The 52,501-nt window shown below is 66.5% G+C and carries 49 protein-coding genes and 2 pseudogenes; 8 read left to right on the forward strand and 43 right to left on the reverse strand.

Annotation, left to right across the window (positions count from 1 at the left end; translation table 11 throughout):
- Positions 1 to 1,058 (forward strand): CHAT domain-containing protein (locus HOP12_00645; protein NOT32660.1); only part of this gene is annotated, 1,058 nt, incomplete at its 5' end.
- 7 nt (positions 1,059 to 1,065) lie between these two features.
- Here the strand turns inward: HOP12_00645 and HOP12_00650 are convergent.
- The 32 genes and pseudogenes from HOP12_00650 to HOP12_00805 all read right to left on the reverse strand — a co-directional run bounded on the left by HOP12_00650 (position 1,066) and on the right by HOP12_00805 (position 33,384).
- Positions 1,066 to 2,103 carry a deoxyhypusine synthase gene (locus HOP12_00650; protein NOT32661.1) on the reverse strand — a complete coding sequence of 346 codons (1,038 nt, stop codon included), beginning with the start codon at positions 2,101 to 2,103 and terminating at the stop codon, positions 1,066 to 1,068.
- A gap of 31 nt (positions 2,104 to 2,134) precedes the next feature.
- On the reverse strand, positions 2,135 to 3,109 hold the full coding sequence (rfaD, locus tag HOP12_00655; GenBank protein ID NOT32662.1) for an ADP-glyceromanno-heptose 6-epimerase: 975 nt from the start codon (positions 3,107 to 3,109) through the stop codon (positions 2,135 to 2,137).
- 147 nt (positions 3,110 to 3,256) lie between these two features.
- Positions 3,257 to 4,336 (reverse strand): hypothetical protein, encoded by a 1,080-nt coding sequence (locus tag HOP12_00660; GenBank protein NOT32663.1) that lies wholly within the window; start codon positions 4,334 to 4,336, stop codon positions 3,257 to 3,259.
- Between the two features lie 32 nt (positions 4,337 to 4,368).
- A pseudogene (locus tag HOP12_00665) lies at positions 4,369 to 5,379 on the reverse strand (inorganic phosphate transporter).
- Complete coding sequence (locus HOP12_00670; GenBank protein ID NOT32664.1) at positions 5,379 to 5,882, reverse strand: DUF47 domain-containing protein; 504 nt, start codon at positions 5,880 to 5,882, stop codon at positions 5,379 to 5,381. Before HOP12_00670 ends, HOP12_00665 begins: the two are co-directional and overlap by 1 nt.
- A gap of 31 nt (positions 5,883 to 5,913) precedes the next feature.
- Complete coding sequence (locus tag HOP12_00675; GenBank protein NOT32665.1) at positions 5,914 to 6,525, reverse strand: DUF4956 domain-containing protein; 612 nt, start codon at positions 6,523 to 6,525, stop codon at positions 5,914 to 5,916.
- Positions 6,522 to 7,217 carry a VTC domain-containing protein gene (locus HOP12_00680; protein ID NOT32666.1) on the reverse strand — a complete coding sequence of 232 codons (696 nt, stop codon included), beginning with the start codon at positions 7,215 to 7,217 and terminating at the stop codon, positions 6,522 to 6,524. The genes HOP12_00675 and HOP12_00680 overlap by 4 nt, the downstream gene beginning before the upstream one ends.
- 65 nt (positions 7,218 to 7,282) lie before the next feature.
- Complete coding sequence (locus HOP12_00685; protein NOT32667.1) at positions 7,283 to 8,365, reverse strand: hypothetical protein; 1,083 nt, start codon at positions 8,363 to 8,365, stop codon at positions 7,283 to 7,285.
- A gap of 133 nt (positions 8,366 to 8,498) precedes the next feature.
- A complete protein-coding gene (locus tag HOP12_00690; GenBank protein ID NOT32668.1) occupies positions 8,499 to 8,831 on the reverse strand; it encodes a transposase in 333 nt (110 codons plus the stop codon).
- A gap of 73 nt (positions 8,832 to 8,904) precedes the next feature.
- The gene (locus HOP12_00695; protein ID NOT32669.1) at positions 8,905 to 9,279 is read right to left on the reverse strand and encodes a transposase; all 375 of its coding nucleotides are present in this window, start codon (positions 9,277 to 9,279) and stop codon (positions 8,905 to 8,907) included.
- Between the two features lie 143 nt (positions 9,280 to 9,422).
- On the reverse strand, positions 9,423 to 10,178 hold the full coding sequence (locus HOP12_00700; protein NOT32670.1) for a VTC domain-containing protein: 756 nt from the start codon (positions 10,176 to 10,178) through the stop codon (positions 9,423 to 9,425).
- Between the two features lie 5 nt (positions 10,179 to 10,183).
- A complete protein-coding gene (locus HOP12_00705; GenBank protein NOT32671.1) occupies positions 10,184 to 11,266 on the reverse strand; it encodes a hypothetical protein in 1,083 nt (360 codons plus the stop codon).
- Positions 11,267 to 11,402: 136 nt separating this feature from the next.
- Positions 11,403 to 12,152 carry a hypothetical protein gene (locus HOP12_00710; protein ID NOT32672.1) on the reverse strand — a complete coding sequence of 250 codons (750 nt, stop codon included), beginning with the start codon at positions 12,150 to 12,152 and terminating at the stop codon, positions 11,403 to 11,405.
- Positions 12,142 to 12,744: a sigma-70 family RNA polymerase sigma factor gene (locus tag HOP12_00715; GenBank protein NOT32673.1), complete on the reverse strand. Its 603-nt coding sequence runs from the start codon at positions 12,742 to 12,744 to the stop codon at positions 12,142 to 12,144. The genes HOP12_00710 and HOP12_00715 overlap by 11 nt, the downstream gene beginning before the upstream one ends.
- 64 nt (positions 12,745 to 12,808) lie before the next feature.
- Positions 12,809 to 15,061, reverse strand: coding sequence for a TonB-dependent receptor (locus tag HOP12_00720; protein ID NOT32674.1), 2,253 nt, complete (start codon positions 15,059 to 15,061; stop codon positions 12,809 to 12,811).
- A gap of 230 nt (positions 15,062 to 15,291) precedes the next feature.
- Positions 15,292 to 15,477: pseudogene (locus HOP12_00725) on the reverse strand (hypothetical protein).
- Between the two features lie 272 nt (positions 15,478 to 15,749).
- Positions 15,750 to 15,995: a hypothetical protein gene (locus tag HOP12_00730; protein ID NOT32675.1), complete on the reverse strand. Its 246-nt coding sequence runs from the start codon at positions 15,993 to 15,995 to the stop codon at positions 15,750 to 15,752.
- Entirely contained in the window at positions 15,992 to 16,330 is a 339-nt protein-coding gene (locus HOP12_00735) for a winged helix-turn-helix transcriptional regulator (GenBank protein NOT32676.1), read from the reverse strand. Before HOP12_00735 ends, HOP12_00730 begins: the two co-directional genes overlap by 4 nt.
- A 48-nt stretch (positions 16,331 to 16,378) precedes the next feature.
- Positions 16,379 to 17,500 carry an aromatic ring-hydroxylating dioxygenase subunit alpha gene (locus HOP12_00740; protein ID NOT32677.1) on the reverse strand — a complete coding sequence of 374 codons (1,122 nt, stop codon included), beginning with the start codon at positions 17,498 to 17,500 and terminating at the stop codon, positions 16,379 to 16,381.
- 10 nt (positions 17,501 to 17,510) lie between these two features.
- Complete coding sequence (locus tag HOP12_00745) at positions 17,511 to 19,097, reverse strand: NAD(P)/FAD-dependent oxidoreductase (GenBank protein ID NOT32678.1); 1,587 nt, start codon at positions 19,095 to 19,097, stop codon at positions 17,511 to 17,513.
- On the reverse strand, positions 19,094 to 20,677 hold the full coding sequence (locus HOP12_00750; protein ID NOT32679.1) for an NAD(P)/FAD-dependent oxidoreductase: 1,584 nt from the start codon (positions 20,675 to 20,677) through the stop codon (positions 19,094 to 19,096). Before HOP12_00750 ends, HOP12_00745 begins: the two co-directional genes overlap by 4 nt.
- Positions 20,674 to 21,861 carry an aminomethyl transferase family protein gene (locus HOP12_00755; protein ID NOT32680.1) on the reverse strand — a complete coding sequence of 396 codons (1,188 nt, stop codon included), beginning with the start codon at positions 21,859 to 21,861 and terminating at the stop codon, positions 20,674 to 20,676. The genes HOP12_00750 and HOP12_00755 overlap by 4 nt, the downstream gene beginning before the upstream one ends.
- Before the next feature lie 97 nt (positions 21,862 to 21,958).
- Positions 21,959 to 24,376 (reverse strand): TonB-dependent receptor, encoded by a 2,418-nt coding sequence (locus HOP12_00760; GenBank protein ID NOT32681.1) that lies wholly within the window; start codon positions 24,374 to 24,376, stop codon positions 21,959 to 21,961.
- Complete coding sequence (locus tag HOP12_00765; protein NOT32682.1) at positions 24,373 to 25,839, reverse strand: SDR family oxidoreductase; 1,467 nt, start codon at positions 25,837 to 25,839, stop codon at positions 24,373 to 24,375. The genes HOP12_00760 and HOP12_00765 overlap by 4 nt, the downstream gene beginning before the upstream one ends.
- Positions 25,840 to 25,895: 56 nt before the next feature.
- The gene (locus tag HOP12_00770; protein ID NOT32683.1) at positions 25,896 to 26,969 is read right to left on the reverse strand and encodes a class I SAM-dependent methyltransferase; all 1,074 of its coding nucleotides are present in this window, start codon (positions 26,967 to 26,969) and stop codon (positions 25,896 to 25,898) included.
- Between the two features lie 17 nt (positions 26,970 to 26,986).
- Positions 26,987 to 27,721 carry a DUF1295 domain-containing protein gene (locus tag HOP12_00775; protein ID NOT32684.1) on the reverse strand — a complete coding sequence of 245 codons (735 nt, stop codon included), beginning with the start codon at positions 27,719 to 27,721 and terminating at the stop codon, positions 26,987 to 26,989.
- 44 nt (positions 27,722 to 27,765) lie between these two features.
- The gene (locus HOP12_00780) at positions 27,766 to 29,073 is read right to left on the reverse strand and encodes a class I SAM-dependent methyltransferase (protein NOT32685.1); all 1,308 of its coding nucleotides are present in this window, start codon (positions 29,071 to 29,073) and stop codon (positions 27,766 to 27,768) included.
- The gene (locus tag HOP12_00785; protein NOT32686.1) at positions 29,070 to 29,840 is read right to left on the reverse strand and encodes a DUF1365 domain-containing protein; all 771 of its coding nucleotides are present in this window, start codon (positions 29,838 to 29,840) and stop codon (positions 29,070 to 29,072) included. Before HOP12_00785 ends, HOP12_00780 begins: the two co-directional genes overlap by 4 nt.
- Entirely contained in the window at positions 29,837 to 31,099 is a 1,263-nt protein-coding gene (locus HOP12_00790) for an NAD(P)-binding protein (GenBank protein ID NOT32687.1), read from the reverse strand. The genes HOP12_00785 and HOP12_00790 overlap by 4 nt, the downstream gene beginning before the upstream one ends.
- Positions 31,096 to 31,983, reverse strand: a complete 888-nt coding sequence (locus HOP12_00795) for an acyl-CoA desaturase (GenBank protein NOT32688.1) — start codon at positions 31,981 to 31,983, stop codon at positions 31,096 to 31,098. Before HOP12_00795 ends, HOP12_00790 begins: the two co-directional genes overlap by 4 nt.
- Before the next feature lie 32 nt (positions 31,984 to 32,015).
- The gene (locus HOP12_00800; GenBank protein ID NOT32689.1) at positions 32,016 to 32,504 is read right to left on the reverse strand and encodes a glutathione peroxidase; all 489 of its coding nucleotides are present in this window, start codon (positions 32,502 to 32,504) and stop codon (positions 32,016 to 32,018) included.
- A 181-nt stretch (positions 32,505 to 32,685) separates the two neighbouring features.
- Positions 32,686 to 33,384: a DUF4397 domain-containing protein gene (locus HOP12_00805; GenBank protein NOT32690.1), complete on the reverse strand. Its 699-nt coding sequence runs from the start codon at positions 33,382 to 33,384 to the stop codon at positions 32,686 to 32,688.
- Between the two features lie 288 nt (positions 33,385 to 33,672).
- Here HOP12_00805 and HOP12_00810 point away from each other — a divergent pair, with 288 nt between their 5' ends.
- The gene (locus HOP12_00810) at positions 33,673 to 34,602 is read left to right on the forward strand and encodes a MerR family transcriptional regulator (GenBank protein NOT32691.1); all 930 of its coding nucleotides are present in this window, start codon (positions 33,673 to 33,675) and stop codon (positions 34,600 to 34,602) included.
- Between the two features lie 511 nt (positions 34,603 to 35,113).
- Here HOP12_00810 and HOP12_00815 read toward each other — a convergent pair.
- The 8 genes from HOP12_00815 to HOP12_00850 form a co-directional block, all read right to left on the reverse strand.
- A complete protein-coding gene (locus HOP12_00815) occupies positions 35,114 to 35,764 on the reverse strand; it encodes a T9SS type A sorting domain-containing protein (protein NOT32692.1) in 651 nt (216 codons plus the stop codon).
- A gap of 196 nt (positions 35,765 to 35,960) precedes the next feature.
- A complete protein-coding gene (locus tag HOP12_00820; GenBank protein ID NOT32693.1) occupies positions 35,961 to 38,378 on the reverse strand; it encodes an FtsX-like permease family protein in 2,418 nt (805 codons plus the stop codon).
- Complete coding sequence (locus tag HOP12_00825) at positions 38,375 to 39,091, reverse strand: ABC transporter ATP-binding protein (GenBank protein NOT32694.1); 717 nt, start codon at positions 39,089 to 39,091, stop codon at positions 38,375 to 38,377. Before HOP12_00825 ends, HOP12_00820 begins: the two co-directional genes overlap by 4 nt.
- A gap of 133 nt (positions 39,092 to 39,224) precedes the next feature.
- Entirely contained in the window at positions 39,225 to 39,893 is a 669-nt protein-coding gene (locus tag HOP12_00830; protein ID NOT32695.1) for an NTP transferase domain-containing protein, read from the reverse strand.
- Positions 39,890 to 40,720 carry a xanthine dehydrogenase accessory protein XdhC gene (gene xdhC / locus HOP12_00835; protein ID NOT32696.1) on the reverse strand — a complete coding sequence of 277 codons (831 nt, stop codon included), beginning with the start codon at positions 40,718 to 40,720 and terminating at the stop codon, positions 39,890 to 39,892. The genes HOP12_00830 and xdhC overlap by 4 nt, the downstream gene beginning before the upstream one ends.
- On the reverse strand, positions 40,717 to 41,706 hold the full coding sequence (locus HOP12_00840; GenBank protein NOT32697.1) for a 4-hydroxybenzoyl-CoA reductase subunit beta: 990 nt from the start codon (positions 41,704 to 41,706) through the stop codon (positions 40,717 to 40,719). Before HOP12_00840 ends, xdhC begins: the two co-directional genes overlap by 4 nt.
- 10 nt (positions 41,707 to 41,716) lie before the next feature.
- Positions 41,717 to 44,224, reverse strand: a complete 2,508-nt coding sequence (locus HOP12_00845) for a molybdopterin-dependent oxidoreductase (GenBank protein ID NOT32698.1) — start codon at positions 44,222 to 44,224, stop codon at positions 41,717 to 41,719.
- Positions 44,221 to 44,709 (reverse strand): (2Fe-2S)-binding protein, encoded by a 489-nt coding sequence (locus tag HOP12_00850; protein NOT32699.1) that lies wholly within the window; start codon positions 44,707 to 44,709, stop codon positions 44,221 to 44,223. Before HOP12_00850 ends, HOP12_00845 begins: the two co-directional genes overlap by 4 nt.
- 171 nt (positions 44,710 to 44,880) lie before the next feature.
- On the opposite strand from HOP12_00850, the gene HOP12_00855 reads away from it, so the two are divergent.
- From HOP12_00855 to fbp, 3 genes are all read left to right on the forward strand, one after another.
- Positions 44,881 to 46,134: an FAD-binding oxidoreductase gene (locus tag HOP12_00855; protein NOT32700.1), complete on the forward strand. Its 1,254-nt coding sequence runs from the start codon at positions 44,881 to 44,883 to the stop codon at positions 46,132 to 46,134.
- Between the two features lie 152 nt (positions 46,135 to 46,286).
- Positions 46,287 to 47,684, forward strand: a complete 1,398-nt coding sequence (locus HOP12_00860; GenBank protein NOT32701.1) for an aldolase — start codon at positions 46,287 to 46,289, stop codon at positions 47,682 to 47,684.
- A gap of 8 nt (positions 47,685 to 47,692) precedes the next feature.
- A complete protein-coding gene (gene fbp, locus HOP12_00865) occupies positions 47,693 to 48,748 on the forward strand; it encodes a class 1 fructose-bisphosphatase (GenBank protein ID NOT32702.1) in 1,056 nt (351 codons plus the stop codon).
- 18 nt (positions 48,749 to 48,766) lie between these two features.
- On the opposite strand, the gene HOP12_00870 is transcribed toward fbp, so the two are convergent.
- The 3 genes from HOP12_00870 to HOP12_00880 are packed head-to-tail and all read right to left on the reverse strand — an operon-like array spanning position 48,767 to position 50,628.
- A complete protein-coding gene (locus HOP12_00870) occupies positions 48,767 to 49,465 on the reverse strand; it encodes a DUF4386 family protein (protein NOT32703.1) in 699 nt (232 codons plus the stop codon).
- Positions 49,466 to 49,469: 4 nt separating this feature from the next.
- Positions 49,470 to 49,889: an arsenate reductase ArsC gene (locus HOP12_00875; GenBank protein NOT32704.1), complete on the reverse strand. Its 420-nt coding sequence runs from the start codon at positions 49,887 to 49,889 to the stop codon at positions 49,470 to 49,472.
- Between the two features lie 55 nt (positions 49,890 to 49,944).
- On the reverse strand, positions 49,945 to 50,628 hold the full coding sequence (locus HOP12_00880; GenBank protein ID NOT32705.1) for an aquaporin: 684 nt from the start codon (positions 50,626 to 50,628) through the stop codon (positions 49,945 to 49,947).
- Positions 50,629 to 50,789: 161 nt separating this feature from the next.
- Here HOP12_00880 and HOP12_00885 point away from each other — a divergent pair, with 161 nt between their 5' ends.
- The 3 genes from HOP12_00885 to HOP12_00895 all read left to right on the forward strand — a co-directional run.
- Positions 50,790 to 51,350, forward strand: a complete 561-nt coding sequence (locus tag HOP12_00885; GenBank protein ID NOT32706.1) for a sigma-70 family RNA polymerase sigma factor — start codon at positions 50,790 to 50,792, stop codon at positions 51,348 to 51,350.
- Positions 51,343 to 51,903, forward strand: coding sequence for a hypothetical protein (locus HOP12_00890; GenBank protein ID NOT32707.1), 561 nt, complete (start codon positions 51,343 to 51,345; stop codon positions 51,901 to 51,903). The genes HOP12_00885 and HOP12_00890 overlap by 8 nt, the downstream gene beginning before the upstream one ends.
- On the forward strand, positions 51,894 to 52,501 hold a 608-nt coding region (locus HOP12_00895; GenBank protein NOT32708.1), incomplete at its 3' end, for a PDZ domain-containing protein. The genes HOP12_00890 and HOP12_00895, both read left to right, overlap by 10 nt.

Below are 52,501 nucleotides of genomic sequence, written 5' to 3' on the forward strand. Positions count from 1 at the left end.
AGCGCGTCCTCAAGCCCGGCGAACTCCTGCTCGACCTCTACACCTCCCCCGACACCACCATCGTGCTCGCGCTGACCACGAGTGAGGCGCGGGCGTACGGCGTTCCGACCGGCACCTCGCTCGCGCGCCGGCTTCGTTCGTTGAGGGATCTGCTCGCAAGCCGCACCGAGACCACGCCGCCTCGAGCCGCGCAGCTGGCGCTCGGGAGCGAAATCTTCGGACCGGCTGCCGACCTCATCACGCGCTCGAACCGGGTGGTGCTCTCGGCCGGTGCCCTCGCGTTGTTCGCGCTCGATCAGTTGATCGTTCCCGGCGAATCGCAGCCGCTGTCGAACGCACGCGAGGTCACCTGGACGCCGTCGGCGAGCGCGCTGGCGAGTGCTCGCAGCGCCGCGCCCGGGCGATTCAAGCGAACCCTGTTCGCAGTCTCCCAGTCGCAACCGCTCGAGGGCGCCGCGCTCCCGGCCGCGCGGCGCGAGGTCGCCTGGCTGTCGCAGCAATTTGCCGGCACTGATGTGGTGAGCGATGCGGCGGTGCAATCCGCCGAGCAGGTCGCGAGGCGTGCATCGGGCTACCAGATCGTTCACTTCGCCGCGCACACCCGCTCCGGGGGGCGACGGCCGTGGCAGGACGCGCTCCACGTCGCCGCCGGTTCGCGCGACGACGCGTGGCTGACCGCCGCGCAGATCGCCCAGCTTCGGGTGCCTGCGCAACTGTGCGTGCTGGCGGGGTGCGCCACGCTCGGCAACGACTCGCAGTGGGGCGAGACGCTCGACGGTTTGGCGACCGCGTGGCTCATCGCCGGCGCACGGACCGTGATCGCCACTCGTTGGGACGTCGACGACGACGCGACCTCGGAGCTGGTGCGGCGCTTCTACGATCGGCTGGCGGCGGGTGACCACACGGCCGCCGCGCTGCGCCGGGCGCAGCTCGAGATGCGCGTGCAACCCCGCTACGAGCGCCCGTTCTACTGGGCGGGCGTGTTCCTGCTCGGCGAACCCGAGACGCGAGTGGTGCTGACGCGCCGTTCGACCGGCGTCGGGGCGCCCCGACGCTGACGCGCCGCTACTGTCCGAGCACCCACGCGAACAGCAACGGAGCCACGATCGTGGCGTCGGACTCGATCACGAACTTGGGCGTCTTCTCGCCGAGCTTGCCCCACGTGATCTTCTCGTTCGGCACCGCGCCTGAGTAGCTGCCGTAGCTGGTGGTCGAATCGCTGATCTGGCAGAAGTAGCCCCACAGCGGCACGCTCGTGCGCTGCAGATCCTGATGCAGCATCGGCACCACGCAGATCGGGAAGTCGCCGGCGATGCCGCCGCCGATCTGAAAGAACCCGATCGAGCCCACCCCGTCACGCGAGCGCGGGCGCAACGGCTTCGCGTTGACCGTGTACCACTCGGCGAGCGTCATCATGTACTCGATCCCGGTGCGCACCGTGTGCACGTTCTTGACGTCGCCGCTGATGCAGTGCCCCGAGTACATGTTTCCGAGCGTCGCGTCCTCCCAGCCGGGCACCCACATCGGCAGATTCTTCTCGCATGCCGCCAGCATCCACGAGTGTTTGGGGTCGATCTGGTAGCTCTTCTTGAGCTTTCCACCGCGCAGGATCCGGTACATGAACTCGTGCGGGAAGTAGCGCTCGCCCGCGCGGTCGGCCTTCACCCACTCCTCGAGCACCACCTTCTCGATACGGCGCATCGCTTCCATCTCGGGAATGCAGGTGTCGGTCACGCGATTCATGTGGCGCTTCAGTAGCGCCACCTCGTCGGCGGGCGTGAGATCGCGGTAGTGCGGCACACGCTCGTAGTAGTCATGCGCGACCAGGTTGAAGATGTCCTCTTCGAGGTTCGCGCCGGTGCAGACGATCGCATGCACCTTGTCGCGGCGAATCATCTCGGCGAGAGAGATCCCCAGCTCGGCCGTTGACATCGCACCCGCCAGCGTCACCAGCATGCGGCCGCCCGCGGCGAGATGCGTCTCGTAGCCGCGCGCCGCGTCGACCAACGAGGCGGCGTTGAAGTGCCGGTAGTGGTGTTCGATGAAGCGCGAGACCGGCCCCCGCTTCACGTTCGCGGTCGACTTCTGCGGCGACGACTTCATGGCTGCTCCGTCCTGGAATCGAAGGGGTGGATCACGCGCCCAAGTGGCGCCCGTTCACGAGATGCTGGCGCACATAGTCGGCGACCGCGTCCTCGAGCGGGGTGAGCGGCTGGCGGTAGCCCGCCGCGTGAAGCTTGGTCATCTCGGCCTGAGTGAAATACTGATAGCTGCCGATCAGCTCGGCGGGCATGTCGATGTACTCGATCCGCGGCTCGCGCCCGAGTGCCGTGAACACCGCGGTGAGGAGTCGATTCCAATCCGCCGCCTGCCCGGTGCCCACATTGAAGACACCATTCGCGTGCGGGTGATCGCGGAACCACAGCGTCATATCGACCGCGTCCTTCACGTAGATGAAGTCGCGCTTCTGGCCGCCGTCCGGGTACTCCGCGCGATCGCTCTTGAAGAGGCGCACCTGACCGGTGTCGCGAATCTGCTCGAAGCCCTTGCACACCATCGAACGCATCGACCCCTTGTGCCACTCGTTCGGTCCGTACACGTTGAAGTACTTGAGCGCCACGATGCGATCCAGCAGGCCCCGGTCGAGGGCCCACAGGTCGAACAGCTGCTTCGAGCGGCCATAAAGGTTGAGCGCCATCAGCTCGTGCAGGCGCGCATGATCGTCGCTGTAGCCGTGGTCGCCATTGCCGTAGGTAGCGGCGCTGCTCGCGTGGATGAAGCGCGCACCGGCGGCGAGCGCCGCCTCGCACAGCGACTGGGAATACTCGATGTTGTTGCGCTGAAGGTAGTCCCAGTCGGTCTCGGTGGTGCTGCTACAGGCGCCGAGGTGGAACACGCACTGCAGTTCGCCTCTCCACTCGCCGGCCGTCAGACGCTGCAGGAAGGCCTCGTGTGGGATGTACTCGCGGTAGGTCAGCGGCGCGAGGTTTGCGGAATCTTGTGCACTCGCGCGCGTGTCCACGCACACGATGTTGCGCTCACCAAGCTGATTGAACCGCCACACCAGCACGCTGCCGATGAAGCCCGCGGCTCCGGTCACGGCGATCACGGCTGGGTGCCGATCGAATCGATTCGGAGTGCCGAGCAGGTCATGGGGGCGAGAGGATAGCGCGGGACCGCCCGGGGCGAGAAATCCCGCGGGCGCGATCCGAACCCGCAATCGCGTATTCGTTCGGCATGTGCCGGCGTCACTCGACTAGAACCGAACTTGAGCCCACAGGTAGAGTCGATCGTCACCACGCACACCGCCGTTGCCAGTCCGCAACTCGTAGTTGACCATCGCTCTCAGGGTCTCGGCGGGGAGCCCGAGGAACGTGCCCACGGTCCAGCGCCTGAGTTTCGCGTCGAATTCCTCGTATCGGACGGTCGGCCCGATCCGCCACGGGGACTTGCCGACCAGGCTCACGTAGTAGCCTCGCGACTTGCGGAGTGCGGCCGTGGCGTGATTCGTTTCCTTTCCGCTCAGGTATTCGGCACTGAGGAAAAAACGTGGATGGTCGAGCTCAAGGTCCGCGCCGACGCGAGCAAAGTCGCGTCGTTCGTCATCGGCGGCGTCGAGCGGATCGTTCCCGGCGTCGACCCAGTCACCCGTGCCGCCGGAAACTCCGAGGCGAGCGCCGAGCTTGTGAGACCCGCTGCGGTAGCGCAGCCCCCATCGCCCCCAGGCACTCTTTCGCGGTGTGTCGTCCGACGGAGCGTTCGGGCCGTTGCCATTGACGACGGTCGTCGCGTCTTCAAGGGTCACCCCGTTCGCGAGGCTTAGATCGCCGATCAGTCCGACTCCGACGTCGAGCACGCTCGGGCCGCGCGCGAGCGCATCCGAGACTTCGGCGCGATTGACGGTAAAGAGGTTGCCCGACGACTCGCGATTCTCGTACCCAAACTGCGTCTTCTGCTGGCCGAGACGCAGTTCGTGGCGCGGGAACAGCTTGAATGTCACGAATGCATCTCGAAGCAAGCCCGCGATCGATGTCGCACGAGGATCGAATTCGATTTCGTATGACACTCGAGCCGCGATGTCGCCGTCAATGGAGACACGGAGCCTTGCAACGCTCAACTCGTCGCCGTCGAAGCGCGAGCTCGCGCTGGTCGCAGGCGCATTGCGGTAGCGCAGCTGCACGTAGCCAGAGACTTTCGGCGCACGCAGGACCACGCGTGATTCGGAAGCCTGGACTGCCACGCGGGCGGAGTCCGGCGTGCTGGCAGAACCATCGCTGTGCGCCTCGGCTGTGGCAGACCCAAGCAGGATCAGAATCACTTCCAGTCTGATCCGCACGCCTCATGCCCTCGCAATTCGAGGCCGCGTGCTCAGCATGCGCCGGCAGCCCGGAGAGCGAGCCAGATCAGCGCGGCGATGACTCCGGCAGCCGGCATCGTCAATAGCCAGGCCCAGACGATGCGCACGGCCACACCCCAGCGAATCGCCGACAGGCGGCGGCCCGCGCTGACTCCCGCGCCGACGATTGCGCCGGTGATCGTGTGCGTCGTCGAGACCGGAATCCCGGCCGCGCTCGCGCCGAACAAGGCGATCGCTCCGGCGGTCTCCGCACAGAACCCGCCGACCGGCTGGAGCTTGGCAATGCCCATTCCCATGGTCTTCACGATTCGCCATCCGCCCAACAGCGTGCCGAGACCGATCGCTCAGTAACTCGCGATGACGACCCAGGTCGGCACCTGGAACTCGCCATGAAGAGCACCCGTGGAGTACAGCAAGGCGGTGATGATACCCGCCGTCTTCTGGGCATCATTCGATCCGTGGCCAAGGCTGAACGCGGCTGCGGAGACCAGCTGCAATCGGCGGAATAGCCCGTCGACCTTGCGCGGCGTCGAACGTCGAAACATCCACATCACGGCCAGCATGAGCAGGAAACCAAGCAGCAGGCCCGCGACCGGTGACACCAGGACGAATATCGCCGTTCTCGCGAGTCCGGACCCGACGATCGCGGCCGGGCCCTTTGCGACGAGCGCTCCGCCAACGAATCCTCCGATCAAGGCGTGTGAGGACGAGGTCGGCAGCCCAAGCCACCAGGTGAAGATGTTCCACGCCAGTGCTCCCAAGAGCGCGGCGAACACCAATGCCGGCGTGACGATTGCCGGGTCCACGATGCCCTTCGCGATCGTGCGTGCGACGTGAAACCCGAATACCGCAAACGCGATGAAGTTGAAGAATGAGGCCCACACGACCGCGCTCCGCGGGGATAGGACCCGCGTGCTTACGACCGTCGCAATCGAGTTTGCGGCGTCATGGAAGCCATTGCTGAAGTCGAAAATCAGAGCAACCGCGATGATTCCGATGACGGGCCACGACAATTCGAACATCACCGACTCTTGAGCACGATCGCTTCGACCGTGTTCGCCACGTCCTCGCACCGATCCGCCGCGTTCTCGAGTCGGCCATAGATCTCCTTCCAACGCAGGATGTCGAGTAGGTCGTGCCGTCCGGAGAACAGTTCGGCGACCGCCTGTCGCGACACGTGGTCGGCTTCGCGCTCGAGCCGGTTGATCTCGATCGTGAACGCCCTCAGGTTCTTGAAGCTTTCCAGATGCTCGACTGCGCGCTCGATTTGGACGCCGCACTCCTCGACGATCGCCGTGAGTTGGACCGCCTCCGGAGTCGGAGCCAGGATCTTGAACAGGACGACTCGGCTCGCGATCGCTTCGGCCGCGTCGAGCACGTCGTCGAGCCCGCTTGCAAGGTTGTGAATGTCCTCACGCTCAAGCGGAGTCACGAAAGTGCGGTGGCAGCCTTCGCTCACCAGCGCAGCCTGTCTCCGAAATAGCAGGAAGAAGTCCTCCTCGCGCGGAAACAGCGAAAACCTCATGCGCGCGTCCTCTCGAATACGGGAATGTGGGCTATTGAGTCGGCTGGTGGTAAACCGTGATCTCGACCGCATCGCGGAGCAGATCGACCTGGTTGACATCGACCCGGAGCACCTTCATACCGGTCCTCGCGGCGAGATCTGCTGCCAACTCGGCTGCCCTTCCCGGATGCAGCAACTCGAGCCGATCGTAGAGCATCGGCGTTGCTCGCTCCCGACTCCGGCGTCCACTCAGTTCGAGCGCGGCCGTCACAGCGAGTATCGTGCCATTGACTGCGAGCAACTCAACGACGCTCACGCCCCGATCCGCGACTCCGTTGAGCACGCCAATCCCTATGACGATGAAGAGATAGGTGAGATCTCGGATCGGAATCTGTTCGGTCCGGTAACGCAAGATTCCGAACACCCCGAACAGCGCGAGTCCAACACCAAAATGGATCGACGATGCGCTCAGCAAGTAGCACAGAAAAAACGTCGTGGTGTTGAACAGGAAGTAGGTGAGGATGAACTCGCGATTTCGGTAGAGCCGCCCGTAGATCGCGCGGATCACGATCGTGCTCACGAACAGGTCCAACGCGAAGCGCAACATCAATCTGCTGAGTCCCTGCCAGTCCGCGATCGCATCCACACCAAGCCAGTTCATCATGCCGTACTCCGTTCAAGGTCGCGCAGGATGGGAAGCATCCGATTGAGATTCAGTTCGTGTCTGCACAGCGCAATCGCCGTACAGTACTTGCTCAGGGTGCGCCGTCTCCAGCCACCGGCGCGCATCGCGGACAACACCGCCGTGCGTGGCCAGAACGGCCACCGCTTCACCTCGACGATCGCCGTCGAGTCGAGCGAACGCCTGATGCCGTTGACCTCGAACGCCAGATCGAGGTCGATGGTGACACGCTCCTGAGTGCTGAGCCCGAGGAGGGTGATGCGTCGGAAGTTCGTCCAGGCCTGCGGGCGCAGATCTTGACTGAATCCGGTGTGCAACGACACGAACGCCCCGTCATCCGCGGAGCGCTCGCTCACGTCAATCGGATGCGCGATCCGGCACTTGACGGTCCCGATCTCGCTCCTTCGGATCCTGACCTCCAACGTCGATAGTCGGCGGTCCGGATAGTGGCGGATGCGAGCCTTGTGTCGCACTCGGCGACCATGAAGGTGGGCATCGAAGAAGTCGAGGTTCGCGGTATCGAAGTACAGAGTCCGATAGGACGCGATGCGAGCTCGACCGGCCAGAAGCACCGCAAAGTCATCCACGAGAGCGCGAAGCAACTCGCCCACCTGCGCGCTCGCGATCACGAACTTCGTGTCGGTCCGGCGCGTCAGCTCGCGGGGCGCAAGCATCTCCGGCCTCGCCGGCTCGAAGCGGTCGAGCCACCCACTCCAATCGATGGCATCGGGCATGGGCACTAGAACCGAACCTGAGTCCACAGGTAGAGCTTGTCATCTCCACGGACGCTGGCGAACACCTTTCGGTACTCGTAGTTCACGAGAAAGCGCAGTCGCTGCTGCGGCAGGCCCCAGTAGGCTCCGATCACGTAGCGCTTGAGCTCGTCGCCGATGTCCTCGTAGCGCAGGATCGGACCGATCGGCGACCCGGTCTTCCCGACCAGGTTGACGTACCAGCCGAGCGGCTCGTCGGTCTCGCCGGTCGCCTTGTTCTCATCGCGGCCGCTCACCGCCTCGGCGCTCAGGTGCAGTCGAGGAAGGTCGAGCTCGAGATCTGCGCCAGTGCGGGTGAAGACCACCCGGAAGTCATCTGCAGGATCCAGCGGATCGTCTCCGGTGTCGAGCAGATCACCGGAGCCACCAGAGACGCCGATTCGCGCCATCCAGTCGCCCGGGTCGTTACGGTAGCGAAGTCCGAGTCGCCCCCACACGTTCTTCCGGCTCGTGTTGTCCGCCTGTACGTTCATGCCCTCACCGTTGACCACGGAGAGCCCGTCCTCGAGTCGCAGCCCTTTTCCGAGTTTCAGACTCCCGAGCAAGCCGACACCGATGTCGCGCAGGTTGATGCCGGCCGAGAGGTTGTCGGCGACGTCGGTGGGATTGACGGTGAACTGCTCGCTCGACGACACCGTGTTCTCGTAGCCGAAAAGGGTCTTCTGCTGACCGATCCGAATCTGGTGGCGCGGGATCACTCGAAATCGGATGAACGCGTCGCGCAGCACTGTGGTGATTTCCGGTGCGCGCGGATCGAACTCGACGTTGTACGACACGCGAGACGAGAGGTCGCCGTCCACTCGGATGCGGACTCGCTGCACCCGGAACAGATCGTTGTCGACCAGCGAGTCCTCGCCGGTCGCGAAGGCGTACTTGTAAAACACCTGGACGTAACCGGAGACCCGTGGGGGCCCCGGTTTCCAGCCGGGTGCGGCGCGCAGCGAGTCTTCCGTGTTGGACGAGTGGCTCGTCTGCGCGTGTGCGGCCGCGCACCCGAGTAGCAGCAGGAACGTGGCGAGCCCGCGCGAAGCGGGGTGAAGCGCATTCATGTCGGCCTCTGCGGGTGGATGAACGATCGACATTCCTTGGTGCTGTGAAGGGAACAGGCTATGGCGGAGGTTTGTGACAAGCCGCGGCGGGGATCTCGTCGCGCACTCCGACTCCCGGAGGCGCGGAATCCCGCTAGGCTCCGTTTGAGAACTGCACACGGAAGTAGCGCTCAATGAGAATCAGATGAGTCGTCGCGAGAGAGTTGACCGCGAGCTGCTCGAAGCGGGTCACCACGCGGCGCCACGATTCGATCCAGCAAATCCACGGTTCGACGCTGTTGCGGCGCCGGTAGGCCTTGCGGTCGAAGCGCACGCGGCGGTCGTCGGGGTGCTGATGGGTGCGCCTGGAAATCACTGCTCGGATCGCGTGGAGTTTCAGCCGCTGGCGAATGCGCGGCGTGCTGCAGGCCTTGTCCCCTGCCATCGCCTCGGGACGTTGGCGGCGCCCGATCTTCACCCGGTTCACGACCGCTTCGAACTCCGTGCACTCGTTGATCTGGCCGGCGGTGACGTGGACGGCGAGGGGTATTCCGTGACCTTCAGCAACCAGGTGGAGCTTGCTCCCGAATCCGCCGCGCGAGCGGCCCAGAGGCGTGGTCTCCGGGTTCTCTGGAGCCGCCTTTCCCCGGCCCCTGCGGCCGCCTTGGTGGCTCGCACCGAGCTGCCATCGACGGACGACAATTCCCAGTCGATATGCCCTCCGCATCGAGCCGGATCTGCGGCGCCTGCAGCACCCGTTCGAACACCCCCTTGCGGCGCCACGTGTTGAAGTGAGAGTACGCCGACTCCCATAGGCCATGGCACTCCGGAATATCGCGCCACGGGGCGCCGCTGCGCAGCGCCCAGAAGATTGCGTTCCACATCTCGCGCGGTGCGCGGCGTGGCCGGGCGATAGGTGCCGGCGGTGGAGTCATAGGTTCGCGTATCGTCCACTCCTCGTCCGTGAGTTCGTAGCGTCGCGTCGCTCCTCCCCTCCTCATCCCGCCTTCCGTAGCGAGGTGCGGGCAGGATACCGCTTGCGATCGCTCTAAGTAGGTGAAGACGAACTCGCGATTCCTCACGCCGCGCCGCGCCGTGCCACGCGCAAGTCGGGCAGGCGCACGTCGAGCCGCACCTCGGGATGCGCGATCGCGATCGCGATGCAGTACTTGCTCAGACGGCGCGGCCGCGAACCGCCGGCTCTCAGCGCCGACATGGCCGGGGTGCTGCGGCAGAACGGCCATTGCTTCACTTCGACGACCACCACGTCCTCCAGTTCTCGCCGACCGTGCCGGCCCTCAATGGCAAGGTCGAAATCGAGCGTGACGCGCTCGTGCGATCTCAGCCCCAGCAGCGTGATCCGTCGGAATTCCGTCCACACCTCGGGGGCCACCGGTTGCTCACTTCCGGTGTGCAGGCGAACGAATGCCCGGTCTTCCTCACTCAGCTCGCTCTCGCCATACGCGCGACCACGCCACTGCTTGAACGTCTCCAGCTCGGTCCGGCGCGACTTGACCTCGAGTGCAGAGACGAGCCGGTCCGGATAGTGGCGGACTCGCACCTTGTGCCGTACCCGCCGGCCGCGACGATGAGCGTGAAAGAACTCGAGCCGCGGCGTATCGAAGTAGAGCGTGCGATAGCTGGCGACCCTCGCGCTCCCGGCGGACAGCAGCGCGTAGTCGCCCGAGAGTTCGAACAGCAGCTCGGCCGCGCGCGCCGGAGCCATCGCGAACTTGGAGTCGGTGCGACGCTTGAGCACCCGGCTCGCCAATAGCTCGGGCGTCGCGGCCAGGAAACTCTCGAGCCACCCGTTCCACCGTTCGAGCGTCGGCACGTGGCTCAGAACCGCACCTGGGTCCACAGGTAGAGCTTGTCGTCCCCGCGCACGGCGTCTACGAGCTTTCGATACTCGTAGTTCACCAGGAAGCGCAGTCGCTCGTGCGGGAGCCCCCAGTAGGCGCCGAGCACGTAGCGCTTGAACTCGTCGTCGAAGTCTTCGTAGCGGAGGATCGGGCCGATCGGCGACCCGGTCTTCCCCACCAGGTTGATGTACCAGCCCAGCGGCTCGTCGGTCTCGCCGGTGGACTTGTCCTCCTGATGACCGCTCACGGCCTCGGCACTCAGAAACAGGCGCGGATGATCGAGCTCGAAGTCCGCGCCGTAGCGATTGAAGACCACCAGGAAGTCGTCCGCGGGATCCACCGGGTCGTCGCCGGTTTCGAACAGATCGCCCGCGCCGCCCGAAATCCCGAACCGCGTCATCCAGTCGCCCGGGTCGTTGCGATAGCGCAGCCCCAGCCGCCCCCACACGTTCTTCCGGCTCGTGTTGTCGTCCTGAACGTTCATGCCCGCGCCATTGACGATCGTGAGCGCGTCTTCGAGGCGCAGACCCTTGCCGAGTTTCAGGTTTCCGATCAGACCCACGCCGATGTCACGCAGGTTGATGCCGCGCGCGAGATTGTCCGAGACATCCGTGCGATTGACTGCGAACAGGTTGCTCGACGACTCGCGGTTCTCGTAGCCGAACTGCGTCTTCTGCTGCCCCAAGCGGATCTGATGCCGAGGAATCACACGAAATCGAATGAACGCGTCGCGGAGAACGGTCGAGATCTCGGGCGCGCGCGGATCGAACTCCACGTTGTAGGACACCCGGCGCGAAACATCGCCCTCGACGCGGATACGAACCCGCTGCACCCGGACTAGGTCGTTGTCCACGAGCGAATCCTCGCCGGTGGCGAACGCATATTTGTAGAAGACCTGTACGTAGCCGGAGACGCTCGGCGGTCCAGGCTTCCAGCCCGGTGCCGCACGTACGGAATCCTCCGCGTTCGATGACTCACCGGGCTGCGCGTGGCCGCTGCCGCACCACAGGAGAACACACAGCACTGCCAGTCCCCGAATCGCGGGGATGCGTTCCTTCATGACAACCTCTACGGGTTGGGGGGTCGGAGTGTCGCGGGTCGTGGAGAAGGAGCAGACGAGCGCGGAGGTTTGTGACAAGCCTCGGTGACCCGCGCGGGAGCGCCGCCGACCTTAGCAGCCGGTGACCCCGGAGGCCCTAGAACGTCGTGAGCCTCAGACGGTACGGCGGGCTCGAGTCCGCGGAAGCTGCGGTCGTAATGCGCGGGCCGTCCTTCAAGAACAACTGCCGGCCCGCGACCCGGATCTCGACCCACGGGGCATGGCGTGGAATCTCGACTTCGAAAGAAGCGGAGGAGCCTCGATTGTCCACGACCAATTGCCGGACACCCGAAGTGAAGTTCGCGGCGCCGATCGGCGCGTGCACAGAGACCTCGGCGCCATCGGTGAGCGTCACTCGCGCTTCCCCGGCACTCTGGATCGAGCTGAATTCGATCACCAGTTCACGCTCGATCGGCACCGTGATTCCGCCGGCCTGAAACTCCTCGTGCGAACGCGTCGGCTCGACCTGGGCCGGCGCTTCGGTGCGCTCGCCGACCCATCCGGCCACCGCCGCCACCCATGCGGGCAGCGGCGAGCCCGGTGCCGCGTAGGCTGCACCCGCGAGCACGACGACCAGCGCGAAGCCGGCCGCCTGTCGGGCCAGTTCCGCCGGACGCGTGCGCGCTCGCGCCGCGGACCGGACCACGATTGTTTCGGCATCCACGCGCGGCGCCGCACGATCCACCGACTCGAGTAGCGCGTCCACATTGCGTTCCTCGCGCTCGGCTTCATCCACCGTGCTCCGACACTCGATGCACGCCGCGAGATGTTCCAACGCCGCGAGTTCTTCGGACGCCGCCAGCTCGCCGTGCCTCAGGCGCTGGATCTGCTCCTCGTCAAGATGCATCCGGCGCCTCCTGGTACCGCTCGAGAAAGGCGCGTCGTGCACGCGCCAGCAACACTCCCACGCTCGCCTCGTTGAGCCCCAGCGTGACCGCGATCTCACGGTAGCGATAGCCTTCGGATCTCAACAGCAACAGGCGCTGCTCGCGTTCCGGCATCTGATCCAGTGTGGCGCGCACGCGACGGCGGGACTCCTCCGACCCGGCCCGTTCGTCCGGCGCGGACGGCGGATCGCCGAGCGATTGTTCGCCGCGCGTCGGCGTCAACAGCCTCAGCCGCCGACTGCGAGTGGTCTTCTCGTTTCGAAACAGGTTCATGGCCACCGTGATCAGCCACGCCTCGGGCTCATCCGGCATCGCGCCACGCTGGTACAAGCGGACAAACGCCTCCTGCGCGACATCGGCCGCCAGCTCCCGCTCGCCCGAAAGCCGGTTCAGAAAGCGATAGAGACGCTGGAAGTCGGCATCGAAGAGTTGCTCGAAGCGCGCTCGAAACGAAGGCGTGGACTCAGTCAGCGGGTGAAAACCCTCCACACCGGAGCGCTCCGAGCGCCCCGATGCCCTGTCGCGAAGGTAAATCAGTTCCGGACCGTCCACGCCCCCTCCAACAGATGGAACCGGGGACGCGGTCGGGATGTGACAAGTCGTGGATCCGAGGCCGTCAAAACTGCCAGTCCACCCCCGCCACCAGCACTCCCAGCGGGCGCAACTCGATGCCGATCAGCCGATCCTCTCCCGCCGGTCGCACATAGGTCAGAATGTTCATGCGACCCAGGATATTCGAAGCACTCGCGAACGCCTCCAGTCGTGCCTCGCGCCCCCACAGGTGAAGGTGCCAGTGCATGCGCAGCCCCACGTCTACACTCAGATAGCCGGGCAGCGCGACCGCGCCCAGTGGCTCGTTGCCGTAGTGGGGACTGTCGGAGAACTCGCAGCCCCGATTGAGCAGATTGCAGGCACTCCAGTCGAAGCCCCCCGGCACCACGGTGGTGCGCCGCCCCAGCACCGCGACCGCGCCGAGCCGCACCGACGAAGTCGCACTCGGGAACACGATCACGCCGCCATCGAGGTGGTGCGCGGCCCCATGGTCCGGCACGTAGCTCGAGTCGCCGTACTCATAGCGCACGCGCTGCCAGCCGTAGCTCGCAACCAGCCCCCAGCGCGCCGAGCTGATGGCGAGGTCCGCCGATACGCCGCGTGCGCGCGCCTCGCCGCGGGTGAATCCCCCAGTCGAGAACGGCTCGCCATCGCGAGGCGCCACCAGTAACACCTCGCGCGCAACCCGCTCGTAGCCCTGCACGCCGATGCGGACCCCTGCCCACGGCCGGACAATGATCGCGGCCGAGGCCTGATCGCTGTTCGCCACTGGCACACGCGCGCCGTCGGCGGCGACGAACACGTCCACCGGGAAGATGTTGCTGACCACCGACTCCGGATTCCGCAACGATTGCGCGAATTGCTGAGTGCGAGCGCACGCGCAGGACAGCTCGAGCTGCTCGGTGGGGGTCCACTTGAGTCCTGCGCGCGGGCTCGAGTACGCCTCGCGGTCGGCGAGCGCGAGCGCGGCCCCGACTTGGATCTGCACCTGAGCGCCGAGCGGCCGGTCGTGCTGGAGGGTCAGGGTCGTGACGGGCGGGCGTGCATCGAGGTCCAGCCGCGGGCCGCCGGCGGAATCCGGTTCGATCTGATAGCGGGTGCGCAGCGCCTCCATGCGCAGTGCCGCGACCGTGGATCCCCGCGCACGGTGTTCGAATGTGGCGAGCGCTCCCAGGTCCCTGCGAGTGCCGGTCAGCTCGATGCCGCCTGGGGCAGCCAGCCAGTCGGAACTCACCTCGCCGTCGGCGCTCCAGGCGCGTACGCTGAAGGACTGATTCGCCTGCGCGCGACTCCACTCACCACCGAGCGAGCGGCCATGCCAGTCGAACGCATTGCGGCGACCGCGCTGACTCACGGAGTCCTCCGAGACTGCCGACGCGCCGGCGCGATTGCCGTTTCCGTACATGAGTACTCGCGCTCGGCCGCCCAGCAGCGGCGACTCGAGCTTGGCGAACCAGTCGCGGCTGGTGCTCTTCAGGTAGGACGACTCGCCACGCGGCGCCAGCACATCGTGAAGGCCGGATCGGCCACTCAGCAGGTAGCCCGCTCCTGAGTCACCCAACGGACCGTCGAGCGTGAGTCGCGTCTGGGTGGTGCTCACGCTGCCTTGGGCGCGAAATCGTTCACCCGGAGCGCGCGTCGCAGCCTCGATCGAGCCCGACAACGCGTGCGGGTGCGAAGGGGATGGCACTGAGGACGACAGCACCAGTCGCGAAAGCGCGTCGGGATTCCACGCACTCGCGACTCCTGCGACGTGATAGGGGCTGAGCACCGGAATGCCGTCGATCAGGTACGCGGTCTGATCCGAGGCTCCGCCGCGAATGTGAACGCCGCTCGGCGATTCGGGTCGGACCACCACGTCTCCCCCGCTCAAGGCGACGAGCGCGTCGGGCTCGGTCAGGAGCGGATGATTCCTCATCGCGGCGATCGAGAGCACGCGATCGTGGCGCACGGCCGAATCCGCGCTCTCGGTGCCGCGCACGGTGACCCGTGCGCGCACCTGCACAGTCGAGAGCTGAACCGGCTCGGGCTCGAGCGACACGTTGATTTCCAGCTCGCCACCGCGCGGCACCAGCGCGTGCAGCGAACGTGGCGCGTACCCGAGACACCGGACCGCGACGTGATGCGGCCCCGCCGGCACGTGCGGCAGGGCGTAGCGGCCGTCAGCGCTCGTGAGCGCTGACACGCCGATGTCGGTGAGCGCGACCACCGCGCCGGGAAGCGGGGCTCGGGTCTCGCTGTCGCGAACCGTTCCGGCGATGGTTGCCAGCGTCGCCTGTGTCGCGAGTAGAACTGCGCCGAGAAGCAAGCCGGCCATTCAATCTCCTCGGAACTGGATGCGATGGGGCGTGGTCGTGTTGCAGCAACATACCCCGGAAGGTGGTGCGGGTTCGAGCTTGGGATCCGAGAGAGTCCCCGAAGTGGGGGCCGGTGGCGCTACGCGCCGCGACTCTCGTGCCGGGCGCAGGCAAGCAGGTCGGCGACTCCGAGCTCTGCCGCCCAGTGATCGAGATAGGTTTCGGCCGCCTCGGCAATCGCATGACGCGAGACATAGAATTCCGACTCGAGCGCCTGCGCGAGAGCCTCCAGTTGTTCGGACGAGGCGTCAATCACGAAGTCCACATCAGCCGAAGCGCGAAAAGTGCCGTGTGCAGAACTCGCGACCGAACCGCCAACGTGATAGGCGATTCCGAGTCGCTCCAAGGTCTGGGCGATCTCGACGACGAATTCCATCGGGTTCGTCACGCGGCGCCTCGACCACTTCGGCCGCGCTTGTGAGCGAGGACTCTCGCCGCGAGCTCCGTGCCGTGCATGAGTTCGCAAAAGAGATCGTCGAGCTCGGACTCGGTGGCAGACGGATTGCGTCGCTTCAGGCCTTCGCGGGCCATTCCACGAACCAGCATCGTGAGGTCGTTCATCGCAGCAAGCTCTTGCGCAACCGACATGCGCCGCAGCGCCGCGTACTGAACACGACGCGCGGCTGAAGAGGTGTCGTCCATGGCTGGTCATGTGACCACCATGCGTGGGCAGCGGTCAATGCCCTCCCGCGGAATGGCCATTGCCCGATCGAGATCCGACTGTGTGCACTGCTCCGTCAACACGAAGTCGGCATCCAGCGAATGGTGCGCGCCACCCGAGTACAAGCTGGCACACGCGCCCCCGGTCAGCACCGCGCGGATCCCGGCGCGACGAAGTGCGTCACCGACCGCCACGGCCACGTTGGCCAGTGACTCGTCGGGCTTGAGCTTCATGCCGGTTTGCCGGCCTTTCTGGGTCGCCGTCGGAGCGTCGCGGCCTTCGCACGCAACTTCGTCTCGGTCACGAGCAGACCATCGAGATAGCGCTCGAGGTCTTTGCGAGCTCCCGCTCTGGGGCCGAGGCGGTAGACCCGTGTTCGGCCGACTGCACGTGCGGCGACAAGTCCGTCGGCCTCCAGGGAACGCAGTGCCTTTTGGACGCCCGAGAGATTGAGGTCGAGGAAGCGCGCGAGCTCACGTGCGTAGGTCTCGACCAGCAGTCGCATCGCCAGCAGTGCCCGCGTACGTGTGCTACTTCCGAACGGGCTGGATGTCGCGGTGACCATCATGGGTGGTCATCTGACCACCGATGGTGGTCGACCTTCAAATGCGGCGCTCTACCGCCCCATCCGCCGCAGGTACTCCAGATCCCATGCCGCCGGGATGCTCTCGCGCGACGAGTACGGCCCCGGCGCGTAGCGCCGTGAGCCGATCCCAAGCTGGCTCTGCTCCACGATGTCCCAGTCCTGGCGGTTGGTCAGGTCCCAGAACTCGACCCCGTCACGCATGTTGTTGTTCGGGTCGGCGATCGTATCGGGGTGGAAGAGCCACTCGGACTCGACCACGGTGCGATCCACAGCAACCGCGTGCAGCAGGTAGTAGTTCACGTAGTCGGGGTGCAGGCTCAACAGCATGTTCGGCATCAGCGAGTAGTAGAACGCGCGGTGCTGATCGGCTTCGGGCATCGCGTCGCTCACCGACCGCCCGCACACGCGACCGCTCATGGTGGCGCTCTGGTTCGGTGCTTTAATCTCCATGTAGCCGCCCAGGAACGCGCCCTCGGTCAGGTCGTTCGCACCGCTCTGATAGGGCAGCACGGCCGCGAGCTTGGGGTGGATGGTCGGGCAGTGCAGGCACTCGGAGTAGTTCTGGAACACCAGCTTCCAGTTGGCGTTCACTTCGTACGTGACCCTGTGACCCACCGCGAGCCCCGTGAGTCCGTAACGCGCGAGCCGCCCCAGCATCGGAGCCCAGGCTCGCTCGAACGGCTCGGCATCGCCCGCGAGATTCACGAACACGAAGCCTTCCCACTCGGCGAGCGAGGCGCGATGGAGCGGGTACTCGGCCTTGTCGAAGCCTTCGGTGTCCTGCATATGCGGCGCGCCGATCAATTGCCCGTCAGTGCCGTAGGTCCACGCGTGATACGGGCACTGGATGCTCTCGTTGAAGTGGCCCGCGGCGTCACGGCAGATGCGGGTGCCGCGGTGGCGGCACACATTGAAGAACGCATTGAGCCCGCCGCCCTTCTCGCGCACCACGATCACCGACTCGCCCGCGAGCTCGACCGTGATGAAGTCGCCGGGCGCGGCGAGTCGCGAGCCGCGGCCGACGCAATTCCAGCCGCGTGCGAAGATCCTCTCGCGCTCTTCGGCCAGAACGGCGTCCGAGGTGTAGAACTCGCGCGGCAGCGTGCGTGCGCCCTGTCGGAACGATTCGGTGGTGCGCTTGAAGTCTGGCATCGCGCCCTCGCTATCTGCGTCCGGCCTTGAGCACACGTCCCGCCGCCAACCAGCCCGCACCGCCCAGCACGCCAGGCCCCGGATGCGATCCACATCCGCCCAGCGTGAGTCCGGCGATCGGCGTGGCGTGCCGCCCCCAGCCCGCGACGGGCCGCATGAAGAGAATCTGATCGAGTCCGAGTTCGCCCTGATGCGGGGCACCCTCCGTGAGCCCGAAGCGCTGTTCGAGATCGGCCGGCGACCACGCCACCCGGCTCACGATACGCGAACCGAATCCGGGCGCGATGGCTTCGATCGCCGCGGTGGTGGTGTTCGCGAGCGCGTCGAGCCGCGCCGCATCCCACTTTGCTCCGCCCTTCAGGCGATAGGGCGCGTACTGAACCCGCGCGACCAGCACATGTTTGCCGCCGGGCGCGAGGTTCGGCCAGCGCACGCTCGGCACCGAGAACTCGACATGCGGCCTCTCGGACACTTCGCCGTACTTGGCAGCGTCCGCCGCCTTCTCGAGTGCCACCAGCGACGTTGTGAGCGACACCATGCCGCCGAGCGACGCTTCGGCGCCGAGCCCCTTGAATGCCGGCAGCGCGTCGAGCGCGTAGAGGACGATCGCCGTGCAGCCGCGAAAGCGGATGTTCTGCACGTCGCGCATGAACTCGGGGTCCAGCCACACGGGATCGACCCAGTCGAGCATCGTGCGCCGGGCCTCCGCGGTCGAAAGCACGGCGCGCGCGGCGATCTCCTCGCCACTCGCGAGCACGACGCCCACCACCGCGTCGTCGCGCACTTGGATCCGCGCGACCTCTGCAGCGGTGCGAATAGTGACACCCGCGCGCCGGGCCGCGCGCTCGGCGGCATCGGTGAAGGCGCCGGGGCCACCGCGCCATGCGGGACGACCGCGCATCGTGCCGGCACTGGCACCCACGAGGTGATGCAGCAGCACGAAGCCCGTGCCGCCCGAACGGGGCCCCTGCTGGTAGTCCTGAATGCCGCCGGTCGCGACCGCGGCCTTGAGCGCCGTGGTCTCGAACCAATCGTCAAGCAATTCCCAGACTGACATCGGCAGCGTGCGCAGCAGCTCGATCATGTCGGTCTTGCCGAGTGCCCGGAATTTCTGGCCGAGCCCGAGCAGCGGCAGCAGCTCACCGAGCGAGCGCGCATCCACGTCGGGAGCGTCCATCACGTAGAGCGCCTCGAGAAACTCCGTGAGGCTCCGAAGCCGTGCGGCAAATGCCGGCCACTTCGCAGCGTCCGCGATCGAGTGCACGCGGATCGCGTCGGCCGCCGTGCGCACGTCGCTCGCGAGCGTGAGAAAGGCACCCGGCGCAATCGCCACCGAAAGCGGGGCATCGCCGGTCGCCGGTTCGAGCCCATCGAGGTTGAGAGACAGCGCGATCGACGGCGGCAACCAGCCGGCATCGAGCCCGAGTGGTGCCGCGTGAAATCCCGGCGCGAACTCGGTGACCGCTCCCTGCCCGCCCGCCGAGTCGGTGCGCTCGAGCAACAGCACGCGACGGCCCGCGAGCCCGAGGCGTGCCGCGGCCACGAGGCCATTGGCGCCCGCGCCGATCACGATCGCGTCGTAGCCGGGCTGGCTCATGCCCCCGCCTTCAGGATCTGAAGAGCCGCGAGCCGGCCCGATGCGCCCATGATGCCGCCGCCCGGGTGGGTGCCGGCACCGCACTGCCAGTAGCCCTCGATCGGAGTGCGGTACTTGGCCCACTGCGGAGCGGGGCGCAGAAAGAACAACTGCTGAAGCGCCAGTTCACCCTGGAAGATATTGCCCTCGGTGAGCCCTGTGATGCGCTCGATGTCGTCGGGCGTCAGCACCTGACGATGAAGGATCAGCGACTCGAGGTTCGGTGCGTAGCACGCCAGCGTCTTCACCACCGCGTCGCCGAACGCTTCGCGCTTCGCCACCGTCCAGCCGCCATTCAGGTTGTAGGGCGCGTACTGCACGAAGATGCTCATCACGTGCTTGCCGGGGGGCGCCATGCCGGGATCGATCATCGATGGGATCACCACGTCCATGTACGGGTGTTGCGAGAACTCGCCGTACTTGGCGTCGTCGTAGGCGCGCTCCAGGTATTCGACGCTCGGGCTGATCGAGATTGCGCCGCGCAGGTGCGGGCCGTTGCCCGGCAGGCACGTGAAGTTCGGTAGCCCCGCGAGTGCCAGGTTCACCTTGCCCGACGAGCCGCGGAACTTGTAGCGGCGCACGCCCTCGGTCAGGTCGCTCGGCAGGTCCTTCGCCTCGACCAGCTTGGTGAACGTGAGCCGCGGATCGAGCCCCGACACCACCAGGTCTGCCGCGATCTCATCGCCATTCGCCAGCGCCACGCCGGTGGCGCGTCCCCCACGCACGATCACCCGGTCGACGGCCGCGTCGGTGCGGATCTCGGCCCCCGCCGCACGCGCGGAACTCGCGATCGACTCACTGATGCCACCGGTTCCGCCCTTCTGAAATCCCCACGCGCGAAACGCGCCGTCGAGCTCGCCCATGTAGTGGTGAAGCAGCACGTAGGCGGAGCCGGGTGAGCGCGGGCCTAAGAACGTGCCGATGATGCCGCTCGCCGACTTGGTCGCCTTCAGTGCATCGAACTCGTACCACTCGTCGAGGTAGTCGGCGCTGCTCATGGTCATGAGCTTGTGGAGCGCATGGAAGCGTTCAGCGCCGAGCGAGCGAAAGTGTCCGCCGAGCTTGAGCAATCCCGCGAGGTCCCCGGGCGACATCGAGGTGGGATTGGGCGGCACCATGGCGAGGATCGGCTTCACCGCCATCGCCATGTGATGCATGAGACGCCCGAACACCACCGCCGTGTCGGCGTCGCGCGGCGAATGGCGGCACAGCTCGCGACGCGTCTCGTCGGGGTCGGCCCACGAGCCCAGGTAGTCGCCGTTGTCGAGTGGTGTGATGGTGCTCTCGAGCGGAAGGATTTGCAGCCCGTGCTTCGGCAGCTCGAGATCGCGAATGATCTCGGGCCGCAGCAGACTTACAACGTAGGAGAACACCGAGAACTTGAAGCCCGGAAAGATCTCTTCGGTGACGGCGGCACCACCGACCATCGGCCGACGCTCGAGCACCAGCGTCTTGCGACCCGCCCGCGCTAGGTAGGCCGCGGTCACGAGTCCGTTGTGGCCGCCGCCTACGATGATCGCGTCGTAACGGGGCGCGCTCACGCTTTCTTCCTCTCGGGATCGAAGAACGGCAGCCTGCACACCGTGGCGTTCGCGCGTTCGCGATGGTGTTCGACCGTCACTTCCAGCTCGACCTGCGTGCCGACTCCGAAGTGCGGCGCCTCGAGATGCGCGAGCGCCAGCGACTTCTTGAGCAGCGGCGACCAGCACCCGCTCGTCGCGTAGCCGATCTGCTCGCCGTCGCGGTAGACCGGAGCGCTGGTGCGCCAGGCGATGTTCGAGAGCTGCGGCGGCAGGCGATGCGCAGCGAACAGGCGCTCGAACGACTCCCACTCGACCTCGAGCCCGACGAAGTTCCACGACGAGCCATGCGCGCGCTCGGCGGCGAGTGCTCGGCGTCCGTTGAACGGCCCCTTGCTGGCGCTCACCGCCCAGCCCAGGTTGATCTCGTACGGCGAAGACTTGCGCGCTTCGATGAGCGCGTGATGCGCCGAGTAGTAGTCGACGTCCATCATGATGAGGCCCGCCTCGATGCGCGCGATGTCGAGCGCCCACACCCCCGCCGGTGTGATGCCATAGGGCGTGCCCGCCTCGATGAGCGCGTCCCACAGCGCTTCGGCACGCGGCGCTTCGGCCCAGATCTCGTAGCCCAGGTCGCCGGTGTAACCGGTGCGGGAGATCGTGACCGGAAGGTCGCGCACGGCGGTCGCGACCACGCGGAAGTACTTGAGCTTGGCCAGGTCGGAGGCCGCGATAGTCTGAAGGATCGCGCGCGACGACGGCCCCTGCATCGAGACCACGGCCACGCGCTCCGAAACATCCTCGATGTTCACGCTCATCCCGACCGCGTTCAAGTGCAGCCAGCGAAGCGACGAGTCGGCGCTCGTCAGGCGGTAGGTGTGCTCGTCGAGGCGACTCACCGTGCCGTCATCGACCACCTTGCCGGCGGCGTCGCACCAGGGTGTGTAGTAGACCTGACCGGGCTTCAACTTGGTCATGTCGCGCGTGATCGTGCGATCGAGCAGCCGTGCGGCGTCGCGCCCGGTGATCACGTACTTGTAGAGCGGCGAAACGTCGATCAGGGCCGCCGAGTTACGGATCGCCGCGTACTCGCGATCCGGATGCGGATCGTAAGCACTGGCCATCTGATAGCCGGCCCAGCGGCGCCACGTCTGGGCGCGCACGAGCGGTGCCGTGCGTGAATGGAATGGCGTGGTCTTGAGCATGAAGCCGCGGAGTGTATGCGGGGGTGGGCGCTCGCGGCAATCGCGGCCGCGATGCGGAGGCGGTCTCGAGTCAGCGCGGAACGGAGTCACACAGCGGTCAGAACTCGAACGTCACGCCGATCGTGGGCAGCAGCGCCCCCGTATCCTCTCGCGTGGTATGCGTGAGATAGGAGCCGAGGATTCCGGGATCCGGCACTGGATTCCCGTTCGCGTCGCGATCCACCAGTAGGATCGGCGCCAGCCGGGGTTGAAACGCATAGACGTTCTGGATGTCGATGTAGAGGTTGATCGACGAGCCCGTGCGGAACCAGGTCTTGTCGAATCGAACGTCGAGCTGATGCAGCGGGCCGTTGCGCCGCGAGTTCAACAGGTCGTAGTCGGGTACGCCGCGGCCGGTCGCGTCCCACACGCTCTGGCGCGACGACAGTTCGACATCATCCGGAGTGTAGGGAGCGCCGCCGAGATACCGCCAGCGTAGGCCCAACTCATAGCCGCGCGTGAATTGCTTGCCACCCGTGAGTGAGACCAGGTGGCGGTTGTCCCACGCGCTCGGCTGGTAGGAACCATCACGAGTCGCGAACTCACTGCGCACCAGCGTGTACGCGAGCAGGAAGTAGTAACCGCGATACAGTCGCTGCTGGGCCATAAGCTCGAGCCCGTACGCGCGGCCGCGACTGGTCGGAGCGGACGGCGCATTGCCGATGACGCCGAAATCGGCGCCCAGGTTCGCGAGGCTGATCTGGTCGCGGAGCAGGAACGGATAGTCTTCGTAGCGCTTGAGAAAGCCCTCGGCGGTGATGCGTGAATTCGTCGCGGTCGCCAGCTCGATACCGCCGACCAGATGGTCCGCGCGAATGTAGGTCGCCCCGCGGGCGCGATTGGCGAGGACTCCGGTGGAGTCACGAAACCCAAGCACCGTGTAGGCGGGCAGTTGCAGATAGCGTCCCAGACTGAAATTGAGACGCCAACGCGGCGATAGCGCGTAAGATGCCGCGAAGCGCGGTGACCATTGCTGGCCAAGGCGCATCGTGCGTGACGAGTAGTCCGATCCGTCGAGCCGCGTTCCCAGGGAGAGCGTCAGGCGTTCGCCCGCCAGCATGCGGCTCACCTGGGCGAACACCGTGCCCTTTGCGAGCGTGAGCTTCGAGTCGTAGTTCACCACGATGATGCCGCTCTGGGTCGGCGTCTTCTGGAAGGTGCGGGTCGTGTATTCGGCGGCCTCGAGCCCGGCGCCATATTCCAGACGGTAAGCGCCGCGCCGCTCGCTGCGCTCCACGCGAAGTTTGGTCTCGGACTCCCGCGAGTCGTAGTCGAGCAGCAACTTGGCGGGGTCGGTGTCGTCATTGCCCTGGTACTTGCTCGCATTGTTGTCGAGTTGGTTGCGAGACAGCACCGTGGTCGTGACACCGAGCGGCGAGAGATGCCTCCAGACGCCGCCGACCGTGTAGTTCCACTGCGGCGTCACCGGCAGGTTGTCCAGCAAGTAGCGCTTGAACTCCGTGTCGTTGGCCTCGCGGTTGAGGGTGAACCGATCGATCGCGCCCAGGCCCAGCAGCGCAATCTCGTCGCGGTCGCCAAGCTTGGTCCGCAGCTTGAACTGCGCGTCGTTGTAGGTGGGCAGGAATGGCAGGCCGAGCGCTTCGAACAGGAACTGCAGGTACGAGCGCCGAGCCGACAGGATGTACGTGGTGTTCTTCCCGAGCGGGCCATCGAGCGTGACTCCGAGATCGGAAGCGCCGACGGTGGCCGTGGTCACACGCCGCTCGGCGTTGCCATCCCGCATACGGAAGTCCATCACCGCACTGAGTGCGTTGCCGCGCGAGGCCGGGAATGCGCTCGTGTAGACGTCGACCTCGCGAATGAAGTTCACATCGATCATCCCCACCGGCCCACCCGACGAACCCTGGGTCGCAAAGTGGTTGATGTTCGGGACCTCGACGCCATCGAGATAGAATCGGTTTTCGTTGGGCGCACCGCCGCGGATGATGAGGTCGTTGCGAAAGTTCGGGGTCGATGCGACACCCGGAGTGCTCTGGAGCGTCTTCGATAGATCGCGTCCCCCGCCTGGGAAGCGCGCGATCTCGGCCGCGCCGATGGTGCGCAACGAAACCGGGCTCGCCGCGCGGCGCGCAAACGGCGACGCCGTGACCGACACCGAATCGGTGGACACGACCTCTTCTTCCAACATGAATTCGAGCTCCGTGGGCCGCGCCGGAGTGACGACAATCTCGTAGATGATCTGGCGCCGGTAGCCCAGCTGCTGCGCTTGAACGTTGTACGGCCCGGGCGGCACGTCGGCAACGACGAAGCGTCCCTGGTCGTCCGTGAACGCGCCAAGCAGCGCTCCCTGGAGCGTGATGCGGGCCGCGACCAGCGGCTCGCGCGTGCGCGCATCGAGCACTCGACCGCGGAGGACGGCAGCGGAGGCCAGTGCCGGGACCAGGCTCAAGAGCGACGCAGCGGCGACCCACACGATTCGGCGGCAACCTCCGAACGGCACGTCAGAGCGCTTCACAGACGAGCTCCGTTCGAGACTGGAGGCTCCGGGAACTTCACGGAACTCGGCCCGCGGAGCGCCGCCGCCGCAATGGCTCGCAGCATCCCGGTGAAGATCACCCGGTGGAGCGGGAAGAGCGCATACCAGTAGAGGAGCCCGAACAGGCCGCGTGGATCGAAGATCGCGGTCTGACGGATGCGCGCACCCGTCGCGGTCGGCTCGACTTCGAACTGGAGCCATGCCCGCCCCGGCAATCGCATCTCGGCGACGAGCCGGAGCAGGTGGGGTGGTTCGAACGCCTCGACACGCCAGAAGTCCAGCGCATCTCCGCGACGCAGCGCATCGGGGTCGCGCCGGCCACGCCGCAGTCCGGGCCCTCCTACCAGGAGATCCAAGGTTCCGCGGATTCTCCACAAGGCGTCTCCGTGGTACCAGCCGGTGCGACCGCCGATCCGGCGAATCGGCGCGAATGCCTCTTCCGGGGAGCGCGGGATTTCGATCGAGCGCGAATCGACGATCCGCGTGCCGAGACGACCCGTCGCCTCGGAGGGACGATCGCCGATGGCGTCGCACCAGCGGGTTTCGGCGAACGCGCGATCCTCATTGCGCAGCGCCCGGGCAATCGCTTCGGAGAATCCGATCGGACGCACGTCCAGCGTCCGGACCGCCCGGTCATCCGCGACCACGGTCTCGTTGCGAACGCCGTCGATCAAGGCACGGCCCACTGCGGCGTGAAGTGGCGTGATGAGCCGCAGCCATCGGCTCGACAGCCGTGGTGTCAGCACGGGAACTGGAATCAGCCAGCGTCGAAGGCCTCGCTGGCGGGCGTATTCGCGCATGATCTCCTGATAGGAGACGACATCGGCGCCGCCGATCTCGAACACACCGGCCTCCGCCTCGGCGGATTCGAGTGCGGCCACCAGATAGGCGATCACGTCCTCAACCGCGATCGGCTGAGTTCGCGTGCTCACCCAGCGCGGCGTGACCATCACGGGAAGGCGCTCAACCAGTGCGCGCACCATCTCGAACGAGAGACTGCCGGATCCGATGATGACCGAGGCTCTCAGCTCGATGATCGGGACGCCCGACTCCGCGAGCACTCGCCCCACCTCCTGCCGACTGGCGAGGTGCTCGGAGAGATCGGCTCCACGTCCAAGACCTCCGAGGTAGACGATCCGACGCACAGCCGCCTCCCGCGCCGCAGAACCGAAGCACGCGGCGGCCTCTCGATCGCGTCGCGCGAAGTCCCCGTGCGCGTCCATGGCGTGGACCAGGTAGAACGCGGTGTGTACTCCCGCCATCGCGGAGCGGAGCGAGCTCGGATCCGAGACGTCGCCACCGACCACCTCCGTGCTGCTCCCGACGCGCGGCGCGAGAAGCTCGGGACGCCTCGCGAGGCAGCGGATCCTCTCGCCACGCTTTTCCAGCTCGAGCAGGAGACGCCCGCCGACATAGCCGGAGGCACCGGTGAGTAACACCATCCGGCCGGGTCGCAGCGCTTCGTGAGGCCCGGACGCGTCCGGCTTGGACTCGGCGCTCAAGCCAGCACCGCGTCGATGGAACCGCGCGGGTTCTCCTGCAGCGCTCCCGGTCGCTTCAGCCGATAATGCCCCACCATCCACTCCGTTCCTTCTCGCAACCCGAACATCTCGGCACATGCGAGGAAAAAGATCTTCCAGCGCGCGAACCAGCGCTCGGCTTCCGCAGATCCGTAGGTCTTCGCGAGAATACGAAGGATCGAATCGCGACGGCGATCGAGATTCGCGGCCCACGCGTCCGCGGTCCGGCGGTAGTGTTCCCCGTTCCACGTCCACTCGGCCTCCACCTCGAGAGGGGCCTCCAGGTGCCGCAAGTAGTCCCGGGACGGCATCATGCCGCCGGTAAAGAAGTGTCGGCCGAGCCAGTTTTCCGGGCCATCCGTGCGATATGGATAAGTCGATCGTCGATGACAGAACACATGGAGAAACACTCGGCCCTCCTCCGCAAGGCACGCTTCGACTCTCGTGAGGAGCGCTTCCCAGTTCCTCATGTGTTCGAACATTTCCACCGACACGACGCGATCGAACGAGCCGAACGCCTCGAAGGAGTTCATGTCGAGCGTGCGAACCTCGAGATTCTTCAACCCGCGGCGGTCCGCCTGCGCGACGATGTGTGCTCGCTGCGAGACCGAGTTGGAGATCGCCACGATGCGGGCGAGCGGATAGGCGGAAGCCATCCAGAGGGAGAGCGACCCCCAGCCGCAGCCGAGTTCCAGGATACGCATGCCGTCGCGGAGGTCCGCGCGCTCGCACGTGATTCGGAGCGCCGCGGCTTCCGCTACGGCCAGGTCGGTCACGCCCGGAGGCCAGAAGCAGGCGCTGTACTTACGGTGAGTCCCTAGCACCTCGCCAAAGAACTCGGCTGGCACTTCGTAGTGCTGGTCGTTCGCGAGCTCCGGTACCGGCGCGATCGGGCCCCGCCGCGCCTCGTCACGAAACGCGAGCAGCGCATGTTCGGCTTCCGCATCGGAACCGGCCGCGAGTTGCAACGCGTGGCGCTCGCAGAGCCGCCGGATCGATCGGCGAATGAGCCATTCGGGGATCACGCCGCGTTCTGCTAGTTCGAGGCCCAGAGCCCCGCCGTTCAAAGTCACGGAGCGATCCTTCGAGGTCGCCAGGGGAAAAACGCCGAAGTCGTACGTTGATACCGACGGTACGCCTCGCCCCGGCTCTCGAGCATGCGAGTCTCGAGCAGCGGAATGCCGGTTACTTTGAGCAGCAACCACAGCATCGCGGCAGGGCCGAGCAGGACGAGCCAACGACCATCGCCGCCCGCGGCCAGGCACACGTATGCGAACCAGTGGATCCACTCGAAGAAGTAATTCGGATGCCTCGAGTATCGCCACAGCCCCTGATTGCAGACCCGACCTGCCAATTCCTTGCTCTCGCGAAATCGTCGCAGCTGAAGGTCCGACAAAGCTTCGCCCGTGACCCCGACGACCCAGATCGCGATCCCGAGCGCATCCGGCCATCCGAGCGGCGTTCGATTCCACGCGGCCCACGCCATTGGCAGTGCGAACAGGACGGCCCACAGCGCCTGCAGCTGGTAGAAGCCGAACATATAGAGCTGAAAACGCGGTCCCCATTGCTCGCGCATGTTTCGGTAGCGGACATCTTCGTGCACGTCGCCGGAGACTCGTTGCCAGAGATGTGCGCCGAGACGCAGTCCCCAGGCGCCGGCGAGACCGGCGATGATCCATTTGCGCGGTCCTTCGCCCAGGACGATCGCAAACACAACGCCGATCACGGCGGTGGCGAATGACCACGCCACATCGACGATTGCTGCGTTACCGCTGCGGCGCTGCCAGAGCCACAGGAGCAGCATGGCGATCGCAGCGGCGACCCATGCGCCGAGAGCGAGGACGAGAGTCACGCGCGCGCTCCGCTCAGGGCAGATGCCAGGTCGCGGTTCGCGGACTCCGATGCGATCGGTGCCCCTCGCCACGCCGGTTTCGCGAGCACCAGCTGGAGATCGTCCACGTAGCCCTCCTCGAATCCCGCCTCGCAGTAGCACAGGTAGTAGGTCCACAGCCGCACGAAACGGTCGTCGAATCCCAGCGCCTTGATCTCGGGAAGCCGGGCCGTGAACGACGCCCTCCAGCGGCGCAGCGTTTCGCCGTAGTGGCGCCCGATGCTCTCGAGGTGATCGATCCGAAGGTCGGTGCGCGCCACCGCGCTCGTGATCGCTCCGAGCGACGGAAGACTGCTGCCGGGAAACACGTAACACTGAATGTAGTCGGCGGAAGTCAGATAGTCGTCGTAGTCGCGATCCGGCATGGTGATCGCCTGGAGCAGCATGGCGCCATCCGAGCGCAACCGATCCGCGCAGGCCCGGAAATAGGCCGGGAGATTCTCGTGGCCGACGGCCTCGATCATTTCGATGGACACGAGCCGATCGAAGCTGCCCTCGAGGTCCCGATAGTCCGTCGTGAGCACCTCGATGCGATCCGTCAGCCCCTCCGCACGGATCCGCTCGAGCGCGAGCTGGTGCTGCGCGTCCGAGATCGTGGTGGTGGTGACGTGACATCCGTAGTGCTTCGCCGCATGAATCGCGAAACTCCCCCAGCCCGTCCCGATCTCGAGCACCCGCTGCCCCGGCGCGAGCCCGAGCTTGCGGCACACGAGGTCGAGCTTTCGGACCGATGCCTCGCGCAGAGAACTCGCGCGCTCGGGGAAGACCGCACACGAGTAAGTCATCGTGTCGTCGAGGAACAGAGCGTAGAACGCGTTTCCGAGATCATAGTGGGCATGGATGTTCTTGCGACTCCCGCGACGCGAGTTCGCACTCAGGGCGTGGCCCAGACGCGCGAGCGGTCGGGCGAACGCGGCGCTGGCCCATCGGCCGCCGCCGTGGCGACTCAGATTGCGAGCGAAAACGCTCAGCAGATTCGTGAGGTCGTCGGTCGTCCACTCGCCGCGCAGGAAAGACTCCGCGAAACCCAGTGATCCGGAGAGTGCCACCCGCGCATAGAACCCGGGATCGAGAACGCGGAGCGAGGCACACGGAAGATCGGATGCCTCACCGAACCGGCGGACACCGCCTGAGTCCTCGACTGCCAGCTGTCCGTCGCGGATCCCTGCCAGCCTCTGATGCACGAGGGCGCGCGCCAGGCGCGCGATCATGCCGGACGATCGAGGGCGGCGCAAGACCGCTGGCAGCGACTGGATCGTGCTCATGGGCGGACCCCGCTGCGAAGCCCGCCCGGATGGGGATAGTAGGGCGAGCGCTTGAGCCAGAGCCTCAGCGCTTGCCAGTAAATCGCGACGATCACCTTGCCAGTCATGAACGGGTGCCGCAGCAGAGCGGTGGCGAGACTTCCGGTCGAGATCGGCCGGCGCTCGAAGCTCATCGAGGCGTCGAAGAACCCACGTCCCTTCGAGCGGCTCTCCATATGAACGGTGAGCGCGTGCCCCGGGGCGGAGAAGCGCCAGGCGTACTCGATCTCCATCGGCATGAACGGCGAGACGTGGAACTCTTTCGCGAACTCGAATACGCGTGGACCGAGTTCCGCCGATTCCGCACGGCAGTCGAGGACGTGGCAGTGGCGCTCGCCCCACGGCGTGTTGTGAATCTCGGCAACGATTGCCTGCAGGCGATCTCCGAGTTCGTCGAAGCAGTAGTAGAAGCTTACCGGGTTCATGCAGTAGCCCCAGTAGCGGAGGTTCGTCAGCAGGCGCACGGGGCCCGCGGGGCGGAACCCGGCGCGCTCGTACACCAACTCGCGAACGCAGTCGTCGAGCGGTCGCGTCGGATCGCCGACGTGATCGGCCCGGCGGAACCACGCGGGCGCGAAGCGGCGCGCGGACCACAACCACCGGCCTCGAAAGACCTCATCCAGTTCGCCGAGATCGAGGTAGACGAGAAACGCGCGGTAGTGGAACGCGTTCACGACCGGCGTTTGCCGGCGGTGCGCGATCGTGCCGAAGTAGAGGGCACTGTTCACGAGGCCCTCGCCACGAGGGCCCGATGGGCGATCGCGTCGACCACTTCCGCAGCACTCCGGACTCCGTCCTCGTGGAACCCGTTTCCGAAATAGGCCCCGCAGAACCAGGCCTTGTGCACTCCCTGGATGCGATCGCGCTGCTTCCTGAGGCGCACCCAGTCGAGCGAATACTGGGGGTGCGAGTAACTGAACCGGCGGATGATGCGTGATGGATCCACGGACTCGGTTTCGTTGAGTGTCACGCAATAGCGCGTGGTGGAGCGGAGTCCCTGCAGGCGGTTCAAGTCGTAGGTGACCGTGGCGAGGTCGCGGTCGGGGCGAACGTGGTAGTTCCAGCTCGCCCACGCCTTGCGGGTGCGCGGCAGCAACGAGGTGTCGGTGTGCAGCACGACCTCGTTCGTCTGATAGCGCACGGCGCCGAGGATCTCGCGCTCGGCGGGAGTGGGATCCTCGAGCAGCGACAACGCATCGTCGCCGTGACAGGCCAGGATCACCTCGTCGACGGTCGCCTCGCCCCCGGTCGTGAGTACTCGCACGCCGTCGGACGTGCGGCGAATCGAACGCACCGGGTCACCCAATCGAATGCGGTCCCGGAACGCGTCCGCAAGTCGCTCCACATAGCTCGCCGAACCGTTGGCAACCGTGCGCCAGCCGACCCGCCGCCTGATGTTCAGTTCGAGCAGATCGTGACGATCGAAGAAGTCGACCACGAAGTGCACCGGGTAGTGGCGAAACGCAGAAGGCGGTGCGGACCACAACGCCGAGCCGAGCGGAAGGAGATGCCACGACACGAACTCCTCGGAGTACCGCGCCGCGCGCACGAGATCATCCACCGTGGCGTCCTCCGACATGCCGGCAACCGTCGCGCGACCGTCCCGATAGAAGCGGAACACGTCGCGCAGCATGCGCCAGAAGCCGGGCCGGATCGCGTTCGCCGGCTGACAGAAGATCGAGCCAGGGCTCGATCCGTTGTACTCGACCCCGGTACGAGAGCATCGGACGCTGAAGCTCATGTCGCTCGGCTTCGAGCCCACACCGAGTTCGTCGAGGATCGCTTCGAATCGCGGGTAGTCGCGCCGATTGAAGACCAGGAACCCCGTGTCAAGGTGTTGCGAGACTCCAGCGTCTTCCACCGTGACGGTGTGCGCGTGGCCGCCGAGTCGTGGCTCCGATTCGAACAGCGTGATCTCGTGCTCGCGATGAAGTTCGCGAGCGGCCGTGAGCCCGGAAATCCCTGAGCCGACGATCGCGACTCTCATGACAGCCGCCTGCGTTCGAGGACCCTTGCGGGTACGGGCTGCAGGCGGGAGATGACGCGCAAGGCGGCGAGAGCCTTGAGCCCGTAGTAGGTCAGGTCGATTTCCCACCAGTAGAAACCTTGTCGCGCCGCGCCCGGGTAGTGGTGATGATTGTTGTGCCATCCCTCGCCCAGTGTGAGCAGGGCGAGAAGCCCGTTGTTGCGGCTGTCGTCACCGGTATCGAAGCGTCGCGACCCGAACTGATGGGACAGAGAGTTGATCGTGTAGGTCGCGTGATAGAGCACGACCGTGCTGACGAGGAAACCCCACACGAACATCTGCGCTGCGCTGGTGCCGAGCCGCGGGGCGGCGACTTGCAGCCAGGCTCCGAGGCCGAGCAGGCCCGGCGCGAGGAGGATGGGGCCGACCAGGTAGTAACGGTCGAGAAACCGAAGCTCCGGGTAGCGGACCCAATCACGCACCAGATGTTCGCGAGTGGGAGTTCCACTCTGGGTGAGGAACCACCCCACGTGGCTCCACCAGAAGCCGTGCCGACCAGGTGAATGCGAATCACCGTCCTCGTCCGAGTGGCGATGGTGGTAGCGATGATGCGCGGCCCACCACAACGGGCCTCGTTGAACTGCGAGCGTGCCGGCCAGCGCCATCAGGAACTGAATCGAGCGCCCCGCACGAAACGTGCGGTGCGAGAAGTAGCGATGGTAGAAACCCGTGATGGCGAACATGCGAAACAGGTAGAGCCCAATCGCGGTTGCAAGGGCTACGGGGGATACGCCCACCCAGAACACGGCGATCACGCCCGCATGCAAGGCGAGAAACGGCGCACTCCCCGACCAGTGAATGGGTTCCGGCGGCACGGCGACTGCGGGCCCTGCATCACCGGACATACGGCGCGTGGTTTGCAACATGTCGCCGGTCCTTATCGCTTGGCTGTGAGTGAGTCGAGCCGGTCCGTGATCTGCTTGGCGAGCGGATCCGTGGCGGAATCGAACCGAGCAACCACCTTCCCGTCGGGGTCGACGAGAAACTTGGTGAAGTTCCACGAGATCTCCCCCGGGAAACCGGAGTCTCGCGTCAGGTAGGCGTAGAGCGGTTCGATCTGTTTGCCCTTCACGCTGATCTTGCTGAAGAGCGGGAAGCTGGTCCGAAACTCGAGGCTGCAGAACTCCTTGATCTCGGCATTCGTTCCGGGCTCCTGCTTCATGAAGTCGTTCGCCGGAAAAGCGACGACCTCGAATCCCTGACTCTTGTAGCGGCGGTAGAGGGCTTCGAGCGACTTGTACTGGGGAGTGAAGCCGCACCGCGACGCGGTGTTGACGATCAGAAGCGTCTTGCCCCGGTAGTCGGCCAGGGACTTCTCGTCTCCGTCGATGGTGATGACTCGGAACTCGTGAACGCTGCGCACCATCGATTTGTCTCCCACTCTGGAGTCGGCCGTGCTCAGCGTCCCGGCCACCGCAGCGATCAGGATCAGATTTTCAATGCTCATCAAGCCCCTCCCGCACCTGGCGGCCATCGCCAGGAATCCTGGTTCGCATCACCCGAGCACGGGCGCCCTTTCGGACGCCCTGCCCGCGGCGACTGTCGGATCAGTTGTTGACGATGATCTGCGCGCCCAGCGCCTGGGCGGCGGCTCCGCCCACGAAGCCCTTCGCGAACACCGTGTAGATCTTCCCGGCCTGCAGCACGATGCCGTTGAGCGGCAGCACCACCGTGCTGCTTCCGGCCAGACGAACCTCGAGGTTGTAGGTCCCCGCGTCGACTGGCGTGAAGGGCGCGAACTCCTTGAAGCTCCTGTTCGCGAACAGCACGGCGCCACCCTGAACCGCGACATCGACAGCCGGTGCGTTCGGTGACAGGTGGACGAAGCGCACGTGCGCTTTGCCGGCAGCCGGAGCGGTGAGGTCGTCGGTCAAGACGAGGGCGCCGATGCTGGCGACCGAATCGGTCGCGAACACGGAATAGTTCGTGTTGGCGCTCAACGCGAGGTCCGCATTGATCACCGTGGTCGCGGTTCCGGTGACGTTCACCTTCACGTTGCGAGTGCCGGACGTGACGCTGAGGTACGGGGTGCTGTTCGGAAATGCCAGCGCAGTTCCGGCGATCGTGCCGTCGACCAGCAGATCGACCGCCGGAGCGTCAGGGGACGCGTGGACGGCCATGACGCGCGCCTGAGCGGCCGGCGTCCCGGGGCTGACCGGGTTGTCGTCGTCGCTGCTGCAACCCGTCACGGCGAACAGTGCGAGGGCCGCCGCCCCCAGAAGCGAGATCTGCCTGCGATTCGTCATTGGATCCTCCTGATCATCGAGCAAGTCACCGGCGGGTCCGGTGACGACGGGGCATCCGATGGCGCTTGCGTGCGGATCGATCCAATGTTTGAATCGGTTCTGAACATGTATGGCGGATGCATGACATCTCGACAGTCGCCTGACTACCTCAGCTATTGGCCAATAAGGCAACGATTCCGGCCCGACTGAGATCTGACTGAATCTCGTTCAAAACCTGCTCATCTGAGGTGGGCCGACGGAAGCAGACTCGTTCGGCCCCCGCTCTCACGCAGTCCGAAGAGGACGCAAGTGAAGCCAAAACCCAGTCGAGGCGACGCGAAAACCCTCTCGATCGGCGCCCTGTCGCGAGCCACTCAGATCCCGGCCGAAACCCTTCGCACCTGGGAACGTCGGTACGGCTCGCCCATTCCGGAGCGCAAGCCGTCGGGGCATCGCCTCTATTCCGCCACGCAGGTCGAGCGCCTGCGCCGCGTCACGCGACTGCTGGCGCTGGGGCATCGACCGGGCGACATCCTGGGACTCCCGTCGGACGAGCTCGATCGCATGCTGTCGATCGCGGACCCCGAGGAGGCCGCGACGCCGGACCAGCGGTCGATCGAATTCGGGCGCGAGTCACTCGCCCGCTCGCTCGCCGCGGCATTGAAGGCCGCCTCCGACCTCGATCGCGAGGCACTGGTTCGGGAGCTGAGAGCCAGCTGGGTCCGGCTCGGGCCGCTTCGCTTTCTCGAAGACTTCGCCGGCCCCTTCATGTCCGAGATCGGCATGGCGTGGAGAAGCAAGGCTCTCGAGGTTCGCCATGAGCACTTCGCTTCGGCCTGCCTCTCCGGCTTTCTTCGCGAGGTTCGCGAGCCATTCGATCACACGGCTCGCGGCCCGCGGCTCGCGGTGGCGACGCTCTCCAGCGATACCCACGAAGGCGGCCTGCTCATGCTGAGCACGCTGCTCGCGTACCGCGGGTACAGGGTCCTCTACCTGGGCTGCGACAACCCGGTCGAGCAGATCGCCGCTGCCGCGACGACGCGCGGCATCGAGATCGTCGCCATCAGCATCTCGGCAGCCGCTCCTCGACGCCGGACCTCCGCCGCGGTCGGTCGGCTGCGTCGAATGCTGCCGCACCGCATGCCGCTGTGGATCGGCGGGGCCGGTGCGCCGGTGCCTCCGAAAGGCGTCGAACGCTTCGAGAACCTCGAGGCACTCGACGCCAGACTCACGGGCTGACGCGGGGCGAGCTCGACTCCTCCCGCCACGCCGCCACGAACTCCCGAGTGGTCGTCAAGACAATCACGCCTTTGCGAGAAAGCACCACCATGCACAATGCCAGCCGTCCCATGAAGCTGTTCCTGACCGCTGCTTCGATCTCGTTTCTGTTCTCCGTCTATCTCTGGTTTTTCTTGGACAAGCAGACGGCCATCTTCGTAGGAATCTGGGTGCCATCGATTCTCTCCCTGGGCACGCTCGTCCGGAGTGCGCGATGAGTCCCGACGCCGTCGTCGCGTGCGTGGGTTCCGCCGTGTTCGCCATCACCCTGATCGGCGTGCTGGAGGCTTTCCGCTGGAAGTCCGGCGGCGAGGATGAGTGAGTGATTCGGGGCCGCAGCGCGGCGACGGTGAGGACCTACCGCATTCCACCCATCTGCATTCGAATCGCGACGGGCAGAACGCAGAGCAGCGCCACGAGCGTCAGCGCGAGAAGTGCTGAGCCGACGAGCAGTCGCTGGAGCCGAGTCATCTCAGCGCACGATCGTGAAGCGTCGAGTCGCCACGGCTGCCCCCTGACGAAGGCGGAGCCAGTAGACGCCGGATCGAAGTGAGCGATCGAGACTGAACTCCATGGCCTGTTCGCCGCTGGCTCCCCTGGGCGCCCACCGCTCTTGAATGCGGCGACCCGTGATGTCGAACATCTCAAGGCTCACGGGCGCGCTGCCCGGCAGCGTGAATCTCACCTCGAGTGAGCTGGCACCTTGGTGCGGGGCGACCGGATCGAGTCGTAGCGATGCTTGTGACGTGTCATCCGCAAGCACATGGCGAGCGGATGGCTTGCTCGGCTTTCGGAGAGTCACTGATCGCTGACCGAACATGAACGCGACCTCGCCCGTGTAGATCGAAGGAAACGCGAGATCCAGTGCGCCGTCGCCATCGAGATCTCCAAGCGCTGGAGTGCGTGCGCCGGCCATGGCGAGATCGTTGTCGCCGTCGCCGTCGTAGTCGCCGATCGCGACCGAACGACAGGCCCCGACCGTTGAGTAGAGACGCTCGACGGCGAACCCGTCGCGATTTTGCGATTGAGCTCGGGCGGGCAGCGCGAGCAACACGCTACCGAGGGCAAGGAAGACGGTTCCAAGGTAATTCGAGCGCAGACGCGCATCACGGCACGTGGTCATGGCGGCCTCCGAGGCGAGAGCCATGACAATCGCAATCGGCGCGCCAGCTGAAGTGATGCATTAGCTGCTGAGCCCAAGTACGTGTGACTGGAGGTGCCGCCACGAGGTGGCTGCGAATGCGCGCGCGATCGGTGTCGGGTCGCTTCGAGGAATTCGTCAGCCCGTCCGACACTCCACGCCGCGCGCAACCTCGCGCCTACGCCTCCGCCAGGACCACCCGCCGACCTCCCCCACCCCACCAGGTCACCGCATACGCGAGCATTGGCAGCAGCCCTGTGCAGAGCGCCACGTCGCGCCACGGAATCACGAGCTGCACGGCGAAGTTGGTGCTCGCGAGCAGCCCGATCGCGGGCATCATACCGGCCGGTATCGCCAGCACGCAGCCGAGCAGTGCCAGGTATCCGGCCCGCGCGGCCGCGTGTTCTCGCAGCAACGAGGGAGCGGCACCCACCGTGTGCAGCACATGCTCATCGCCGGCCGATTCCGCGGCGGTGAGCGACGTCGCCACCAGAACTACGACGAGTGCCGTGAGCAGGCACGCGGCGAGCATGGTGAAGAAGAACGATCGCGCCGGCCCGCGGTGCAGCAGCACGGCATCGACGTTTGTCCCGGGCGTCGCAGCCGCCAGCGCCTGCGCCGCGCGAATCTCCTGTTGAGTGACCGCGTGGTCGAGCCTCATCACCCACGGCACGAGCGCATTGCGAGGAGGCGGTCCAGAAGTGAGGCCGCGCGACTCGAGCGCCGAACTCGCCACCACGAACGCGGGGCCGACCACGTTCTGGGTCATTGCGATGCGTTGCGTCGTCGGCCATGCGATTCGCCGTCGCCGCGGCCCCGCGATCACGCGCAGCTCCCCGGCGCCTTTCGGCAGGCCGATCGCGATCAGTGCGCCATCACGAAACGCGTTCGCGCCGGCATCTCCGTCGATCGCTCGCAGCAGCGCCTCGTCGCCGCACGCGACCCAGTCGATGCGTCGCATTGTCGCGCTGTCGCCTGCGAAACGGACTCGCAGCGGCACACCCTGCGCATAGGCCGCTGTCACGGGCGCCACCGCGATCGCGCGTTGCGCCTGCGCCACGCGGCGTGCGACGTCTTCGGCGCCCGCGCCTTCGACCACGATCTGATCATCGCGATAGGGCGCCGGAAACGACGTGATCTTGCCGTCGAGACTCGCGACCAGAACAGCGACCATCACCCCCATCGCCATCGCAGCGAGCACCGCAGTCACCACCGGGCCGTTGCGCGCTGCGAAGCGCCCGGAGTCGCGCAGCGCCAGTCGCCACGCGAGCGGCAGCGGGCCGGCGCGGCGCCCGAGTGCGGCCAGCACCCACGGGCTGCAAGCACCAAAGCCGATCACGCCCAGCACCGCACTGCCGATCACCGCCAGGCCGGACATCACTCCATGCCCTCGTGGCACGAGCAACAGCGCAACCGCCATGGTTTCGATCGCCAACCCCGCGACCAGCCACCGACGCGAGACCGCACGCACCGGGCGGCGCGCACCGAGCGCTTCGCGAATCGGAAGCCGCGCGGAGAATCGCGCGGGGAACAGAACCGCGATCGCCGCCGCCGCTACTCCGAGCCACGCGGCGGGAAGCGCGTACTCGAGCGGAAACTCGAAGCTGCCGTTCCACCGACGATTGAGCGTATCGAGAAACGGAAGCACCGCAGCTGCTCCTGCGGCTCCGAGTCCGACGCCGATCGTCGCGGCAACCGCACCCAGTGCGACCGCCGAGAGCAGCATGGCGCGGGTGATGCCACTCACGGTCGCGCCGAGTGAACCGAGCAACCCGATCTCCCGCTGTCGCCGGCGCAGGCTCACTGCAAATGCGGCAGCGATCACGAGTGCAGCCTCGAAGAACCCGACGCTGCCGAACAGAAAGATCACGGCCGTCACGGTGGCACCGCGTCGCCCGGACTCAGTCCGCGTATGCACGGCGTAGCCCGCCGCTTCGAGCGCCCGGGCGGCCGATGCGACCGAGTCGCCGGCGAGCCCAACCAGCCACTGCCGTTCGACTCGATCCTCCACAGCGATCGGCGACCTCACGACCAGCGGGTCATCGAGCGCCTCGGGGTCGAACAGCACGCCCGAGATCGTCCGCGCCGAGCCATCGCCAAGCGTCACCGAGTCGCCGATCGATCGCGCCAGCCCTTCCATGAGCACCGGCGAGAGTGCGACCTCGCGGTCGTTCGCAGGCGGACGGCCGCGCTCGACGCGCACGAGTCCAAGTGCAAGGCCGCGAGTCGCCAGTGCACTCGGCTCGAGTGCGAGCAGTCGTGCACCCAGACGAATGCCCGGGACACTCACGCGCTCGATTCCGTTCGCAATCGCTTCGGTGCGAGCTGAACGAGGCAACAGCGCCAACGCTCGGTCGGCGGCGCCGGCGATGTCTGTCAGATCCACACGCATCGCGGCCGATCCCATGATCGAAGCCCGCAACTCTTCGGGCGATGGCTCGACGATCCGAAGCAACGCCGCGGCGCCGACCATGGCCGCCACCGGTACGGCGACCAACGACATGAGCAACAGCGTGCGCCGCGGGTGCTGAACGAACTGGCGCCACTCGACCCGTGCGAGCGCTTGAAGTGCGGTCCAACTCTTCGCGCCGCTCACGCGGACACGCCGACAGTCGCGGCCTCGGTTGACCTCTCGACTTCGGCAACCTCGTCGACCATCAATCCGTCACGCAGGTGCAGCACGCGATCAGCCCACCGCACGTGGGCCGGATCGTGCGTGACCAGCACCACTGTCCGGCCGCGATCACACTGCGCGCGCAGCAGCCGCATCACGATCTCGCCGGTGGCTGAGTCGAGCGCGCCGGTCGGCTCGTCGGCGAGCAGCAGTCCGCGGGGCCCGACGAAGGCACGCGCGATCGCGACACGTTGCTGCTCGCCGCCCGACAGGTCATCCGGGAAACGGTGAGCAAGTGCAGACATGCGGACACCCTCGAGTGCTTCGTTCGCCAGCCTGCGCGACTCGCTCGACGCCACTCCGTCCAGATCGAGCGGCAGCGCCACGTTCTCGATCGCGCTCAGACCCGGCAGGAGATTCAGATCCTGGAACACAAAGCCGATTGTCTGGCGCCGGAGTGCGGCCAACGCGGCTGGCGCCAGAGTGGCAAGGTCGTTGTTGTCCACCAGCACACGGCCTTCGCTGGGCTGATCGAGAGCCCCCGCGAGTGCGAGCAGCGTGGACTTACCCGAACCCGACGGACCCATGATCGCCACCAGCTCGCCGCGCGGAACGTCGAAAGTTACAGGCCCGAGCGCGCGAACAGCCTTAGGGCCAGTGCCATGAACGCGTGTGATGCCTTCGAAGCGGAGCATGCGGGGGACCCCGGGGCGATCTCTGAGCAGCGGGAGAAGGTTGCTGCGAGGAGATACGGGGCGGGGCGGAGGGTGTCACAGCATGCAGCGATTGTGAGGCGCGTCGGCACGACCGTTCTGGCGTGCCTAGCGACTAACGAGTATTCCGATTCCGCACCACGCCCTTGTCCGCCACATCCAGGTAGCCCACCAGCCGCGCATTCCGTCGCACCGCATCCGCGAGATGCGCCGCGCCCCTGTCCCCCGCGATCGCCAGCGCGAGCCCCGGCGTCAGCACCAGCGGGTGCCCGCGTTCGCCGCGATACCTCGGCACGATCGCGTAGGCGAAGCGCTTCTTGTCGGCGCGGCTCCCCTTGTAGGCACCCAGGGCCGCATCCATCCCCGCGCCGAGCGCGCGCACGGTGTTCACCTTGACGTTCGGGTGATCGACCGGCAGCACCACGACGCTCTCCGGCTTGAGCGACACCGCACCGACCAGACCGAGTCGCACCGAGCTGTACATGCCCTTCTTCCACGCGCGATTGGTCACGAAGTGCACCTCGAGCCCTTCGGCCCCGTGCTTGTGGGCGCCCTGAATGTCGCGGTGCAGCTTCCCCGACTCGACGAGCTTCACGAACTCGGCCTCGATCGACTTCTGAATGCGCTTGGCGTCGTGCCCGAGCACCACGATCACCGAATCGCACACCGACCACAGCGTGCGAATGCCGGCGGCGGCAAAGCTCTCACCCTTGAGCTTCACCAGCGCCTTCGCACTTCCCATCCGCGTCGATGCACCCGCCGACAGCAGCACGCCCACCTTCATCGGCCTACCTCCCGGTCCTTGGGTTGGTTCACAACGGGCGGCATCCAGGGTTCGGGCAACGTGACGCCACGGCGCGTCGCGACCAGCTCACCCACGATGCTCACCGCGATCTCCTGCGGCGTCTGCGCGCCGATCTCCACTCCGAGCGGGCAGCGCAGCCGCGCGATGTCGGCGTCGGCAAAACCGCGTGCGCGCAACCGCAGCGCGAACTTCCGCTGCTTGGGAACACTGCCCACCATGCCGACGAATCGCAGGGGCTTTCGCAGCAACTCCTCCACAATCCGCTGATCCACCGCGTGATCGTGCGTCACCACCACGGCATACTCGGCGCCGCTCGCTTCGAGCGTGCGCGCCACGGCTTCGGGGTCTCGATTGATCAGCGTTGCATGCGCGAACCGTTCGCTGGTGGCCCACTCCTCGCGCGCATCCACCACGCTCACATCGAACCCGCAGTCGTGCGCGAGGCTCGCGAGCGGCTGCGCGATGTAGCCGGCGCCGAAGATCGTCAGCTTGGGCGCAGGCTCCAGCACTTCGAGGTACACCGACATCTCGCCACCGCAGCACATACCGAGTTCCTGCGTGAGGTGTCGCTTCACGAGTGACGAGCCGCCATTCTCGAGCAGTCGCGCCGCCTGCTCGCGCACCTGGTGCTCGATCGCGCCGCCGCCGATCGTGCCGGCGGTCGTGCCGTCTTCGCCGATCAGCATGTGAGCGCCGGGCTTTCGCGGGGTGAAGCCTCGCGACTCGATCACGCTCGCCATCACGAACCGGCGGCGCTCAGCGCGCCACCTCGCCACGGTGTCCCAGATCTCTTCGCGATCGTTCATGGCGTCACTCCCAGCGCGTCTCTCACCGCGCGCTTCACGAACACCGGCACCATCTCGTGCCGGTAATCCTTGTCGTAGGGCACGTTGGTCTGCGGATGACACTGCTTGTAGGCGGTCTGCCCGACCGCGGTCAGCACGGCGTCGTCCACCGCGACGCCGTCGAGCAGCTTGTCGACTCCGGAGACCACGCGCGGCTTGGCGGCGAGTGCGCTCACCACGAGTCTCGCGCCACCCAATGAGCCACCGTCGCGGCGCGCCGTGAACGCGACCGACAGCATGGGGAAGTCGATCGCAGCTCGGGGCCGCAGCTTCTGGTAGCCGAACACGAGCCCGCGCGACGCGGCCGGCACCGTGATGAGAGTGACCAGGTCGTCGGGTTCGAGCACGTTGTTCTTGGCGCCGTCGGCCGCGAAGAAGTCATCCACCGCGATTCGCCGGCGACCGGTACGATTCGCGATCTCCACCTGCGCGCCGAGCGCGATCAGCATCGGCGCCACGTCGGACGAGTGTGCGGCTACACAGCGCTTGCCGGCGGTGACCACGTGGCAGTGCACGCCGTCTTTCTTCAAGCAGAAGCCGAGCGCTTCGCGCCAGAAGAACGTCTGGTTGTAGTAGGTGCAGCGCGTGTCGAGGCACAGGTTGCCGCCGATCGTCCCCATGTTGCGAAGCTGCGGCCCCGCCACCATCGACGCGGCTTTCGCGAGCCCCGGGAAGTCGCGCTGCACGATCGGATCGCGCGTGAGCTGCGTGAGTGTCACGAGAGCGCCGATCTGCAGTCCTTCGGCGTCTTCGCGCACGTAGCGCAATTCGCCGACGCGACCGAGGTGCACGATGCGCTTGGGTTCATGCAGGCGATGCTTCAGGTTCGGCACCGCATCGGTGCCGCCCGCGATCAACAGCGTCTCGCCGCGCGGCCCCTCGAGCAGCGCAAGAGTTTCCTCGACGGTGGCGGGACTCGCCCACGCGAATCGCGGCAGGGTCAGCATGAGCGGCCACTCATCGCTTCGCTCCCGCCGCCAGCCCCGCGCGTGCTTTCTCCCACGCGGCACGCGCATCGGTGGTCCCGAGCTGCGACAACACGCGCGGCGGGCTGAACGGCAGACGGTCGCAGCGAATGCCGAGCGCGTCGTAGATCGCGTTCGAGATCGCCGGCACACTCGGGTGCAGGGGCCCCTCGCCCGCTTCCTTGGCGCCGTAGGGTCCTTCGGGATCCACCGACTCGATGATGAACGACTCGAGTTCAGGCGTATCGAGCGAGGTCGGGATGCGATAGTCGAGCAGCGACGGCCCGTGATGAATGCCTGAGCCGTGATGCGGAGCGGCGGCCTTATAAGACTGCTCCTCGAAGATCGCTTCGCCGAAGCCCATGTAGGCGCTGCCTTCCATCTGACCTTCGACGGTCACGGGGTTCAGCGCGCGCCCGCAGTCGTGCGCGACCCAGATCTTCTCCACCTTCACGAACCCGGTCTCGGGGTCACACGCGACCTGAGCGATGTGCGCGGTGAACGAGTAAGCGGGTGACGCACCGATGGTGCCGCCGCGATAGTCCCCGCCGAGCTTGGGCGACTGGTACCAGCCCACCGAGCCGAGCGTGCCGTTGCGCGCCTCCGCGAGCTGGAACGCCCGCTTCACGCTCATCGCATGCTTCTCGGGGTCGCTGGTCGCGCAAGCCACGCCTCCCGCGAGCACGATCTCGCGCTTGTCCACACCCCACTGCTTGGCGAGCGCTTCGGCGACGAGTTCGCGCAGCTTGCGCGCGGCATCGAGGCACGCGTTGCCGCACATGAAGGTCTCGCGACTCGAGTAGCTGCCGAGGTCGACCGGCGTGAGGTCAGTGTCGGCCGCCACGACGCGCACGTCGCGCAGCTCGAGGCCCAGCTCCTCACACACGATGTACGCGAGAACCGACTCGGCGCCCTGGCCGATGTCGCTGATCCCGCAGAACACGGTCGCGCGTCCGCTGCGATCGAGCTTCAGCTGTACCGCCGATTGCGGCATTTCGTTCGGGTAGATGCAGTAGTTGGTGCCGCTGATGTACATGCTGCCGGCCACACCTACGCCACGGCCGTACGGCAGGCGGCGGAACTTCTGCTTCCACTCGGACGCCGATTCGATCGCCTCGAGACACTGCAGGAAGCCGTTCGAGGTGACGCGCATGCCGTTCACGGTGCGCGTGTTCTCGCCGATGAAATTCTTGCGCCTCACCGCGATCGGGTCCATGCCGATCGCCTCGGAGAGCTTGTCGAGCTGGCATTCGAACGCGAAGCGCGGCTGCACGGAACCGTGGCCGCGCTTGGGGCCGCAACACGGCTTGTTCGTGAACACGCGCGTCGAATCGAAGCGATAGGCCGGCATGCCGTAGGGCGCGGTCAAGAGCTGGCCCGAGTAGTAGGTGGTCACGAGCCCGAAGCTCGAGTAGGCGCCGCCGTCGATGTGGATCTTCGCGTCCACGGCGGTGAGCGAGCCGTCCTGCTTGATGCCGGTTCGATAGGCGAGCCGCATTGGATGCCGCCCGCGATGTGCGTAGAACACTTCCTCGCGCGTGTAGAGGATCTTGACCGGTCTCCCGGTCACCATGCTGAGCTTGGCCGCGCAGAACTCGAGCGAGAACGGCTCGCTCTTTCCTCCGAAGGCGCCGCCCACCACCGGCTGGATCACGCGCACGCGCTGGGTGGGCAGCTCGAGCACCTTGGCGAGATCGCGATGCAGGTAGTGAGCGACCTGCGTGCTCGAGTAGAGCGTGAGGAAGCCGGTCGCGTCGAAGTCGGCGAGTGCACAGTGCGGTTCGATCGGCGCGTGCGTTGAGCCTTCGTACCAGTACTCGCCTTCGACCACCGCATCACTGTCGGCGAGTCCCGCCTCCACGTCGCCAAACGCGAGATGCACGTGCTTGGAGATGTTCCCCTCTTCGGCCTTCTCGTTGACCTTCCACTCGGGGTGCGCGAGCGCCGACTCGATGTCGATGACTGCCGGCAGCGGCTCGTAGTCCACCAAGATCGCTCGCAGTGCTTCTTCGGCGAGCAGCTCCGTGTCGGCCGCCACCGCCGCAATCGCATCGCCCACGTAGCGCGCCTTGTCCTCGCACAACGCCTGCTCGTCTTCGGTCCAGGGGATGATGCCGAAGTAGATCGGCAAGTCGCGGCCCGTGATCACGGCGTGCACACCCGGCATCGCGAGTGCCTTGCTCGCGTCGATCGAGCGGATCCTCGCGTGCGGGTGAATCGAGCGCAGCAGCTTGGCGTGCAACATGCGCGGCAGCGTGAGGTCGTCGGCGTAGACCGCGCGGCCCGTCACCTTGGCGAGCCCCTCGATCTTCCGGTTGCGACGTCCGATCATGCGGAAATTGGAATCGTTCGGCGGCTGCGATCGCCCGCCCTCCCACTGAGGGGGCGTCAAGCGATCCTCGCGCGGCATTGTGCGGCCTTTGGGGATCGCCATGCCGGGCGGCGGCGTGGTGCTTCCGGCCGGCGCCGCGTCGCCGCGCTTCTTGTCCCCGCCGCTCACGACGAATTCCGTGCGGACTTGGCCGCGAGCTCGACCGCTTCGTAGATCTTCGTGTAGCCGGTGCAGCGGCAGAGGTTCCCCGACAGCGCGTGCGCGATTTCTTCGCGTGACGGAGAGGCGTTGCGCTTGAGCAGCACCCAGGCGCTCATCAACATGCCGGGCGTGCAGAATCCGCACTGCGCACCGCCCGTGACGTCGAAGGCGTCCTGAACCGGGTGCGGCGTGCCGTGATCCGCGAGACCTTCCACCGTCGTGATCTCGCGCCCTTCGGCCGCCAGCGCCAGTGTGATGCACGCGAGCACCGGCTCGCCATCCATCACCACCGTGCAGGCACCGCAATCACCCTTGTCGCAGCCCTGCTTGGAGCCCGTGAGCCCGAGGTGATAGCGCAGCGCCTCGAGCAATGTGGTGTAGGGCGGCAACGCGCATGTGCGCTCGTCACCGTTGACGCGCAGGCGGCAGGGAACGGACTCGGCGTCGCTCAAGGGGGCTCCCGGGGAGAACGCGCTTCAGATGGGGGACTCGCGCAGGCGATTGAACCGGCTCGGGGGCGAGGGTGTCAACGCGTTGCACAGCGCCGATTGGGAACCGCACTTGCGAAAAATTCATCCCGGGCTTGCCCGCCGCCCCGTCGAGCCCGCACAATGTGTTCGCACATGTCCGACGCATCCCTCAAACATCCGGTGTGGTGGCGCGAAGCGCCGCCCGCATATCCCGAACTCCACGGTGAACTCGACGCCGACGTCGTGATCGTCGGTGGGGGCATCACGGGTGTGACGCTCGCGTACACGCTGGCCGAGCAGTCGGCGACCGTCGTGATGCTCGAAGCCGATCGCATCGCCTCGGCCGCGAGCGGCCGCAATGCAGGATTTCTGCTCGCCGCCCCCGCCGAGCCCTACTCCGAAGCGATCGCGATGTGGAACCGCGACGGCGCCCGGGCCATGGTGACGACCGGCCGGCGCGCTCATCAGCGCGTGAAGGAACTGGTCGGAGCGCTCGAGCTGGAGTGCGACTATCGGCTCACCGGCAGCCTGCGCCTGTGCCGCACCGAGGAAGAGGCCGAGGATCAGCGCGCGTCGCTGCCCGAATTGAACGCCGACGGTTTCCGCATGCTCGAAACGCAGGTGCATGGCAACGTGCCGGTCGAATCCGAGGGTCATTTCAAGGCTGCGTTCCTGATGCCCGAAGACGGCGAGTTCCACCCGGTCAAGTTCCTGCATGGCGTCGCGGTCGGTGCCGCGGGGCTCGGTGCGCGACTCTTCGAACACTCGAGCGTCAAGTACGGGCAGTGGCGCGCGGGGCTGTGGCATGTGCACACGGCCCACGGCGTGGTTCGCGCTCGAACCGTCGTGATCGCGACCAATGCCTACGCACCCAAGCTGGTGCCGGCGCTCTCGCGACTCATCGCGCCGCGGCGCGGGCAGTTGCTCTGCACCGCTCCGATCGATCGCACCATTGCCGCACGCCCCACCTACGCCCACTGGGGCTATCAGTCGTGGCGGCAACTTCCGGACTCGCGGCTCGTGATCGGTGGATGGCGCGATGTGGCGCTCGACACCGAAGTCGGTTTCGAGCAGAACCCCACGGAGCAGATCCAGTCCGCGATCGAATCGGGACTGCGCGACCTGGTGCCCGAGGGTGCGGCGATCGAGCACCGCTGGGCCGGCACCATGGGCTTTGCGCGCGATGGTCGCCCACTGGTCGGCTGGCTCGATCCCGAGCACCACGTCGCGATCAGCGCCGGCTACACCGGCCACGGGATGGGAATGGCGCCTGCATGCACGCTGGACCTCGCGGCACTCATCAACTGGAAGCCGGCCCCGGGGATTGCGACCTTCGATCCGGCTCGCTTCAACGAGCTTCGCGATGCGCGCGAAGGCACAGTGCTGCTGGGGGCTGCGGTCGGGTAGCAGAACCGACGCCGCGCCGTTGAGCTTTCGAGATCCCCGGAGCGCCGCTATACTCCCCGCGCCGTTTCTGAAACTCGACTGACCCACGTGCCCTGGCCGCCACCGGCGCCTCCGGTCCCCCGCTCCGGGCACCCCTTACGGAACGGAATCCCATGGAACTGAAGTCCTCAGACGAGATCCGCCATGCCACGGCTGCGCTTGCGAGCGGCAGTTCGGACGCGCTGGATCGGCTGGTGCACACCGGCGTCTTCGGCGCCTCGATCGAGCTGAGAGACGCGGCGCGCGACGCGGTCATGCAGGAGGCGCGGTCGCGCGGGCTCTACCCCGCCTCGATCCACGGCCTCTACATGGCGCGCGGGCGCGGCGAGGCGCCGGCCGACTTCACGGTGCCGGCGATCAACATTCGCGGCATGGCGTACGACACCGCGCGGGCACTTTTCCGCGCCCGCCGCGCGCTCGATGCGGGTGCCGTGATCTGCGAGATCGCGCGCTCCGAGATCACCTACACCGATCAGCGACCGACCGAGTACACCTTCGTGATCATCGCGGCGGGACTGCGCGAGGGCTGGACCGGCCCGGTGTTCATTCAGGGCGATCACTTCCAGGTCAACGCGAAGAAGTACCTCGCGGATCCGGGCAAGGAGATGGCGGCCGTCAAGGACCTGACGGCCGAAGCGCTCGCGGCCGGCTTCTACAACATCGACATCGACACCTCGACGCTGGTCGAGCTGGACAAGCAGGGTCACGAGGCGCAGCAGCAGTTGAACGGCGGGCTGTGCGCCGAGCTGACCGCGTTCATCCGCGCGCACGAACCGAAAGGCGTGATCACCTCGGTCGGCGGTGAGATCGGCGAGGTCGGTGGCCGCAATTCGAACGCCGATGAGCTGCACGCGTTCATGAAGGTCTACGGCGCCGCACTCGAGAAGCGTGCAGCCGGCTCGACCGGTATCAGCAAGATCTCGATTCAGACCGGCACCTCGCACGGCGGTGTGCCGCTGCCGGACGGCTCGGTCGCGGCGGTCAAGCTGGACTTCGATGCGCTCGAGCAGCTCTCGAAGATTGCGCGTGAGCAGTACGGACTCGCGGGCGCGGTGCAGCATGGGGCTTCGACGCTTTCGGCGGACCTGTTCGATCAATTCCCCAGGCGCGGCGCATGCGAGATCCATCTCGCGACCGAATTCCAGAACATGATCTTCGATCACGCCCGCTTCCCGGCCGAACTGAAACAGTCGATCTACGCGAAGCTTCGGACCGAAGCCGCGGATGAGCGCAAGAGCACCGACACCGACGAGCAATTCTTCTACAAGACTCGAAAGAAGGCGCTGGGCTCGTTCAAGCGCGAGCTGTGGAACCTGCCGACCGAGGTACGCGCGGCGATCGGAGTGACGCTCGAGGACAAGTTTCGCTTTCTGCTCACCAAGCTGAACGCGGGTGGGACGCGAGCGCTGGCCGAACTGCACGCGCCCAAGGTTCCAGGCTCGTTCCCGTCGGTCGGCTCCGCAGTCGGCGTGGGGCGCGGCCCCGAAGACATCACCGGGCTGCACGACTAGGGGGCGATATGCCGAAACGCACCTTGACCTTCAGCCAGTTCCTGTTCGCCGAGGAGCACAAACACCCCGAGGCGAGCGGCGAGTTCACGAGCGTGCTGATCGACATCGCGCTCGCCGCCAAGCTGATCAATCGCGAGGTCACGCGCGCGGGACTGGTCGACATCCTGGGCTTCACGGGCGACGAGAACGTGCACGGCGAGAAGGTGCAGAAGCTCGACATGTTCGCGCACGAGGTCTTCTACCAGATCCTCGGCTCGACCGGTGAGCTGGCGGTGCTCGCGTCCGAAGAGGACGAGGACATCGTGCCGGTTCCCGAGGGCGCGCGGGTCGGCAAGTACGTTGTGAACTTCGATCCGCTCGACGGCTCCTCGAACATCAACGCGAACGTAAACATCGGCACGATCTTCTCGATCCTGCCGCGCATCACCCGCAAGGGCCCCGGCACGCTCGAAGACTGCCTGCAGGCGGGGCGTCGCCAGCTCGCGGCCGGCTACGTGATGTACGGCTCGAGCACCATGCTGGTCTACACCACCGGCGACGGCGTTCACGGCTTCACCTTCGAGCCCAGCATCGGCGAGTTCCTGCTCTCGCACCGAAACATCCAGACGCCACCCCGCGGCCGCATCTACAGCGTGAACGAGGGCAACTATGTGCACTGGCACGAAGGGCTCAAGCGATATGTGGACTGGCTCAAGCGCGACGACCCTTCCACCGGCCGCCCCTACAGCGCGCGTTACGTAGGCTCGCTGGTGGCCGACTTCCATCGCAATCTTCTCTACGGTGGCGTCTACCTCTACCCCGCCGACTGCAAGAATCCGAACGGCAAGCTGCGAGTACTCTACGAGGCGGCTCCGCTCGCGTTCATCGCCGAAGAGGCAGGCGGCGCGGCCAGCGACGGCATTCGCCGCATCATGGAGATCGCGCCGGGCTCATTGCACCAGCGCACCCCGCTGATCATCGGCAGCCCGATGGACGTGAAAGACGCCGAGGAGTTCATCTCGGGACGCCACGTCGAGGTGACGAGCGAGCGGCGAACGCCGAGTCAGGTGCGCGTCGGGCCGTAGCGGCTGCCGAGCTCGGCGTTACTCGGTGGTGCGTTCTCGAATGAACGCAATGCCGAGGACGACGAGCCACAACGGCAGCGCGAGGTTGTTGGCATCGGCGATTCCCGCCACCAGCGGCGTGACCCTGCGAAGCATCGCGGCGAACCCGATCAGACTCGCGGCGACTCCGGCGATGCCCAGCCATCGCGAGCGCGCCGGCGAGCACAGAATCGCGTGGGCGGTCAGCAGGAAGAACAGATTGAGCGTCAGCTCGCCGACGAACTCGCCGACGTAGCCGCCGAGGTAGGAATTGAGTCCCCCATAGACGGCGCTGAGCGTGGTGCGCTGTGAAGCCGTGGCGGTCTCGAATGCGCGAGCGAGGTGCCAGTGAATGCTCGGCCAGCGCAGCAGCCCGAGCATCATGCTGAACGCCGAGACGATCGCGAACGCCGCCGCGCTGCGCGCGGCACCCGGTGCCGCGTCGCGCAACGCCACCCACACGCCGACGCCGGCCGGCACCAGCAGCAGGGGAATCAGCGCATACAGCGTCCACACCGCGCGCCCGGCGGCACCGAGTCCGATCAGACGCGGCAACACCTCGGCGGCCGGACGATCGAGGACTTCCGGGTAGTCGAACTGGACCGCGAGGTAGCTGAACACGGCGATGAACAGCAGCGCCGCGAGTACCAGCGCCAGCCCTCCCAACCGGACGGCGGCAACTTCTCGAGCGCGTGCCACGGCGTCAATCCCCGCGCGGCCACAGGCTGGCGACTCGCCAGCGAATCTCGTCGCGCGCCTCACGAAACGCTTCGAGCCTCGCGTTCTCGGACGCCGCCGCCGGATCGGGCAGCGGCCAGTGCACGCGCCGAACCGTGGCTTCCACGTTCGGGCAGACCTCGTGCGCCTCGCCGCACAGCGTGATCACGGTGTCGGCTTCCTTCCATGGCACCGCGTCGAGCGTCTTCGAAGTCTGAGCGGTGATGTCGATCCCGACTTCCTTCATCACCTCGACCGCGAGCGGGTTCACGTGGCTCGGCTGGATCCCCGCGCTCATGACCCGAACACCCACGGGCGCGAGTGCGCGTGCGAAGCCCTCGGCGATCTGACTGCGCGCCGAGTTGTGCACGCACACGAACAGCGCGAGTTCGGGCGGTCGCGTGATGAACGCCGCCGGCCGCTCGGGCGAGACACGCTCGTCGCGACTCACACCCTTGGTCTCAGTCACGCCGACCACTCAGCACGCCGACGTGGTAGAGCCGCGCCGCCAGCACACCACCGGCGATCGGTCCCAGCCACCAGATCCAGTGCAGCTCCCATGCGCCCGCGATCACCGCGGGACCGAATGCACGCGCCGGGTTCATCGCGGCACCGGTGAGCGGTCCGCCGACCAGAATGTCGCCCAGCACCACCAGGCCGATGGCGAAGCCGCCGATCTTGGGCCCGCGCGGATCGACCGCCGTGCCCCAGACCGCGGTCACGAGCAGAAACGTCATCACGATCTCGGCGATCACGCCCTGATGCGGCGCGAGTTCGGGGGCGAGTCCCGCCGCTCCGAGTCGCACCACCTGCCACACGGCCGGCGGGAAGATCAGCGTGAGGAGCCAGCTCGCGAACACCGCGCCGATGAGCTGGGCAACGATGTAGATCATCCCCGAGCCGAGCTTCTGCCGCCCGGTCGCGACGAAGCCGAGCGTCACGGCGGGATTGAAATGAGCGCCGGAGGTGGCGCCGAGCGCCGAGATCATGACGGCGAGCGCCAGCCCGTGGGCCACTGCGATACCCAGCAGTCCGGGACCGTCCGCGCCCAGCAGCTCGTTGGCGCAGATCGCCCCCTGCCCCAGGAAGCACAGCGTGAACGTACCGAGAAACTCAGCCCAGTAGGACTTGAATCCCTGATCCATGGTGCCCTCCAGTTGGCGTCCAGTGCGCTGCGCGACAGCAGGTTATCCGAATGAGATGCGATCGTCCACGGGTCGAAGGCGGTGGCCGAATGGGCTAGGCTGCCGTCGTGAACGACATTTCGCCCAACCCTCCGCGGCATCGCGGCCACTCACAGGCAGATATGCGGCAAACGGCGATCTCCCCGGCGGATGACCGCGCACTGGCCGAAGCGCTCCAAGTCCGAGGGGACGAACGAGCGTTTCGCGAGCTCTATCGTCGCCACACCCCGGCGCTCTACCAGCTCACGCTGCGAGTGCTGGGAGGCAGCGACGCCGATGCGCAGGACGTCATACAGGAAACCTGGATTCGAGCCACCACCAAGCTCGACGGCTTCCGATGGGAGTCGAGTTTGCGCACCTGGCTGACCGGCATCGCGCTGAATCTCTCGCGCGAGGTGCTGCGCCGGCGCGCACGCCGCCCCACGGTCGAGTGGAGCGAAGTGCACGAGCCGGCGATCGCGCCGCCGCGTCTCGGGGACCGCATGGACCTGGAACGCGCGATCGCCACACTCCCACCCGGAAGTCGCACCGTGCTGGTTCTGCACGACATCGAAGGATTCACACACGAAGAGATCGCGAATCGACTCGGGGTCTCGATCGGCACCTCGAAGAGCCAGTTGTTCGCGGCCCGCCGCGCGCTTCGCGTGCGACTGACGCGAGTGGAGGAAATACCCAATGCATGACGAAGAGGATCTGACTCCCGAACTTCGCGCCGCGCTCGATGCGCTCCCGCGCGAACGCGATCCCGGCCAGTTGCTCGAGGAACGCGTGGTGCACGCGCTGCGCGACCGCGGCGTGTTCGACGAGCCGCGTCGCGTGCGGCGCTTCGTGCTCGCTCCCGCGTGGGTCACCGCGGCGGCGGCGGCATGCCTGGCGATCTTTGCCGGCGGCTTCTCGATCGGCCAGTGGGTCGCGAACCGCCAGGCCTCTCAGACGCTCGTCGCACTCCGGCAGCAGGACGCGACCCAGGCGGCGGCACTGGTGCAGCAGACCGGCTCCGCCTACCTCGCGGCACTCGCAGCCTTCGCGAATGTGTCGCGCACCGGCTCGTCGAGCGATCGACACCAGGGCCAGGAAGTGGCGACCAACATTTTGCACGCGGCCGCCAACGAAATGACACGCATCAATCCCGACGACCCGCTCACCGTGCAGATCTTGAATGGTCTCGAACGTGCATCGCGGAAAGACTCGACCCGTACCGGGACCGATGAAGCGAGGAAAGTGGCATGGTTCTGAGACGCTCCAGGTTCGCGCTCATCGCAGCGGGGCTCGCGCTCACCGTGGCGCCGGCGCTCGCCGCCACCACCAAGACGGGTGATCGCTGCCCGGAGGGACGCTTGCGCGGCATCGACCTTGGCATCGGGCAGATCGACGGCAGCTTCAGCAAGACCGTCAAGTCCTCGACCACCCGGGAAGCGGGATCCAAACAGCAGGTGGTGTGGTTCTTTCGTTCCGAGCCGCGCATCGCCGACGTCACGATCGATGGCCCTGCGGCCGGGCGCCTCAAGTCGGGCGACGTTCTCATCGCGGTCGATGGTCAGCTCATCACCACGCGTGCCGCGAGCGCTCGACTGAGCGAGCTGCGGCCCGGCCAGCCGATTCAGCTGCTGGTGCGACGCTCCGGCAAGTCGGTCCCGGTGCTGATCATCCCACGCGAAGCGTGTCTCGATCGCGGCTCCGAGCCGTTCGGTGTCACCGGCTTCACCTACCCGCTCGGCGCCGAAGCGCCCGAAGCACCGCTTCCACCCGATGCTCCGAGCTGGATCGACATGCCGGCCCCCACACCCGAGCCAGCCGAGGCGCCGAGCGCGCGCAGTCGCGTGTGGCCGGCGAG

The organism is Candidatus Eisenbacteria bacterium, from assembly GCA_013140805.1.
Lineage (GTDB): Bacteria > Eisenbacteria > RBG-16-71-46 > RBG-16-71-46 > RBG-16-71-46 > JABFRW01.

Excerpts from the sequence above, each read along its gene's own strand:
- HOP12_00650 (NOT32661.1), bottom strand. The coding sequence starts at position 2,103 with ATGAAGTCGTCGCCGCAGAAGTCGACCGCGAACGTGAAGCGGGGGCCG.
- HOP12_00670 (NOT32664.1), bottom strand. The coding sequence starts at position 5,882 with ATGAGGTTTTCGCTGTTTCCGCGCGAGGAGGACTTCTTCCTGCTATTT.
- HOP12_00675 (NOT32665.1), bottom strand. The coding sequence starts at position 6,525 with ATGATGAACTGGCTTGGTGTGGATGCGATCGCGGACTGGCAGGGACTC.
- HOP12_00680 (NOT32666.1), bottom strand. The coding sequence starts at position 7,217 with ATGCTTGCGCCCCGCGAGCTGACGCGCCGGACCGACACGAAGTTCGTG.
- HOP12_00685 (NOT32667.1), bottom strand. The coding sequence starts at position 8,365 with ATGAATGCGCTTCACCCCGCTTCGCGCGGGCTCGCCACGTTCCTGCTG.
- HOP12_00695 (NOT32669.1), bottom strand. The coding sequence starts at position 9,279 with ATGACTCCACCGCCGGCACCTATCGCCCGGCCACGCCGCGCACCGCGC.
- HOP12_00705 (NOT32671.1), bottom strand. The coding sequence starts at position 11,266 with ATGAAGGAACGCATCCCCGCGATTCGGGGACTGGCAGTGCTGTGTGTT.
- HOP12_00710 (NOT32672.1), bottom strand. The coding sequence starts at position 12,152 with ATGCATCTTGACGAGGAGCAGATCCAGCGCCTGAGGCACGGCGAGCTG.
- HOP12_00720 (NOT32674.1), bottom strand. The coding sequence starts at position 15,061 with ATGGCCGGCTTGCTTCTCGGCGCAGTTCTACTCGCGACACAGGCGACG.
- HOP12_00730 (NOT32675.1), bottom strand. The coding sequence starts at position 15,995 with ATGAAGCTCAAGCCCGACGAGTCACTGGCCAACGTGGCCGTGGCGGTC.
- HOP12_00735 (NOT32676.1), bottom strand. The coding sequence starts at position 16,330 with ATGATGGTCACCGCGACATCCAGCCCGTTCGGAAGTAGCACACGTACG.
- HOP12_00740 (NOT32677.1), bottom strand. The coding sequence starts at position 17,500 with ATGCCAGACTTCAAGCGCACCACCGAATCGTTCCGACAGGGCGCACGC.
- HOP12_00745 (NOT32678.1), bottom strand. The coding sequence starts at position 19,097 with ATGAGCCAGCCCGGCTACGACGCGATCGTGATCGGCGCGGGCGCCAAT.
- HOP12_00755 (NOT32680.1), bottom strand. The coding sequence starts at position 21,861 with ATGCTCAAGACCACGCCATTCCATTCACGCACGGCACCGCTCGTGCGC.
- HOP12_00765 (NOT32682.1), bottom strand. The coding sequence starts at position 25,839 with ATGGTGTTACTCACCGGTGCCTCCGGCTATGTCGGCGGGCGTCTCCTG.
- HOP12_00775 (NOT32684.1), bottom strand. The coding sequence starts at position 27,721 with ATGCTGCTCCTGTGGCTCTGGCAGCGCCGCAGCGGTAACGCAGCAATC.
- HOP12_00780 (NOT32685.1), bottom strand. The coding sequence starts at position 29,073 with ATGAGCACGATCCAGTCGCTGCCAGCGGTCTTGCGCCGCCCTCGATCG.
- HOP12_00790 (NOT32687.1), bottom strand. The coding sequence starts at position 31,099 with ATGAGAGTCGCGATCGTCGGCTCAGGGATTTCCGGGCTCACGGCCGCT.
- HOP12_00795 (NOT32688.1), bottom strand. The coding sequence starts at position 31,983 with ATGTCCGGTGATGCAGGGCCCGCAGTCGCCGTGCCGCCGGAACCCATT.
- HOP12_00800 (NOT32689.1), bottom strand. The coding sequence starts at position 32,504 with ATGGTGCGCAGCGTTCACGAGTTCCGAGTCATCACCATCGACGGAGAC.
- HOP12_00805 (NOT32690.1), bottom strand. The coding sequence starts at position 33,384 with ATGACGAATCGCAGGCAGATCTCGCTTCTGGGGGCGGCGGCCCTCGCA.
- HOP12_00815 (NOT32692.1), bottom strand. The coding sequence starts at position 35,764 with ATGACCACGTGCCGTGATGCGCGTCTGCGCTCGAATTACCTTGGAACC.
- HOP12_00825 (NOT32694.1), bottom strand. The coding sequence starts at position 39,091 with ATGCTCCGCTTCGAAGGCATCACACGCGTTCATGGCACTGGCCCTAAG.
- HOP12_00830 (NOT32695.1), bottom strand. The coding sequence starts at position 39,893 with ATGAAGGTGGGCGTGCTGCTGTCGGCGGGTGCATCGACGCGGATGGGA.
- xdhC (NOT32696.1), bottom strand. The coding sequence starts at position 40,720 with ATGAACGATCGCGAAGAGATCTGGGACACCGTGGCGAGGTGGCGCGCT.
- HOP12_00840 (NOT32697.1), bottom strand. The coding sequence starts at position 41,706 with ATGCTGACCCTGCCGCGATTCGCGTGGGCGAGTCCCGCCACCGTCGAG.
- HOP12_00855 (NOT32700.1), top strand. The coding sequence starts at position 44,881 with ATGTCCGACGCATCCCTCAAACATCCGGTGTGGTGGCGCGAAGCGCCG.
- HOP12_00860 (NOT32701.1), top strand. The coding sequence starts at position 46,287 with ATGGAACTGAAGTCCTCAGACGAGATCCGCCATGCCACGGCTGCGCTT.
- fbp (NOT32702.1), top strand. The coding sequence starts at position 47,693 with ATGCCGAAACGCACCTTGACCTTCAGCCAGTTCCTGTTCGCCGAGGAG.
- HOP12_00880 (NOT32705.1), bottom strand. The coding sequence starts at position 50,628 with ATGGATCAGGGATTCAAGTCCTACTGGGCTGAGTTTCTCGGTACGTTC.
- HOP12_00885 (NOT32706.1), top strand. The coding sequence starts at position 50,790 with ATGCGGCAAACGGCGATCTCCCCGGCGGATGACCGCGCACTGGCCGAA.
- HOP12_00890 (NOT32707.1), top strand. The coding sequence starts at position 51,343 with ATGCATGACGAAGAGGATCTGACTCCCGAACTTCGCGCCGCGCTCGAT.